Origin of the sequence: Lysobacter sp. Root604 (assembly GCF_001427505.1) — a bacterium.
Taxonomy (GTDB): domain Bacteria; phylum Pseudomonadota; class Gammaproteobacteria; order Xanthomonadales; family Xanthomonadaceae; genus Lysobacter.
The window spans coordinates 171877-227864 of the sequence record NZ_LMGS01000010.1 but is presented as its reverse complement, the minus strand read 5'-3'; the positions used below and the strand labels follow the sequence as shown (position 1 = coordinate 227864).

51 protein-coding genes, 1 tRNA gene, 2 pseudogenes and 1 riboswitch (2 of these 55 only partly in view) are annotated in these 55988 nt (G+C 67.7%); of the genes and pseudogenes, 27 read left to right on the top strand and 27 right to left on the bottom strand.

The features are described 5' to 3' along the window. The 3 genes in view from ASD69_RS16135 to lpdA are tightly spaced (at most 22 nt apart) and all read left to right on the top strand, a layout consistent with a single transcriptional unit that may run on beyond the window. A protein-coding gene (locus tag ASD69_RS16135; RefSeq protein ID WP_056180549.1) for an SgcJ/EcaC family oxidoreductase crosses the window boundary here: on the top strand, positions 1-338 show its 3' portion. 142 nt of this gene lie to the left of the window's left edge; only the last 338 of its 480 coding nucleotides appear in the window; the start codon falls outside the window, past its left edge; it ends in the stop codon at positions 336-338. A gap of 22 nt (positions 339-360) precedes the next feature. Beyond that, positions 361-1050 (top strand): hypothetical protein, encoded by a 690-nt coding sequence (locus ASD69_RS16130; protein WP_056180546.1) that lies wholly within the window; start codon positions 361-363, stop codon positions 1048-1050. Next, a complete protein-coding gene (lpdA, locus tag ASD69_RS16125; protein WP_056180544.1) occupies positions 1037-2851 on the top strand; it encodes a dihydrolipoyl dehydrogenase in 1815 nt (604 codons plus the stop codon). The genes ASD69_RS16130 and lpdA overlap by 14 nt, the downstream gene beginning before the upstream one ends. Before the next feature lie 875 nt (positions 2852-3726). On the opposite strand, the gene ASD69_RS16120 is transcribed toward lpdA, so the two are convergent. Both ASD69_RS16120 and ASD69_RS16115 read right to left on the bottom strand, forming a co-directional pair. Beyond that, the gene (locus ASD69_RS16120; RefSeq protein ID WP_235567247.1) at positions 3727-4536 is read right to left on the bottom strand and encodes a YfaZ family protein; all 810 of its coding nucleotides are present in this window, start codon (positions 4534-4536) and stop codon (positions 3727-3729) included. Positions 4537-4820: 284 nt separating this feature from the next. Continuing rightward, positions 4821-5027 (bottom strand): DUF2061 domain-containing protein, encoded by a 207-nt coding sequence (locus ASD69_RS16115; protein ID WP_056180541.1) that lies wholly within the window; start codon positions 5025-5027, stop codon positions 4821-4823. A 333-nt stretch (positions 5028-5360) separates the two neighbouring features. Here ASD69_RS16115 and ASD69_RS16110 point away from each other — a divergent pair, with 333 nt between their 5' ends. The 9 genes from ASD69_RS16110 to ASD69_RS16070 all read left to right on the top strand — a co-directional run bounded on the left by ASD69_RS16110 (position 5361) and on the right by ASD69_RS16070 (position 12652). Further along, positions 5361-5729 carry a hypothetical protein gene (locus ASD69_RS16110; protein WP_082576590.1) on the top strand — a complete coding sequence of 123 codons (369 nt, stop codon included), beginning with the start codon at positions 5361-5363 and terminating at the stop codon, positions 5727-5729. A 10-nt stretch (positions 5730-5739) separates the two neighbouring features. Then, positions 5740-6564, top strand: coding sequence for a F0F1 ATP synthase subunit A (atpB, locus tag ASD69_RS16105; RefSeq protein ID WP_056180534.1), 825 nt, complete (start codon positions 5740-5742; stop codon positions 6562-6564). Between the two features lie 79 nt (positions 6565-6643). After that, on the top strand, positions 6644-6910 hold the full coding sequence (gene atpE / locus ASD69_RS16100) for a F0F1 ATP synthase subunit C (protein ID WP_056180531.1): 267 nt from the start codon (positions 6644-6646) through the stop codon (positions 6908-6910). A gap of 88 nt (positions 6911-6998) precedes the next feature. After that, complete coding sequence (locus tag ASD69_RS16095; RefSeq protein WP_056180526.1) at positions 6999-7469, top strand: F0F1 ATP synthase subunit B; 471 nt, start codon at positions 6999-7001, stop codon at positions 7467-7469. A 43-nt stretch (positions 7470-7512) separates the two neighbouring features. Then, positions 7513-8040, top strand: coding sequence for a F0F1 ATP synthase subunit delta (locus ASD69_RS16090; protein WP_056180522.1), 528 nt, complete (start codon positions 7513-7515; stop codon positions 8038-8040). Between the two features lie 63 nt (positions 8041-8103). Continuing rightward, the gene (gene atpA / locus ASD69_RS16085) at positions 8104-9654 is read left to right on the top strand and encodes a F0F1 ATP synthase subunit alpha (RefSeq protein WP_056180519.1); all 1551 of its coding nucleotides are present in this window, start codon (positions 8104-8106) and stop codon (positions 9652-9654) included. 109 nt (positions 9655-9763) lie between these two features. Then, entirely contained in the window at positions 9764-10627 is an 864-nt protein-coding gene (gene atpG / locus ASD69_RS16080) for a F0F1 ATP synthase subunit gamma (RefSeq protein WP_056180514.1), read from the top strand. A gap of 61 nt (positions 10628-10688) precedes the next feature. Beyond that, positions 10689-12092 carry a F0F1 ATP synthase subunit beta gene (gene atpD / locus ASD69_RS16075; protein WP_056180511.1) on the top strand — a complete coding sequence of 468 codons (1404 nt, stop codon included), beginning with the start codon at positions 10689-10691 and terminating at the stop codon, positions 12090-12092. A 134-nt stretch (positions 12093-12226) separates the two neighbouring features. Then, positions 12227-12652, top strand: a complete 426-nt coding sequence (locus tag ASD69_RS16070) for a F0F1 ATP synthase subunit epsilon (RefSeq protein WP_056180509.1) — start codon at positions 12227-12229, stop codon at positions 12650-12652. Between the two features lie 194 nt (positions 12653-12846). Here ASD69_RS16070 and ASD69_RS16065 read toward each other — a convergent pair whose 3' ends face one another. Continuing rightward, positions 12847-13230 carry a GtrA family protein gene (locus ASD69_RS16065; RefSeq protein WP_056180506.1) on the bottom strand — a complete coding sequence of 128 codons (384 nt, stop codon included), beginning with the start codon at positions 13228-13230 and terminating at the stop codon, positions 12847-12849. Positions 13231-13374: 144 nt separating this feature from the next. On the opposite strand from ASD69_RS16065, the gene glmU reads away from it, so the two are divergent. Further along, on the top strand, positions 13375-14748 hold the full coding sequence (gene glmU, locus ASD69_RS16060; protein ID WP_056180503.1) for a bifunctional UDP-N-acetylglucosamine diphosphorylase/glucosamine-1-phosphate N-acetyltransferase GlmU: 1374 nt from the start codon (positions 13375-13377) through the stop codon (positions 14746-14748). Between the two features lie 211 nt (positions 14749-14959). Here the strand turns inward: glmU and ASD69_RS16055 are convergent, their stop codons facing one another. From ASD69_RS16055 to ASD69_RS16020, 8 genes are all read right to left on the bottom strand, one after another. After that, on the bottom strand, positions 14960-16279 hold the full coding sequence (locus tag ASD69_RS16055) for an ATP-binding protein (RefSeq protein WP_056180500.1): 1320 nt from the start codon (positions 16277-16279) through the stop codon (positions 14960-14962). A 10-nt stretch (positions 16280-16289) separates the two neighbouring features. Next, positions 16290-17645 carry a sigma-54 dependent transcriptional regulator gene (locus ASD69_RS16050; protein WP_056180497.1) on the bottom strand — a complete coding sequence of 452 codons (1356 nt, stop codon included), beginning with the start codon at positions 17643-17645 and terminating at the stop codon, positions 16290-16292. A 124-nt stretch (positions 17646-17769) separates the two neighbouring features. Beyond that, positions 17770-19599 (bottom strand): DUF885 family protein, encoded by a 1830-nt coding sequence (locus ASD69_RS16045; RefSeq protein WP_200944017.1) that lies wholly within the window; start codon positions 19597-19599, stop codon positions 17770-17772. 149 nt (positions 19600-19748) lie between these two features. Next, positions 19749-20981, bottom strand: a complete 1233-nt coding sequence (locus ASD69_RS16040; RefSeq protein ID WP_056180494.1) for an FtsX-like permease family protein — start codon at positions 20979-20981, stop codon at positions 19749-19751. An 8-nt stretch (positions 20982-20989) separates the two neighbouring features. Further along, positions 20990-22303, bottom strand: coding sequence for an ABC transporter permease (locus tag ASD69_RS16035; RefSeq protein WP_056181257.1), 1314 nt, complete (start codon positions 22301-22303; stop codon positions 20990-20992). Between the two features lie 25 nt (positions 22304-22328). After that, entirely contained in the window at positions 22329-23054 is a 726-nt protein-coding gene (locus tag ASD69_RS16030) for an ABC transporter ATP-binding protein (RefSeq protein WP_056180491.1), read from the bottom strand. Between the two features lie 34 nt (positions 23055-23088). Further along, positions 23089-23307, bottom strand: coding sequence for a hypothetical protein (locus ASD69_RS16025; RefSeq protein WP_157499232.1), 219 nt, complete (start codon positions 23305-23307; stop codon positions 23089-23091). Positions 23308-23309: 2 nt separating this feature from the next. Continuing rightward, positions 23310-24596 carry an HlyD family efflux transporter periplasmic adaptor subunit gene (locus ASD69_RS16020; protein WP_056180483.1) on the bottom strand — a complete coding sequence of 429 codons (1287 nt, stop codon included), beginning with the start codon at positions 24594-24596 and terminating at the stop codon, positions 23310-23312. Positions 24597-24806: 210 nt separating this feature from the next. Between ASD69_RS16020 and glmS the strand changes: the two genes are divergently transcribed. The 3 genes from glmS to ASD69_RS16005 all read left to right on the top strand — a co-directional run bounded on the left by glmS (position 24807) and on the right by ASD69_RS16005 (position 28462). Continuing rightward, a complete protein-coding gene (gene glmS, locus ASD69_RS16015; protein ID WP_056180480.1) occupies positions 24807-26639 on the top strand; it encodes a glutamine--fructose-6-phosphate transaminase (isomerizing) in 1833 nt (610 codons plus the stop codon). 234 nt (positions 26640-26873) lie between these two features. Next, positions 26874-27179, top strand: coding sequence for a helix-turn-helix transcriptional regulator (locus ASD69_RS16010; RefSeq protein WP_056180478.1), 306 nt, complete (start codon positions 26874-26876; stop codon positions 27177-27179). Then, positions 27176-28462: a type II toxin-antitoxin system HipA family toxin gene (locus ASD69_RS16005; protein WP_056180476.1), complete on the top strand. Its 1287-nt coding sequence runs from the start codon at positions 27176-27178 to the stop codon at positions 28460-28462. The genes ASD69_RS16010 and ASD69_RS16005 overlap by 4 nt, the downstream gene beginning before the upstream one ends. A 114-nt stretch (positions 28463-28576) precedes the next feature. Here the strand turns inward: ASD69_RS16005 and ASD69_RS16000 are convergent, their stop codons facing one another. From ASD69_RS16000 to ASD69_RS15980, 5 genes are all read right to left on the bottom strand, one after another. After that, the gene (locus tag ASD69_RS16000) at positions 28577-30160 is read right to left on the bottom strand and encodes a Na+/H+ antiporter (protein WP_056180473.1); all 1584 of its coding nucleotides are present in this window, start codon (positions 30158-30160) and stop codon (positions 28577-28579) included. Positions 30161-30294: 134 nt separating this feature from the next. Then, entirely contained in the window at positions 30295-31845 is a 1551-nt protein-coding gene (locus tag ASD69_RS15995; RefSeq protein ID WP_056180471.1) for a phospholipase D family protein, read from the bottom strand. A 70-nt stretch (positions 31846-31915) separates the two neighbouring features. Then, complete coding sequence (locus ASD69_RS15990; protein ID WP_056180469.1) at positions 31916-32410, bottom strand: anthrone oxygenase family protein; 495 nt, start codon at positions 32408-32410, stop codon at positions 31916-31918. A gap of 49 nt (positions 32411-32459) precedes the next feature. Continuing rightward, entirely contained in the window at positions 32460-33443 is a 984-nt protein-coding gene (locus ASD69_RS15985; RefSeq protein WP_056180467.1) for a PD40 domain-containing protein, read from the bottom strand. Positions 33444-33454: 11 nt separating this feature from the next. Then, a complete protein-coding gene (locus tag ASD69_RS15980; RefSeq protein WP_235567246.1) occupies positions 33455-34594 on the bottom strand; it encodes a hypothetical protein in 1140 nt (379 codons plus the stop codon). A 99-nt stretch (positions 34595-34693) separates the two neighbouring features. On the opposite strand from ASD69_RS15980, the gene ASD69_RS15975 reads away from it, so the two are divergent. Continuing rightward, positions 34694-35632, top strand: coding sequence for a LysR substrate-binding domain-containing protein (locus ASD69_RS15975; RefSeq protein WP_056180464.1), 939 nt, complete (start codon positions 34694-34696; stop codon positions 35630-35632). A 9-nt stretch (positions 35633-35641) separates the two neighbouring features. Here ASD69_RS15975 and ASD69_RS15970 read toward each other — a convergent pair whose 3' ends face one another. The 7 genes from ASD69_RS15970 to ASD69_RS15940 form a co-directional block, all read right to left on the bottom strand. Then, positions 35642-36025 carry a hypothetical protein gene (locus tag ASD69_RS15970; protein ID WP_056180461.1) on the bottom strand — a complete coding sequence of 128 codons (384 nt, stop codon included), beginning with the start codon at positions 36023-36025 and terminating at the stop codon, positions 35642-35644. A gap of 42 nt (positions 36026-36067) precedes the next feature. Further along, a complete protein-coding gene (locus ASD69_RS15965) occupies positions 36068-36514 on the bottom strand; it encodes a DUF3592 domain-containing protein (protein ID WP_056180458.1) in 447 nt (148 codons plus the stop codon). Next, positions 36511-36714 carry a hypothetical protein gene (locus tag ASD69_RS15960; RefSeq protein ID WP_056180456.1) on the bottom strand — a complete coding sequence of 68 codons (204 nt, stop codon included), beginning with the start codon at positions 36712-36714 and terminating at the stop codon, positions 36511-36513. Before ASD69_RS15960 ends, ASD69_RS15965 begins: the two co-directional genes overlap by 4 nt. 190 nt (positions 36715-36904) lie before the next feature. Beyond that, positions 36905-39874, bottom strand: a complete 2970-nt coding sequence (locus tag ASD69_RS15955) for a serine/threonine-protein kinase (RefSeq protein ID WP_056180452.1) — start codon at positions 39872-39874, stop codon at positions 36905-36907. 329 nt (positions 39875-40203) lie between these two features. Further along, a complete protein-coding gene (gene btuB / locus ASD69_RS15950) occupies positions 40204-42048 on the bottom strand; it encodes a TonB-dependent vitamin B12 receptor (RefSeq protein WP_056180449.1) in 1845 nt (614 codons plus the stop codon). A gap of 124 nt (positions 42049-42172) precedes the next feature. Continuing rightward, a riboswitch (cobalamin riboswitch) is annotated at positions 42173-42405 on the bottom strand. A 752-nt stretch (positions 42406-43157) separates the two neighbouring features. Further along, positions 43158-43562 carry a TfoX/Sxy family protein gene (locus tag ASD69_RS22985; RefSeq protein WP_056180446.1) on the bottom strand — a complete coding sequence of 135 codons (405 nt, stop codon included), beginning with the start codon at positions 43560-43562 and terminating at the stop codon, positions 43158-43160. Next, complete coding sequence (locus tag ASD69_RS15940) at positions 43559-44041, bottom strand: GAF domain-containing protein (protein WP_056180443.1); 483 nt, start codon at positions 44039-44041, stop codon at positions 43559-43561. Before ASD69_RS15940 ends, ASD69_RS22985 begins: the two co-directional genes overlap by 4 nt. A gap of 79 nt (positions 44042-44120) precedes the next feature. Here ASD69_RS15940 and ASD69_RS15935 point away from each other — a divergent pair, with 79 nt between their 5' ends. From ASD69_RS15935 to ASD69_RS15920, 4 genes are all read left to right on the top strand, one after another. Beyond that, entirely contained in the window at positions 44121-44876 is a 756-nt protein-coding gene (locus ASD69_RS15935; protein WP_162250666.1) for a TMEM175 family protein, read from the top strand. Continuing rightward, positions 44873-45544: a dethiobiotin synthase gene (bioD, locus tag ASD69_RS15930; RefSeq protein ID WP_157489462.1), complete on the top strand. Its 672-nt coding sequence runs from the start codon at positions 44873-44875 to the stop codon at positions 45542-45544. The genes ASD69_RS15935 and bioD overlap by 4 nt, the downstream gene beginning before the upstream one ends. Before the next feature lie 127 nt (positions 45545-45671). Further along, positions 45672-46838: an efflux RND transporter periplasmic adaptor subunit gene (locus ASD69_RS15925; protein WP_082576558.1), complete on the top strand. Its 1167-nt coding sequence runs from the start codon at positions 45672-45674 to the stop codon at positions 46836-46838. Between the two features lie 16 nt (positions 46839-46854). After that, the gene (locus tag ASD69_RS15920; protein WP_056180434.1) at positions 46855-50040 is read left to right on the top strand and encodes a multidrug efflux RND transporter permease subunit; all 3186 of its coding nucleotides are present in this window, start codon (positions 46855-46857) and stop codon (positions 50038-50040) included. Between the two features lie 708 nt (positions 50041-50748). On the opposite strand, the gene ASD69_RS15915 is transcribed toward ASD69_RS15920, so the two are convergent. The 3 genes from ASD69_RS15915 to ASD69_RS15905 form a co-directional block, all read right to left on the bottom strand. Further along, positions 50749-51150, bottom strand: a complete 402-nt coding sequence (locus ASD69_RS15915) for a phasin family protein (protein WP_056180431.1) — start codon at positions 51148-51150, stop codon at positions 50749-50751. A 239-nt stretch (positions 51151-51389) separates the two neighbouring features. Further along, positions 51390-51743, bottom strand: coding sequence for a 6-carboxytetrahydropterin synthase QueD (gene queD, locus ASD69_RS15910; RefSeq protein WP_056180428.1), 354 nt, complete (start codon positions 51741-51743; stop codon positions 51390-51392). A 126-nt stretch (positions 51744-51869) separates the two neighbouring features. Beyond that, positions 51870-51946: transfer RNA gene (locus tag ASD69_RS15905), tRNA-Met, on the bottom strand. A 115-nt stretch (positions 51947-52061) separates the two neighbouring features. Here ASD69_RS15905 and ASD69_RS15900 point away from each other — a divergent pair. The 4 genes and pseudogenes from ASD69_RS15900 to ASD69_RS15885 all read left to right on the top strand — a co-directional run. After that, a pseudogene (locus ASD69_RS15900) lies at positions 52062-52541 on the top strand (RNA pyrophosphohydrolase); the annotation flags it as partial. Positions 52542-52752: 211 nt separating this feature from the next. Next, positions 52753-52956: a (2Fe-2S)-binding protein gene (locus tag ASD69_RS15895; RefSeq protein ID WP_056180423.1), complete on the top strand. Its 204-nt coding sequence runs from the start codon at positions 52753-52755 to the stop codon at positions 52954-52956. Between the two features lie 143 nt (positions 52957-53099). Next, positions 53100-53570, top strand: coding sequence for a bacterioferritin (bfr, locus tag ASD69_RS15890; RefSeq protein ID WP_056180419.1), 471 nt, complete (start codon positions 53100-53102; stop codon positions 53568-53570). 194 nt (positions 53571-53764) lie between these two features. Beyond that, entirely contained in the window at positions 53765-54226 is a 462-nt protein-coding gene (locus ASD69_RS15885) for a hypothetical protein (protein WP_157489461.1), read from the top strand. 81 nt (positions 54227-54307) lie between these two features. Here ASD69_RS15885 and ASD69_RS15880 read toward each other — a convergent pair whose 3' ends face one another. Next, complete coding sequence (locus ASD69_RS15880) at positions 54308-54889, bottom strand: DUF4126 domain-containing protein (protein WP_056180415.1); 582 nt, start codon at positions 54887-54889, stop codon at positions 54308-54310. A gap of 66 nt (positions 54890-54955) precedes the next feature. Between ASD69_RS15880 and ASD69_RS15875 the strand changes: the two genes are divergently transcribed. Continuing rightward, complete coding sequence (locus ASD69_RS15875; RefSeq protein WP_056180412.1) at positions 54956-55690, top strand: DUF6776 family protein; 735 nt, start codon at positions 54956-54958, stop codon at positions 55688-55690. Between the two features lie 2 nt (positions 55691-55692). Beyond that, a pseudogene (locus tag ASD69_RS15870) lies at positions 55693-55988 on the top strand (polymer-forming cytoskeletal protein) (its annotated part continues 76 nt past the right edge of the window); the annotation flags it as partial.

Sequence of the window (55988 nt, the reverse complement as noted above, 5' to 3'; positions counted from 1 at the left end):
GCGACCTCGACGGCTTGCTGGCGACGGTCACCCGCGGCGACAAGCTCACCCTGATCCTGCCCAACGGTCAGGTGCTCGAGACCCGCGAGCAGTTCCGCCAGCTGCACGTCGACTGGTTCGCCGAACAGGACTGGCGCATGCGTTTCCAGACCCATTCGGTGCGCGAACTCGGCGATGTCGGGGTCGCGTTGGTGAAGTACGAATCGCAGACCCGGCAGCCCGACGGCGCCTACCTGACCCGACGCGAGGCCTGGCTCAGCCTGGTATTCGCGAAAGAGTCCGATGGCTGGCGCCTGGTGTACGACCAGAACACCGTGATTCCCCCGACCACGCCCTGAACCCAGGATCCCGACAGGCCTCATGAGCGACTCCCGCGCCTTCTGTGTTTCCGCTTTCGCGTTAGCGATCACCGCGCTGTTGCTGGCCGCGCCGCTGGCGCGCGCCGCCGACGAGTGCAAACCCGAGCTCGGCCGAGGCTGGCCGCCGGCGACCGAGAACCACGGCAGCGCGGTCGAACGCCTGTTCGCGGCCGGCGCCGCGCCCACGCTCAGCCTGACCACCCTGCCGCGCTACAGCACCGAGAGCGGTCTGCTGCTGATCCCGGGCGAGGGCGACGCCGACTGGCGCCTGCGCTACGCCGAAGCCGACGACCGCGTCGCCTCCTGGAGCGGCGGCGCCCTGCGCATGCGCGTGGACCAGGAGCCGGAAGTCGCCGAAGTGCCGATGCCGGCCGCGCTGGCCAAGCGCATGGTCGCCGACTGGCGGCGCGCGCTGAGCGCGACCGTGCCTGAGGACCGCGCCGCGGGCTTCCACGACGAGGACACCCTGCTGTTCATGGTCGACGGCATGCGCGTGAGCGGCCTGCTGCCCGAGTGCGGCGCCGGCGAACTGCTGATGCGGCAAAGCGAACTGTTGATCAAGGCGACCGACGACGGCAACGAGCGGCGCGCGCGCCGCTGGACCGAACTGTCGGCGCAACTGGACGAACTGGACCAATGGCTGGCCGGCAATGCCGCCGCCAGCGCGGGAGTAGCGAATGGCAACGATTGAAGTCAAAGTCCCGGATATCGGCGGTTACGACGACGTACCGGTCATCGAGTTGCTGGTCGCCGTCGGCGATACGGTGAAAAAGGACCAGGGGCTGGTCACGCTGGAGTCGGACAAGGCGACGATGGAAGTGCCCTCGTCGGCCGACGGCGTGATCAAGTCGATCAGCGTCAAGCTCGGCGACAAGGTCGCCGAAGGCACCGTGATCGCGATACTGGAAGCCGCGGGCGAAAGTGAGGCCAAGGCTGCGCCCGCCGCGGCCGCGCCTGCACCGGCGAAGGCCGCCGAAGCCGCGCCCGCGCCGAGCGCGCCGGCTGTGGCTGCCGCGCCCGCGACGCCAGCGCCTAGCGCCGCCGCGTCCAGCGGCCGCAAGGCCGACGTCGAATGCCGCATGCTGGTGCTCGGTTCCGGCCCCGGCGGCTACACCGCCGCCTTCCGCGCCGCCGACCTGGGCCTGGATACGGTGCTGGTCGAGCGCTACGCCACCCTCGGCGGCGTCTGCCTCAACGTCGGCTGCATTCCGTCCAAGGCCCTGCTGCACGCGGCCGCGCTGATCGACGAGACCTCGCATTCGGCCGACATCGGCCTGGATTTCGGCACGCCCAAGATCGACCTGGGCAAGCTGCGCGATTTCAAGCAGAACAAGGTGGTCGGCCAGTTCACCAAGGGCCTGGCCGGCATGGCCAAGCAGCGCAAGGTGCGCGTGGTCACCGGCACCGGTCGTTTCGTCTCCCCCAACGAATTGGAAGTGCAGGGCGAGAGCGGCACTCAGCTGATCCGTTTCGAGCAATGCATCATCGCCGCCGGTTCGCAGGCGGTGAAGCTGCCGGGCTTCCCCTGGGACGACCCGCGCGTGATGGATTCCACCGACGCGCTGGAACTGGCGGAGGTGCCGAAGAAGCTGCTGGTCGTCGGCGGCGGCATCATCGGCCTGGAAATGGCCACGGTCTATCGCGCCCTGGGCAGCGAAGTCACCGTGGTCGAGTTCATGGACCAGCTGATGCCGGGCGCGGATCCGGACCTGGTCAAGCCGCTGGCCGATCGCATCAAGAAGCAGGGCGTGGCCGTGCATCTCAAGGTCAAGGCCGCCGGCACCGAGGCGAGCAAGCAGGGCCTCAAGGTGTCGTTCGAACCCGCGGTCGCGGGCGGTAGCGCGCCCGAGGCGCAGCTGTTCGATCGCGTGCTGGTCGCGGTGGGCCGCGCACCCAACGGCGGCAAGCTGGACGCCGACAAGGCCGGCGTGCAGGTCACCGAGCGCGGCTTCATTCCGGTCGATCGGCAGATGCGCACCAACGTGCCGCACATCTTCGCGATCGGCGACCTGGTCGGTAATCCGATGCTCGCGCACAAGGCCACCCACGAGGGTAAGCTCGCGGCCGAAGTCGCCGCCGGCGAGAAGAAGGAATGGGTAGCGCGGGTGATTCCGTCGGTGGCCTACACCGATCCGGAAATCGCCTGGGTCGGTGTCACCGAGACCGAAGCCAAGGCCAAGGGGCTCAAGATCGGCGTCGGCAAGTTCCCGTGGGCCGCGAGCGCGCGCGCGTTGGGCCTGGGCCGCAGCGAGGGTTTCACCAAGTTGATCTTCGACGAGGCCACCCACCGGGTGATCGGTGCCGGCATCGTCGGCGTGCACGCGGGCGATCTGATCTCGGAGCTGGCCTTGGCCATCGAGATGGGCTGCGAGGCGTCCGACATCGGCCACACCATCCACCCGCATCCGACGCTCAGCGAGTCGGTGGCGATGGCGGCGGAGGTGTACGAGGGCACGATCACGGATCTCTACATTCCGAAGAAGAAGGCGTAATCGCGCCCATCCGTTCCCTCTTCCGCTTGCGGGAGAGGGTGAGGGCGGCGGCGCCGCAGGCGCCACGGCTCTCGCTCTTCGCGTCGTTCGTCGTGCCGCGAAGGTTGGCGGCTGTGCCTTTGCGTTCTACCGCAAGCGCTCAGGTGTAGGGGCCTTGTTCTGGCTCTTCATACCCCGAAAGCGGGCTCCGCTTTAGTTTGGCGGAGTCGAACATCCAGTGTCTTTAGCGTGCACTCGCACGCAAGTCCGCCTTCGCCTTTGATTCCCTCCTTTATCAAAGGGTAAAGCCGTGCGGCTTGCGAACCGCAGGGTCGTACACGACCGAACGCCGACCACTTGCTCCTAAGCTCTTAGCTCTTAGCTCTTAGCTCTTAGCTCCTAGTTCCTAGCTCTTTAGCTCCCTCCTTTATCAAAGGAGGGTTGGGGAGGATTTGCTTTGGCTTTGCTTTGCGTGTGCTCTTCACGAAGGTCAAAGGCTTCCGCCTGCTGCGCATGCGGGTCACTTTCTCTTGCTAGCCCAAGAGAAAGTAACCAAAGAGAAGGGCTAGCGGGACCAAACCTCCCCTGCGAGCGCGAGCTGGCGCCGGGATTTTTCGAATGGACGTCCCTGTCCATTCGAAAAACGGCGCGCGTCCTGCGCGCCGCCCTTCGGGTCTACGGTTGGTCGGGTGAGTGCGGGGCTTTTGGGCTTCAATGCCGCGGCAACGGCAACGGCAACGGCAACCGCAACCGCAACCACAACCGCAACCGCAACCGCAACCGCAACCGCAACCGCAACCGCAACCGCAGCCGCAGCCGCAGCCGCAACCGCAGCCGCAGCCGCAGCCGCAGCCGCAGCCGCAGCCGCAACCGCAACCGTTAGGCCGATTCGCCGATCAGAACGCGAACGTCACGCCCGCCATCGGGCCTTTGAAGCGCTGGTCCAGGCCTAGCACGCCGTCGCTGCCGCGCTGGTCCACGTCCAGCTTGAACCAGTCGTAGCCGACGAATACGCCGACGTTGGGCGTGAAGCGGTATTCGACCAGGGCGTTGGCGCGGCTGAGGTCGCCTTCGTAGTCGTCGAAGTTGCCCCAGCTCGCGTCCAGGTACTGGCCCTGGGCGACGAAGCGCCAGTGCTCGTTCGGTGCCACGGTCAGGCGCGCGCCGACCACCGGCGCGTAGCCGTCGTCGCTGGAGCGCGATTCGTAGGTGTTGACGCCGGACTCGGCGTACAGCTTGCCTTCGAGCTTGGCGTACTCGACGCCCAGCTGCAGGCCGAGGCTGACGGTGTCGGTTTCGACCACCGCGTAGTCGTAGACCACGCTGGCCAGTTCGAACTTGGCCTTGGCCTTGGCGAAGCTGCCGGCGGGGATGGTCACGTTGTCGAACGACAGGTCCTGGCCCAGGGTCGCGCGGCGGTCCTTGTCGTAGCCGAAGTAGTTGAACAGCAGACGATTGCGCTCGCTGAAGCGGAACTGGCCTTCCAGGCGCGGCACCACTTCGTCGCCGCCGAAATCGAAGTCCTCGCTGAACTCGAACGGCTGGCCGGCGAACACGGTGCTGCCGCGCAGTTCGCTTTGCGCGTCCACTTGCATCGCGCCCAGGCGCAGGGTGAAACGGTCGTCTTCGATGGCATGCGCGGGCAGCGCGAATACGACGCCGGTCGCGGCCAGCGCGAGCGTCAGGGGCAGGGTCTTGGGATTCACTAGTCGCACTCCGGATCGGGGGATGGGCCGTGCGGCACAACAAAAGTGCACGGCAGCCACATCAATGCCGAACGGCGGGTGCAACGACCGTGAAAGCGCGCGTTTGAATCGCGCGATTCAAAGTAGCGAAGGCCAGAAACGCGATGGGCGTCACAAAAGGCGAAGCCCCGGCCGGGGCCGGGGCTTCGGGGAGCCCACCGCTGCTTTTGCCATTGACGAGGAGAGAGTGGCGGGGGGCGTTCTATAAGACTGACCGGGGTCGGGCGGAAAGGTTCCGCGACTTTTCAGGTCGCCAGCGCGGCGGCCTCGGCCTCGGCCCGGCGGCGCTCGATCCGCTTCCAGACCTTCTCGTGGAGGTGGAAAGCCACGGTATTGCAGGCCGGTTCGACGAGGGCCAGGGCGCCGCCGACCCAAACGCTGCCGGTCATCAGATAGCCGACCAGGAAGGCGACGGTGAAATGCACGCAGGCGAAGCTTACGGTCTTGCCCATGATGGCGGTCACTAAATGAGAATTATTCTCAATTGTGCACGCCCGAATTGCGAAGTCAAATCGATAGACGCGCTCGCTTCGATAGTCGTCGGCTATCGCGTTTTCGCGCCCAAGGGTCCGCGCCGCGGACTTGACCTCCCAGGTAATTCAATGACCTACGCCGCGCGCGCACAGTGTTGCGCATGGACCGAAGACGCATCGAAGCCGTCCTCACCCCGGGCACCGCGCCGCACGCGGCCGTGACGCCCGGCGGTTGCCCGAAACGCTTACGCGTTCTATACTTTTGCGGCTCTACCGGGCGCTTTGCGCCTACCCCAGACCGACGAGACCCGCGTGCACGATCCATTGTCCACGGGCCGCCGGCTGGCGTCGCGCGCGATTGCCTGGCAAGCCGGCGCGACGGCGCTGACCGCGCTGGCCTTCCTCCCCCTCGGTGCGCGACATGCGCTAGCGGGCGCGGTCGGCGGAGGCGCGGTCTTCGCGGGTGCGGTGGTGGCGGCCTGGATGGCGCTAGGGGGCGGCGTGCAGCCGGCCGGCGCGGCCATAGGCCGCTTGCTGGCTGGAGTCATGCTGAAGTGGGTGGTGGTGTTCTTGATGCTCGGGCTGGGTCTGGCCGTGCTTCGGTTGCCGCCGCTGCCAATGCTGGTCGGGGTGCTCGCGGCGACGCTGGCCTTCGTACTGGCCAATCTTTTGAAACGATAGGTGTCTTTTCGTGAGTGAACAGACCGGTTCGGGCGGCCTGAACGAATACATCAAGCACCACCTGACCCACAACACCACGGAGGTGTTCGGGGGGCAGTTCCATTTCGACTCGTGGATCGTCGCTCTGGTGCTGGGCTTGGTGTTCGTGCTGTGGTTCGGTCTGGCGGCTCGCAAGGCCACCGCCGGCGTTCCCAGCAAGGGCCAGGCCTTCGTCGAGATGATCGTCGAGTTCATCGACGGCCAGGTGAAGGACACCTTCCACGGCGACCGCCGTTCGGTCACGCCGCTGGCGCTGACCATCTTCATGTGGGTCGTGTTCATGAACACGATGGACCTGCTGCCGCTGGATCTGTTCGGCTGGCTGGTCCACACCACCGCCGGCGCCGAAGCCGCGCACCACACTTATTTCCGCGCCGTTCCCACCGCCGACCTCAACACCACGTTCGCGCTGTCGGCCTCGGTGTTCTTCATCCTGATCGGCCACGCGGTCTCCGCCAAGGGCGCCCTGGGTTTCGGCAAGGAGCTGCTGACCGCGCCGTTCCACGCCCACGGCTTCATGAAGATCGTGCTGGTCCCGGTCAACCTGGTGATGAACGTCATCGAGTGGCTGGTCAAGCCGGTTTCGTTGGCGATGCGACTGTTCGGCAACATGTACGGCGGCGAGTTGGTGTTCATGCTGATCGCCGGCCTGATGGGAAGCATCTACACCATCGTCCCCGGCATCATCGCCAACGCGGCCTGGGCGATCTTCCACATCCTGATCATCCTGCTGCAGGCCTTCATCTTCATGATCCTCACGGTCGTCTACATCGCAGGCGCCCGCGAAAGCCATTGATTCAAGCCGCGTCACCCAGCTGCACCCCCAATTCGTTTTCCCTTCACCGTTTAGCACTACCTCTACCAGGAGAAGCACCATGGAGTTCATCGCCAACGTTCAGGGTCTGACCGCGATCGCGATCGGCATCATCATCGGTCTCGGCGCTCTGGGCGCTTGCCTCGGCATCGCGATCATGGGTTCGAAGTTCCTCGAATCCGCCGCTCGCCAGCCGGAGCTGGTCCCGATGCTGCAGGGCCGTATGTTCCTGCTCGCCGGTCTGATCGACGCCGCGTTCATCATCGGTCTCGCCGTGGCGCTGTTCTTCGCGTTCGCCAACCCGCTGATCAGCGTCCTCCAGGCCTGATCCGGGCCGGTTCGCGCGGCAACGCGCGAATCGGGCACACGGGCCGGCCACTCGGCCGGCTCCAGTACGACTACGTCGAGGACCCGTCATGAATCCCAACATGACTTTCTTCGGCCAGATGCTCTCCTTCGCGATCCTCGTCTGGTTCACGATGAAGTTCATTTGGCCGCCGCTGAACGCGGCCATCGAAGAACGCCAAAAGAAGATCGCCGAAGGCCTGGCCGCGGCGGAGCGTAGCCAGAAGGATCTCATCCAGGCGCAAGAGCGCGCGGATGCGGAACTTCGCGAGGCTCGCACCAAGGCCAACGAGATCATCGATCAGGCGCATCAGCGCGCCAATCAGATCATCGACCAGGCCAAGACCGATGCCGTCGTCGAAGCCACGCGCCAGAAGGCGTTGGCCGATGCCGAAATCGTCGCCGCCGCCACGCGTGCCCGCGAGGACCTGCGCAAGCAGGTGTCGACGCTGGCCGTCAGCGGTGCCGAAAAGCTGCTCAAGCGCGAGATCGACGCCAACGCCCACAAGGCGCTGCTCGACGATCTGGCCGCGCAGCTCTGAACGGCGCGCGACGCGAACGCACTGATCGGATAGCCCAAAGCTGATGAGCCAGAACCTCACACTCGCCCGCCCGTACGCCCGCGCCGCGTTCGCGTTGTCGCGCGACGGCGGTCGCTCCGCCGCCTGGTCGCAGGGCCTCGCCCTGGCCGCGCGCATCGCCGCCGACCCGCAGGTGCACGAACTGCTCGCGCACCCGCGCCTGTCGTCGGCCGACGCCGTCGGCCTGATCGCGATCGATGGCGCCGACGAAGCCTACCTGCGCTTCCTCGGCCTGCTCGCGGACAACCGCCGGCTGAGCTTGCTGCCGGAGATCGCGGGCATGTTCGAGGAACTGCGCGCGGAAGCCGAACGCATCGTCAAGGCGCGCGTCACCGCCGCCAGCGAACTGCCGGCCGCCGAGCTCGAGTCGATCAAGGCCGCGCTGACCAAGCGCTTCGGCCGCGAAGTCGAGATCGAGACCGCGGTCGACGCGTCGCTGATCGGCGGCGCGGTGATCGACGCGGGCGATGTGGTCATCGATGGCTCGCTCAAGGGCAAGCTCGCGCGCCTGCAGACCGCTCTCGCGGGCTGACCGGCGACCAGAACGAACTTAATTGCAAATCCGGCGGTATCGCCGGGCACAAGGGAACCACCCATGGCAAGCACGCAGCTCAACCCGTCCGAAATCAGCGAACTGATCAAGACCCGCATCGAGAAGGTCAAGCTGGCCGCCGAGGCGCGCAACGAAGGCACGGTCACCTCCGTGTCCGACGGCATCGTGCGCATCCACGGCCTGGCCGACGTGATGCAGGGCGAAATGATCGAGCTGCCGAACAACACCTTCGCACTCGCCCTGAACCTGGAGCGCGACTCGGTCGGCGCCGTGGTCCTGGGCGACTACGAGCACCTGCGCGAAGGCGACGTGGCCAAGACCACCGCGCGCATCCTCGAAGTGCCGGTCGGCAACGAGCTGCTCGGCCGCGTGGTCAACGCCCTGGGCGAGCCGATCGACGGCAAGGGTCCGATCGACGCCAAGCTGACCGCGCCGGTGGAGCGCGTCGCGCCGGGCGTGATCTGGCGTAAGTCGGTCGACCAGCCGGTGCAGACCGGCTACAAGACCGTCGACGCGATGATCCCGATCGGCCGCGGCCAGCGCGAGCTGATCATCGGCGACCGCCAGACCGGCAAGACCGCGATGGCGATCGACGCGATCATCAACCAGAAGGGCACCGGCATTAAGTGCGTGTACGTCGCGATCGGCCAGAAGGCCAGCTCGGTCGCCAACGTCGTGCGCAAGCTGGAAGAGAATGGCGCGCTCGCCCACACCATCGTGGTCGCCGCCACCGCGTCCGAGTCGGCCGCGATGCAGTACATCAGCCCCTACTCCGGCTGCACCATGGGCGAGTACTTCCTCGACCGCGGCGAAGACGCCCTGATCGTGTACGACGATCTGTCCAAGCAGGCCGTGGCCTACCGCCAGATCTCGCTGCTGCTGAAGCGTCCGCCGGGCCGCGAAGCCTACCCGGGCGACGTGTTCTACCTGCACTCCCGTCTGCTCGAGCGCGCCGCGCGCGTGTCCGAGGAGTACGTCGAAAAGTTCACCAACGGTGCGGTGAAGGGCAAGACCGGTTCGCTGACCGCGCTGCCGATCATCGAAACCCAGGCCGGCGACGTCTCGGCGTTCGTGCCGACCAACGTGATCTCGATCACCGACGGCCAGATCTTCCTGGAAACCGACCTGTTCAACGCCGGTATCCGTCCGGCCGTGAACGCCGGTATCTCGGTGTCCCGCGTCGGCGGCGCCGCCCAGACCAAGATCGTGAAGAAGCTGTCGGGCGGCATCCGTATCGCCCTGGCCCAGTACCGCGAGCTGGCTGCGTTCGCGCAGTTCGCCTCGGACCTGGACGAAGCCACCCGCAAGCAGCTCGAGCGCGGCCAGCGCGTCACCGAGCTGATGAAGCAGAAGCAGTACGCGCCGATGTCGATCGCGCTGCAGTCGCTGTCGATCTACGCGGTGGACAAGGGTTACATGGACGAAGTGCCGGTCGCCAAGATCGGCGCGTTCGAGGAAGCCCTGCACGCCCACTTCACCAACACCGCCGGCGAACTGATCAACAAGATCAACGCCACCGGCGCGTGGGACGACGAGATCGAAGGCGCCTTCAAGAAGGGCATCGAAGAGTTCAAGCAGACCGGGACCTGGTGAGTAAGGCTGGGATTCGAGATACGGGATTCGGGATTCGGCGAGGCCGAACCCGACCCGCTGGTACGAATCCCCAATCCCTAATCCCTAATCCCACGAGCGGAGCGAGTTAATGGCAGGCGGACGCGAAATCAAGACGAAGATCAAGAGCGTGCAGAACACCCGCAAGGTGACGCGCGCGCTCGAGATGGTCTCGGCCTCCAAGATCCGCAAGGCGCAGGAGCGCATGAAGACCTCGCGTCCGTACGCGCGGGTGATGAAGCAGGTGATCGGTCACCTGGCCCAGGCCAATTCCGATTACCAGCATCCGTACATGATCGAGCGCAAGGAAACCAAGCGCGTCGGTTACATCATCGTCTCCTCCGACCGCGGCCTGGCCGGCGGCCTCAACAACAACCTGTTCCGCAAGCTGCTGGGCGAAATGCGCAAGTGGCAGGAGCAGGGCGTCGAGGTCGACGTGGTCACCATCGGCCAGAAGGCCTCGGTGTTCTTCCGCCGCATCAAGGTCAACATGCTGGCCTCGGTCACCCACCTGGGCGACAAGCCGCACCTGGAGCAGCTGGTCGGCGTGAACAAGGTCATGCTGGACGCGTACAGCGCCGGCAGCATCGACCGTGTGTTCCTGTCCTACAACGACTTCGTCAACACCATGACGCAGCGCGCGGCGTTCGATCAGCTGCTGCCGCTGCCGGAGCCGGAAACGCAGGTCGCCCACCACGACTGGGACTACATCTACGAGCCCGATGCGAAGACCGTGCTGGAGCACGTGCTGACGCGCTACATCGAGTCGCTGGTGTACCAGGCGGTGCTGGAGAACGTCGCGTCCGAGCACGCCGCCCGCATGGTGGCGATGAAGGCGGCCAGCGATAACGCCGGCAAGCTGATCGACACCCTGAAGCTGGTCTACAACAAGGCGCGCCAGGCTGCGATCACGCAGGAAATCTCCGAAATCGTCGGCGGCGCCGCGGCGGTCTAAACCATACACGCGGACGCCTGTCGCGGCCGCCATGCAGCATTAAGTTACTGAGGAAAGAACCATGAGCCAGGGCAAGATCGTTCAGATCATCGGTGCGGTCGTCGACGTCGAGTTCGCGCGCGCGGAAGTGCCGAAGGTGTACGACGCGTTGAAGGTCGCCAACACCGAAATCACGCTGGAAGTGCAGCAGCAGCTCGGCGACGGCATCGTGCGTACCATCGCGCTGGGTTCGACCGACGGCCTCAAGCGCAACCTGATCGCGACCAACACCGGTCACGCGATCTCGGTGCCGGTGGGCGCGGGCACCCTGGGCCGCATCATGGACGTGCTGGGCAACCCGATCGACGAAGCCGGCCCGGTGCAGGCGACCGATCATTGGGAAATCCACCGTTCGGCTCCGTCCTACGAGGACCAGTCCTCGGCCAACGACCTGCTCGAAACCGGCATCAAGGTCATCGACCTGATGTGCCCGTTCGCGAAGGGCGGCAAGGTCGGCCTGTTCGGCGGCGCCGGCGTGGGCAAGACCGTCAACATGATGGAACTCATCAACAACATCGCCAAGGCGCACAGCGGTCTGTCCGTGTTCGCCGGCGTGGGCGAGCGTACCCGCGAGGGCAACGACTTCTACCACGAGATGAAGGACTCCAACGTCCTCGACAAGGTGGCGATGGTGTACGGCCAGATGAACGAGCCGCCGGGCAACCGTCTGCGCGTGGCCCTGACCGGCCTGACCATGGCCGAGTACTTCCGCGACGAGAAGGACGCGTCCGGCAAGGGTAAGGACGTGCTGCTGTTCGTCGACAACATCTACCGCTACACCCTGGCCGGTACCGAAGTGTCGGCGCTGCTGGGCCGTATGCCGTCGGCGGTGGGTTACCAGCCGACCCTGGCCGAGGAAATGGGCGTCCTGCAGGAGCGCATCACCTCGACCAAGACCGGTTCGATCACCTCGATCCAGGCCGTGTACGTGCCCGCGGACGACCTGACCGACCCGTCGCCGGCGACCACCTTCGCCCACCTCGACGCCACCGTCGTGTTGAGCCGTAACATCGCGTCGCTGGGCATCTACCCGGCCGTGGATCCGCTGGACTCGACCTCGCGTCAGCTCGACCCGAACGTGATCGGTGCCGAGCACTACGACACCGCGCGTCGCGTGCAGTCGACCCTGCAGAAGTACAAGGAACTGAAGGACATCATCGCGATCCTGGGCATGGACGAGCTGTCGGAAGAAGACAAGCAGGCCGTGTCGCGCGCGCGCAAGATCGAGCGTTTCTTCTCGCAGCCGTTCCACGTGGCCGAAGTCTTCACCGGCGCGCCGGGCAAGTACGTGTCGCTGAAGGACACGATCCGCGGCTTCAAGGGCATCGTCGACGGCGAGTACGACCACCTGCCGGAGCAGGCGTTCTACATGGTCGGCGCGATCGAGGAAGCGGTCGAGAAGGCCAAGAAGATGGGCGTGGGCTGAGACGCCTGACGGCGTCTCGGAAACTGGGGGTCGAGAATCGGGAATCGTAAGAGCGGAACGTCAGCCCTCGCGGCTTTAGACGAATCCTCATTCCCCATTCCCGATTCCCGTCGAGCGAGCAAAGCGAGAGAAACATGGCCACTACGTTCCGTTGCGACATCGTCAGCGCCGAGGAAGAAATCTTCCACGGCGAAGCGACGCTGCTGGTCGCCACCGGCGAAATCGGCGAGCTCGGCATCGCGCCGCGCCACGCGCCGCTGATCACGCGTCTCAAGCCCGGCAAGGTCGTGGTGACCCTGCCCAACGGCGAGCACCTGGACTTCGCCGTGTCCGGCGGCATCCTGGAAGTACAGCCGCAGGTCGTGACCGTGCTGGCCGACACCGCGATCCGCGCTCAGGACATCGACGAGGCCGCCGTGCGCGCCGCCAAGGAAGAAGCCGAGCGCATCCTGTCGAAGAAGGATCCGAAGATGAGCGCGGAAGAGGCTCAGGCGCAGCTGGCGATGAGCGTTGCCCAGCTGAGTGCTCTGGAGCGTCTGCGCAAGAACATGAAGCACTGATCGCGCGCCACCGCGTCGCGAACGAAACGCCGGCCTCGCGCCGGCGTTTTTGTTTTGGGCAGTCCTGGGGGATGAGCGGCGTGAGCCGCGACCACGAAACCTCGGTCGCCGAAGAGCCCGCGAGTGCGAGGCAGGGTCGCGGCTTATGACCGAAGGAAATCCCTGTGGGATGCCGCTGCTGCCCTAAAGCCCGGTCAGCGGCGATAGATCCAGTACCGCGACAGCAGGAAGCCGATCGCGCCCAGCACCAGTTCCACCGCGGGCTTGGCCAGCCAGGTCCAGGTCAGGCCGACCGCGTCGTCGATCGCGCCCATGGCCCAGGTGCTGGCCAGGGTGGTCGCGATCCACATGCCCAGGAAACGGCCGAACTGACGGCGGCCGACGCGGGTGTCGTCGCCGGCGAAGGTGATGCGGCCGTTGAGCCAGAAGCCGAGCAGGGCGCCGCTGACGCGGCCGGCGATGTTGGCCGGTTCCACCGCCATGCCGGCGTGGCTGAGCGCGACCATCACCCCCCAATCCAGCAGCCATTGGATCAGGCCGATGATGAGGTAGTGGCGGCCCTGACGACCCAGGCTCATCCGGCGCGGCTCCGCGGACGGCGGCGCGCCGATGGGCGGTGGCGTGAATGGCGCGGGGTCGGATTCGGCACCGCCGCATCCTAGCAGGGCCGGCGCGGCTAGAATCACTGTTCACTGAACGCGTAATCGCCTCCCGGAGTCCGCATGGCCGCACCCCTGCATGTCGTCATTCTCGCCGCCGGCGAGGGCAAGCGCATGAAGTCCGACACCGCCAAGGTGCTGCAGAAAATCGGCGGACGGCCGATGCTCGCGCACGTGATCGCGACCGCGCGCGCTCTGGATTCGGCCGGCATCCACGTGGTCTACGGGCATGGCGGCGAGCAGGTGCGCGCGGCCTTCGCCGATCAGCCGGACCTGCACTGGGCCGAACAGGCGCAGCGCCTGGGCACCGGCCACGCGGTGCAGCAGGCGATGCCGGGCGTGCCACAGGATGCGCGCGTGCTGGTGCTGTACGGCGACGTGCCGCTGACCACGCCCGCGACCTTGCAGCGCCTGCTGGACGCACCGGGCCGACTGGCGGTGCTGGTCGCCGACCTGATCGATCCCACCGGCTATGGCCGCATCGTGCGCGACGCCGAAGGCCGGGTCGGCCAGATCGTCGAGCACAAGGACGCCGACGAGGCGCAACGCGAGATCCGCACCGTCAACACCGGCATCCTGGTCTGCGACGGCGAGCCCTTGCGGCGCTGGCTGCAGAACCTGGGCAACGACAACGCCCAGGGCGAGTACTACCTCACCGACGTGTTCGCCGCCGCCGCCGCCGAATTCAGCGCCGCCGAGATGGTGCACGTGAGCGATCCGCTGGAGGTCGAGGGCGTCAACGACCCCTGGCAGCTGGCGCAGATGGAGCGCGCGTTCCAGCGCCGCGCCGCGCGCGCGCTGTGCGAGCAGGGCGCGCGCCTGGCCGATCCGACCCGTTTCGATCAGCGCGGCGTAGTCAGCGTCGGCCGCGACGTCGAGATCGATGTCGACGTGATCCTGGAGGGCCGGGTCGAGCTCGCCGACGGCGTGCGCATCGGTCCTTTCTGCCGGCTCAAGGACGTGACGCTGGGGCCGGGCACCGAAGTGCGCGCGCATTGCGACCTGGACGGCGTGGTGGTCGAGGGCGCGGCCCAGATCGGTCCGTACTCGCGCCTGCGTCCGGGCACCGTGCTCGCCGACGGCGTGCACGTGGGCAACTTCGTGGAAACCAAGAATGCGCGTCTGGGCGTGAGCAGCAAAGCCAATCATCTGGCTTACCTCGGCGATGCGACCATCGGCAGCGGCGTGAACGTCGGCGCCGGCACCATCACCTGCAACTACGATGGCGTCAACAAATCGGTCACCGTGATCGAGGACGGCGCCTTCATCGGTTCCAATTCGGCCTTGGTGGCGCCGGTGACCATAGGCGCGGGCGCGACCATCGGCGCCGGCTCGGTGATCGGCAAGAACGCGCCGGAAGGCAAGCTCACCGTCGCGCGCGCGCGCCAGGTCACGATCGACGGTTGGCAGCGACCGGTGAAGAAGCCTAAGGCTTGAGGTGGGTAGTTGGAGGTTAGCCTCTAATCACTCGAAGTACCTCTCCCCTCCGCGAACAGTCCCCCCCTTTGAAAAAGGGGGGCTAGGGGGGATTTTCTGTTGCTGTTGCTGGTTCGTACAAGGCAAAAGCAAATCCCCCCTGGCCCCCCTTTTTCAAAGGGGGGAATTCAAAGGCAAGGGGATGGGGCAAGCGTAGGCGACGAAACCACGCTCAATCCGGAATCAACATCGACACGCACAAGCCGCCGCCTTCGCGGTTGAGCAGGGCGATGCGGCCGCCGTGGGCTTCGGCGATTTCGCGCGCCAGGGCCAGGCCCAGGCCGGTGCCGTTGCGCTTGGTCGAGTAGAACGGCAACAGCGCGTTCGCGAGCACCGCCTCGTTCATGCCGGTGCCGCGGTCGAGCACGTCGATGCGCCAGGCGTCGGGCGTGCGCCGCAGCACCAGGCGCACTTCCTCAGGCTTGGAGCCGGACTCGTGCGCGTTCTTGAGCAGGTTGAGCAGGCTCTGCTCCATCTGCGCGGCGTCGAAATGGACGATGCCTTCCTGACCGCGCGCGCGGCCGTCGTAGACGAAGTCGACCTGGCTGCGCAGCTGGGCCAGAAAACGCGACCACTCCACCGCCTCCAGGCGCGGCGCCGGCAGCTTGGCGAAGCGCGCGTAATCGCGGATGAAACCTTCCAGATGGCGCGCGCGTTCCTCGATGGTGGTCAGCGCGGTCGGCAGCTTGTCGTATTGGCCGCGCCGCACCAGCTCGGCGCCGGAGTGGGCGAGCGAGGCGATCGGCGCCAGCGAGTTGTTGAGCTCGTGGCTGATCACCCGGATCACCTTCTTCCAGGTCTGCACTTCCTGGCGGCGCAGCTCGGCGGTGAGCTGGCGCAGCAGCACCAGCTCGTGGTGGCGGCCGTTGAGGCGGAACATGCGCCGGGCGAGGTGGTAGATGTCCTCGTTGTCCTCGTCGCCGACGGTGAACATGCCGTCGCCGCCGCGATCGAAGGCTTCGCGCACGGGCTCGGGCGCGCGCGCGAGCAGGTCATCGAAGGACTGGCCTTCGAGCCGGCGGCCTTCGCCCAGCATTTTGCGGGCGGCCAGATTGGCGTGGACAACGCGCCGGCTCGGATCGACCAGCAGCATCGCCACCGGCGTGTTCTGGACCATCGTGTCCAGCAGCAGTTCGCGCTGCACCAGCGACAGCCGCTGTTCGCGCAGGGCCTCGCCGAGCAGGTTATGGCTGTCGACCAGCTCGCCGAGTTCGCCGCGGCCCGCCCATGACAGGCCGAAGCTGTAGTCGCCGTCGCGGTAGCTGGCGACGCTGCCGGCGAGCGCGCGGAACAGCGAGTTCATCGGCGCGAACGCGCGGCGCACGTGGTAGACCAACAGCGGCAGCAATAGCGCCACCGCCAGCGCCGGCGCCATCCAGCGCTGCGACAGCAGGGTACCCAGCCAGGTGGTCAAGGCGGTGCCTACGATCAGGTAAGCCAGCGCGATCGCGCTGAAGCTCAGGCTCAAGGGCAGATGGCGCAACCAGCGCATCGCGTTCTCCTCAGTCCCGTTTTATGCCGAGCCGGTCGAGCCGGCGATACAAGGCCTGACGCGACAGGCCCAGTTCGCTCGCCGCCTGCGCGAGCACGCCACCGGCGCGTTCCAGCGCCGCCTCGATGCTGGCGCGGTCGGGCTCGTCGCCGCCGGAGGCCGCGACGCTCGCATTGGCCGCCGGCAGGCCCAGATCGGCGGCGCCGATGTCGTCGCCGCGCGCCAGCAGGACCGCGCGCTGCAGGGTGTTGCGCAGCTCGCGCACGTTGCCCGGCCAGGCGTGCGCGACCAGAGCGTGCTCGGCGTCCTCGCTCAGGCGCTTGCGGCCGTCGGCTGCGAGTTCGCGCAGGAACTTGCGCGCCAGCGGCAGCACGTCGTCCGAACGTTCGCCCAGCGGGGGCAGGTGAATCTCGATGGTGTTGAGGCGGTAATAGAGGTCTTCGCGGAAGCGGCCGTCGCGGATCATCGCCGGCAGGTCGGCGTTGGTGGCGCTGATCACGCGCACCTTGACCTGGCGCTCGCGGTTGGAGCCCAGGCGTTCGAAGCGCCCGGTCTCGAGCACGCGCAGCAGCTTCATCTGGCCGGCCAGCGGCAGGTTGCCGATCTCGTCCAGGAACAGGGTGCCGCCATCGGCGGCTTCGAACTTGCCTTCGCGCGCCTTGCTGGCGCCGGTGTAGGCGCCGGCGTCGGCGCCGAACAATTCTGCCTCGATCAGTTCCGACGGCAGCGCGCCGCAGTTGAGCGTCACGAAGGGGCCGGACTTGACCGAGGAATTGGCCTGCACGATCTCGGCGATCTTCTCCTTGCCGGCGCCGTTGGGGCCGGTGATGAGCACCGGTACGTCGGCGCGCGCGACATGCCCGGCCAGCTCGACCACGCGCGTCAGCGCCTCGGAGGCGAACACCAGGCCGCGCAGGTCGTAGCGCGATTCGAGTTCGCGGTGCGCGCGCTTGCGCTGGTCGTGCAGGCGCGCGACTTCGCGCGTGCTCGCCGACAGCTCCAGCAGGTTCTCGACGCTGGCCAGCAGCTTCTGGTCGTCCCAGGGCTTGGCCAGGTAATCGGCGGCGCCGGCCTTGGCCAGATCGACCGCGATGTCCAGGTGGGTCCAGGCGGTGAGCAGGATGATCGGCAGGTCGGGGTGGCGCGCGCGGATCGCGCGGAACAGGGCCACGCCTTCCTCGCCCGAGGTGGTGTCGGCGCTGAAGTTCATGTCCTGGATCACCAGGCCGATCTGCTCGCGTTCCAGCGCCTGCAGGCCGTCCTCCGGCGATTGCGCGGTGAGCACGCGGATCTCGCGCAGGCCGAACAGCAGGTCCAGCGCGGTGCCGACCGCGGGGTTGTCGTCGATCACCAGGACGGTGCGCATAAGGCTCCGGAACGTTGAGGGTGCGGCGGCGTGCGCGACGTCGCCGCGGGTCCGGCGGAAGTATAGCCAGCGCCGCCGCGCGGCAGCGGCGCGCGGGCGCCGATACCGCGAGACGGCGCGTCGATCATGGCGCGGCCGCGCCGGTGGCGCGAGTGCGTGCGATCCAGCCGTCGATGCGCTGCTCCAGCGCGTCCAGCGGCAGGGCGCCGCCGCCCAGGACCTGATCGTGGAAGGCGCGGATGTCGAAGCGATCGCCGAGCGCGGTTTGCGCGCGCTCGCGCAGCTCGACGATCTTCAGCTCGCCGATCTTGTAGGCCAGCGCCTGGCCGGGGTTGGCGATGTAGCGATCGACCTCGGCCTGGATGTTGGGCTCGTCCGAATCCGAATGCTCGCGGTACCAGGCCACCATCTGTTCGCGCGTCCAACGCTTGTGGTGCACGCCGGTGTCCAGCACCAGGCGGTTGGCGCGCACCAGTTCCTGGGCGAGTCGGCCGAAGTCGCTGTACGGGTCCTGATAGAAACCCAGTTCCTTGCCCAGGCGCTCGGAGTACAGGCCCCAGCCTTCGATGTAGGCGGTCTCGCCGATCAGGCGCCGGAACGGCGGCAGCTCGGGCAGGGCGCGGGTGATCGAGTTCTGCAGGTGATGGCCGGGAATGCCCTCGTGGTAGGCGATCGCCTCGATCGGCAGCAGCAGGCGTTCGGTCGGCGCGCTGGTATTGATCATGATCATGCCCGGCCGGGAACCGTCGGGCGTGCCGGGCATGTAGCCGGCCGCGGACGCGGACTTCTCGCGGTAGGGTTCGATCGCGCGCACTTCCACGCCGGTCTTGGGCAGTAGGCCGAATAGCTCGGGCAGGCGCGGCTCCATCTGGGTCACGTACTTGCGGTACAGCTCCAGGATCTGCTCGCGCGACTGCGCGTGTTGCTTGGGATCCTGGCGCACCGCGGCGCGCATCGCCTTGAGGTCGGCATAGCCGAGCTTGCGCGCGATCTCGGCCTGGGTCTTCTCGATCCGCGCGACTTCGGCCAGGCCGAGCTGGTGGATCTGCTCGGCGCTCATGTCGGTCGAGGCCTGCTGGCGGATCTGGTAGGCGTACAGCGCCTCGCCCTTGGGCAGCGACCACAGGCCCGGCGTTTCGCGGCCCTGCGGCGCGTACTCCTTGGCGACGAATTCGGACAGCTTGCGATAGGCCGGCCGCACCTGTTCGTCGACCGCGGCGAGCAGGGCCTTGCGGATGCGCTCGCGCTCGGCGGCCGGCACGCTGTCGGGGAATTTCTGCAGCGGCTGGGCGAACACATTGTCGGCGCCGGCCGGGTCGGCGATGCCGTCGCATTGCGCGACCACTTTCTCCAACAGGTAGCGCGGCGGCATCAGGCCGTCCTTGGCGCCCTGACGCGCGCGCTCGGTGACCTGGTCCAGCAGCTTGGGCATCGCGCGCAGGCGCACGATGTATTCGTCGTACTGCTTGACGTCGTTGAACGGAAACGCGCTGGCGATGATCGGCAGCAGCAGGTGGATGCCGTTCATCTGGTCCAGCGGCATCTCATGCAGCTTGAGCCGGTAGAACTCGCGGTCGCTTTCCAGGCGCCGGATCATCAGCTGCAGGTTGAGTCGGTCGGCGTCGGCCAGGCCTTCGGGGTCGATCGCGCGGAAGCGCTTGAGCAGCGCTTCGAGATCGCGGGTCTGGCTGTCGACGGCGGAGAGCGAGAAATCGCTCCAGCCGGCGTTGTAGCGATAGTCGCCGAAGAAGCTGGCCTGCTCCGGCGCTTCGCGCAGGAAGGTCTGCCACTGCTCGTCCAGCAGGGCGTTGAGCGCGCGGGTGCGGGCGGCGACGTCGGCGCTGGTAGCGCTGGACGCCGGCGCCGCGGGGGCGGCGGTTGCGGCGTGGACGCCGCCGATGGCCAGGGTCAGGGCGAGCGCGAGGGCGTGCAAGGGGGCGTTGCGTGGGGACATGAGTGCGGGCTCCGTACCGGATTTCGAGACGACCCGGTCCGGGCCCGTCCAGCGCGGAGGCTGGACGGGCTTGCGGACCGACTCGGAGAGACTAGCGGGCGCGTTGCGCGCGCGCCCGGAACTGCGCCACGCGTTGCGAATCGAACGCGTCAGATCGAGCGGGTCGCGACCGCCGGCGGCACCGCCGCGGCGCGGCGCGCCGGACCGAACACCGCGATCTGGCCCAGCGCCCACAGCGCGACCGCGCCCAGCGGCAGGTAGATCGCCGGCAGTCGCGGCAGCTCGTAGGCGCTCATCAGCACCATGTTGATGCCGTAGGCCAGCGCCATGCCGATCATGATGCCGAGCGTGGCGAGCAGGAAGTTTTCGGTCTGGAAGTAGCGCAGCACCTGGCCGCGGGTCGCGCCCAATGCGCGGCGCACGCCGATCTGCTTGGTCCGCTGCTGCACCCAGAAGCTGGCCAGGCCGACGATGCCCAGCGCGGTCACCACCAGCAGGGCGATGCACACCGCGACCAGCAGCCAGGCCATGGAACGGTCCTGCTGATAGAACTCACGGCGCATCGTTTCCAGGGTCTTGCTCTGGTCCTCCAGGATGATGCGGGTCGGCCCGCTTTTCTCCAGCGCCGCCATCGCCGCTTTCATGGTCTCGTCGCGGCGGCTGGGATCCACGCGCAGCAGGTAGTTGCCGCCGACCTCGTAGGTCACCCGGATCGGGAAGATCATCGAGTACTCGTACTCGCCGGCGCCGCCGCGGTTGTTCGGACGCGCGAGGTGGTCGACCACGCCGACGATGCGGATCGGCTTCGGGCCCCAGCTGTAGAACACCTTGCCGACCGCGTTCTCGCCCGGGAACAGCTTCTCGGCGACGACCTTGGTGACGATCGCCGCCGGCACGCCAGCATCGGCGGGCAGTTTGTCGAAGTCCTCGTAGTTGATGTACTCGTCGTTGGTGAAGCGACGGCCGGCGATCAGGTTCAGGCCCAGGGTATCGAGCAACTGCTCGTCGCCGAAGTAGGTGGTCGCGCTGAGGTTCGGGAACGGCTGATCCTGCTTCACGCTCACGCCGCTGTTCCAGGAGGAATTGCCGAACGTGACCTGGTTGCTGACGGTAGCGGCCTTGACCCCGGGCAGTGCGCGCAGCGCGGCCAGATCGGCCTGGGTGACGGAGCGGGCGTCCTCGTTGTTGTTGATGCCGGTCAGCTGCACCCGCACGATTTCGTTTTCGGCCAGGCCGCTGGTGCGGTTCATCAGCTCCAGACGGTTGCTGATCAGGAACACCGCGTTGCAGATGATGGCGCAGCTCAACGCGATCTCGAACACGATCAGCGCGGCGGCGGTCTTGTGGCGACGCAGGGTCGTCAGGATGGGGCGGATGTCCATGGTGGGCCTCACTGGCTCTTGAGCTGGATGGCCGGGGTCACCTGGCAGGCATGCCAGGCCGGCAACAGGCCGGCCAGCACGCTGGCGACGACCGCGATCACAAAGGTGGCGACCAGCATGGTCGGGTCCAGATGGGCGAGTTCGGCGTAGCTGGCCGGTTGCTGACGCACCGCCCACAGGCCCAGCATCGCCAGGCCCAGGCCGATCACGCCGCCGACCAGGCCGACGGTGCCGGCTTCGACCAGACATTGGGCGAAGATCGCGCGCCGCGAGGCGCCTAGCGCGCGGCGCACGCCGATCTCGTTGGCGCGACGCAGGAACTTGGCCAGCAGCAGGCCGACGGTGTTGAGCAGGCAGACCAGCAGGAAGCCGAACGCCAGCCAGGTCTGCAGGCGCACGTCGGAGGGCACGACCTTGTTGTGGTCCAGCCAATCCATCACGTTGTACAGGCGCACGTTGGTCGGACGCTCGAAACGGCCGGCGCTGCGCTGTTCGTCGGAGTAGTTGCCCAGGTAAGCCAGGTAGTCCTTGGCCTTGTCGGCCGAGTCCAGTTCCACCCAATACTGCAGCCAGGCGCAGGGCGCGTTGAGCGCGTGCGAGCCCTCGGGGTCGTCGTTACGGTTCTCTCCCCAGCAGTTCATGTCGCCGTTGTTGCCCATGCGCAGGGCCAGCGAGGTCGAGAACGGAATGAACACCTGCTCGCCGCGGCCGAACTTCTCGTTGCTCAAGTCGTAGAAGCGCGGCGTCGGGCGCCAGTTGTCGATCACGCCGACCACACGGAACTCGGATTCGTTGATCCGGATCGGTTTGCCGACGCTGGGGCCGGCGCCGAACAGCTTCTCGCTGAGTTCTTTGCTGATCACCGCCACGCGCGCGCGGTTCTCGTCGTCGCTGGCCTTCCAGGCGCCGCCCTGCAGGAAGGGCACGTCGAACATGGCGAACAGGTCGGCGGAGGTGAAACGCGCGTCGGACATGAAGGGCGTCAGGCCCTGGCGGTCGGGCTCGATGTTGGCCGAGCCGGCGGTCATCACTGCCTGGCGCTGGGCGCGCTTGGCGCGCAGCAGGGCTTCGGAATCGAAGCGGGTCATCTGGAACGAAGGATCCTCGCCCGGGGTGTAGCCGTCCTTGGTGCGCGGATCCATCTGCACGTAGAACAGGCGATCGCTCTTGCTCGGGATGGGGTCGCCGGAGAGCACGTAGAACACCGTCAGCGTGGTCATGCTAGCGCCGATGCCGAGCGCGATGGCGAGCACCATCAGCGCGGTCAGCATCTTGTTGCGGCGGAAGCTTCGGAACGCCAGGTCGAGGTAGTAGCCGAACATGGAGTTGGCGGTCATCGCGACGTCCTCAGGCGGTGGTGGCGGCGGCGTCGTCGCTGGCCAGCGAGCGCACCAGGCTGGGCACGGCCGCGAAGTCGGTGGCCATGCCGTCGACGATGTGCACGTTGCGCTGCGCGCGCGCGGCCAGTTCGGGATCGTGGGTGACCATGACGATGGTGGTGCCCTGGCCGTTGATCTCCTCCAGCAGCTCCATCACGCCGCGCGCCATCTGCGAGTCGAGGTTGCCGGTGGGTTCGTCGGCCAGCAGCAGGCGCGGGCTGCCGGCCAGCGCGCGCGCGATCGCGGCGCGCTGCTGCTGGCCGCCCGACAGCTCGGCCGGGTAGTGCTTCATGCGCGAGCCCAGGCCGACCCGGCTGAGCGCGTCTTCGATGCGCTGGCGGCGTTCGGCGCCGGGCATGCCGCGGTAGCGCAGCGGCACGTCGACGTTGTCGAACAGGTTGAGGTCGGGGATCAGGTTGAAGCCCTGGAAGATGAAGCCGATCTTGCGGTTGCGCAGGCGCGAACGCGCGTCGTCGGACATGCCGCTGACGTCCTCGCCGTCGAGCCGGAACTCGCCGCCGGTGAAGGTTTCCAGCAGGCCGGCGATGTTGAGGAAGGTGGTCTTGCCCGAGCCCGACGGGCCGGTGACCGCGACGAACTCGCCTTCGCGCACATGCAGGTCCAGCGAGCGCAGCGCGTGGGTTTCGACGAGTTCGGTGCGGTAAACCTTGGTGACCTGGCGCATGTCGAGCATGACGGTATGTCCTGAGTGAAAAGGTGGAGAGGAATCAGCGAACGCGGAACGAGGTCGGCGCGGCGTTGCGCAGGTAGCCGTTGCGGCGCCAGGCCTGGGCCGGGGCTTCGACGTTGGCGCTGGGCTGGGCCTGGGCGCGCGCGGCGTCGAAGTCGAACAGCTCGCTCAGGCGCAGCGGCATCGCGCCGGCCAGGTCGTCGGAGGTCCAATGCAGGTCGAAGGGGAACACTGGGGTGCGGTTGGAAGCTTTCATGATCATTCTCCTGAGAGGCGGATGCTTTCTGCGTTATCGAACTGGTCGCTACCGGATACCACCACGCGCTCGCCCGGTTGCACGCCGGAAACGATCTCGACCGCGCTGAGGCTGCTGGCGCCGGCCTGGATCGGGCGTCGCACCGCGTGGCTGCCGTCGACCACGTAGGCGAAGCGGCCGCCGGACTGTTCGAGGAAGGGGCCGCGCTCGACCATCAGCACGTTGCGGCGGGTGTCGAGCACGATGCGGGCGGACAGGCGCTGGTTCTGGCGCAGGCCCGGGGGCTGCTTGCCGGTGAAGCGCAGGCGGCTGGTGACTTCGCCGTTCACCACTTCCGGCGACACCGCCGAAACCTGCGCGGCGTAAGGTTCGCCGGCGCCGCTGGTGATCTGCGCCGGCATGCCGATGCCCAGATCGCGGGCGAAGCTTTCCGGCACCTTGATCTCGACTTCGAACACGGCCAGATCGACCACGCTGAGCACCGGCGCGTTGGCGGCGACGTTGGCGCGCTGCGCGATCTGGACCTGACCGACCTGGCCGTCGAAGGGCGCGCGCAGGGTCAGCGCGTCGACCTGGCGCTGGGTCTCGATCACGATCGCGCGCTGGCGGTCGGCGAGCAGGCGCTTGTTGCGCGTGTCCAGGCCGGCGCCCTGGCCTTGCAGGCCGGCGTCCTGGCGCGCATGCGCCAGACCGATGTCGGCCTTCTTGAGTTCGTCCTGCGCGCGCGCCACGTCGACCTGCGCCACCGCGCCGCCTTCGAAGCCGCGCTGCTGGCGTTCCAGATCGCGAATCGCGGCGGTGCGTTCGATCTGCGCCTGGTCGTAGGCCTTGCGCGCATTCGAGCGCGCCAGCTGGGCGTCGAGCTCGGAGCGGCCGGCCTCGGCTTCCAGGCTGGCCAGGGTCGCCTGTTCCTGCGCCAGCTTGCTGCGCAGTTCGGGGCTGTCGATTTCGGCCAGCGCCTGGCCTTGCTTGACCACGTCGCCGGCGACCACCTTCAACACCACCGTGCCCGCGGCGATCGCGTACAGGGTGGGGCTGTTGGCGGCGATCACGCGGCCGTCGGCGGAGATGTCGCGCACCAGGTCGCCGCGCTTGACCTCGGAGATGCGCACCCGCGATGCGTCGACCGAACGGCCGCTGGCGCTCCAGCCCGACAGCAGCCAGGCCGCCAGCGCGATGGTGCCGACGCCGGCGGCGCCGGCCAGCAGCCAGGGGCGACGGCGCTTGCTCGCGACGGAGGAGGTGGCGGCGACGGGGCGGTCCTGGGCGGCGGTATCGCGGATGCTCATGCGGTGTTCGGCTCGGCGGGTGGGCGAAAGGTCTTTGCTGTTATGCAATGCACGAGTCGTGCCAACCGCAAGTTGTTGATTTTATTGGCTGGCGCGCAGTGTCCGGGTGTCCGTCCGGACGGACACCGCGTCCGCCGGACAGACCGGACATGCCGGTTGTGCCGCCGCGCGCCGTTAAACTAGGCGGACACCAGCAGGAGCATTCGCAGCATGTGTGGAATCGTCGGCGCGATCGCGGATCGCGATGTGGTACCGGTCCTGATCGAAGGTCTTAAGCGGCTGGAGTACCGCGGTTACGATTCCGCCGGCATCGCGGTGATCGACGGCGCCGATGTGCGCCGCGTGCGCCGCACCGGACGCGTCGCCGAAATGGAGGGCGCGGCACAGTCCGAGGGCTTCCACGCCACGCTCGGCATCGGCCACACCCGGTGGGCCACCCATGGCGGCGTCACCGAAGCCAATGCGCATCCGCACATCAGCTTCGGCGAACTGGCGGTGGTGCATAACGGCATCATCGAAAACCACGAAGAGCAACGCGAGCGCCTGCGCGCGGCCGGCTACGCGTTCGAGTCGCAGACCGACACCGAAGTCATCGCCCATCTGATCCATCACCATCAGTCGCAGGGCAAGGATTTGCTGCTCGCGGTACAGAGCGCGGTGCGCGAACTGATCGGCGCCTACGCGATCGCCGTGGTCAGCAAGCGCGAACCCGGCCGTCTGGTCGCCGCGCGCATGGGCTGTCCGCTGCTGGTCGGCCTGGGCGAGGGCGAGAACTTCGTCGCCAGCGACGTTTCGGCGATCATCCAGGCCACGCGCAAGGTGATCTTCCTGGAAGAGGGCGATACCGCCGACGTGCGTCGCGACGGCGTCGACGTGTACGACGAGCATGGCAAGCTGGCCGCGCGCGATGTCCATCTGTCGGACGTGTCGCTGGCCTCGCTGGAACTGGGCCCCTACCGCCACTTCATGCAGAAGGAGATCCACGAGCAGCCGCGTGCGATCGCCGACACCATCGAAGCGGTCATGAACGACGGCGCGTTCCTGCCGGCGCTGTTCGGCCGCGACGCCGAAGCCGTGTTGCGCGATATCGAAGGCGTGCAGATCCTGGCCTGCGGCACCAGCTATTACGCCGGCCTGACCGCGCGTTACTGGATCGAAGCCATCGCCGGCCTGCCCTGTCAGGTCGAGGTCGCCAGCGAGTACCGTTACCGCAAGGCGGTTGCCAACCCGAAGCAGTTGATCGTGACGATCTCGCAGTCGGGCGAAACCCTGGACACGATGGAGGCCCTGAAGTACGCCAAGTCGCTGGGCCACGAGCGTACGTTGTCGATCTGCAACGTGCCAGAGAGCGCGATTCCGCGCGCCAGCAAACTGGTCTACTACACCCGCGCCGGCGCCGAGATCGGCGTGGCCTCGACCAAGGCCTTCACCACTCAGTTGGTGGCGCTGTTCATCCTGACCGCAACCGTGGCCAAGCTGCAGGGCCGTCTGGACGCCGCGCAGGAAGCCGAGTTCATCGACGCACTGCGCTACCTGCCCGGCAGCGTGCAGCACGCCCTGAATCTGGAACCGCAGATCACCGCTTGGGCCGAGCGCTTCGCGCCCAAGCAGCACGCGCTGTTCCTGGGGCGCGGCGTGCACTACCCGATCGCGCTGGAAGGCGCGCTCAAGCTCAAGGAAATCTCCTACATCCACGCCGAAGCCTACCCGGCCGGCGAGCTCAAGCACGGCCCGCTGGCGCTGGTCGACGCGGCCATGCCGGTGGTGGTGATCGCGCCCAAGGACGGCCTGCTGGAGAAGGTGAAGTCGAACATGCAGGAAGTGCGCGCGCGCGGCGGCGAGCTGTTCGTATTCACCGACGAGGACAGCCAGTTCGGCCCCTCCGAGGGCGTGCACGTGATCCGCGCCCCGCGCAACGTCGGCGTGCTATCACCGGTGGTGCACGCGATTCCGGTGCAGCTGCTGGCCTACCACGCCGCGCTGGCGCGCGGCACCGACGTCGACAAGCCGCGCAATCTGGCCAAGTCGGTGACGGTGGAATGAGCCGCGACCGCGCCAGTCGGGGCGGTCCGGGTAGATGAGGCTTGCGAGGATGAGCGTGCGGCTGCGCTAGGCGCTCTTCAGGGCGTAGCCAGTTAACTAGCGCTTTTCTGCCTATTTAGCGATATCTCCGCCTTATTCGGCGGAATAGTGCTATTTGATTGATATGTATTTAACTAGCGGATTTCCGCCTTGTGGTAGGCTTCGAGCTACCCATTTGGCGAGAAAGCGCTAGTTATGTCTGCCGCATTCAATACGCCGCAAGAACTCCTCTCAGCGCTCGGGGGGCGGATCAGCCGGCTGCGCATCGGTAAAGCGCTCACCCAGGCGGAGCTGGCCAGCCGGGCCGGCGTATCGCCACGGGCGCTGGGCGACCTCGAGCGTGGCAAAGGCTCGTCGCTGATTACCTACGTCAGCGTTCTGAAGGCATTGGATGCCTTGTCGTCCCTGGACGCGCTGGCGCCGGCACCGACGATCAGCCCCATGGCTTTGCTGCGCACCCGCCAGGCCCAGCCCAAGCGAGCGCCGAGGCGGCGCTCATGAACGCCGCACCGCTGGTCGTCGTCGAAGTGCGCGTATGGGGCAAGCGCGTCGGCGCGGTTGCGGCGGATCCGACGTATGCGTCCTACGCCTTCGAATACGACCCGGCCTGGGCGCGCCGCGGGATCCAGCTGGCGCCGCTGACGATGCCCACCCCTGGACCCGGCATCCATACATTCCCCAGTCTGGATCGCGAGGCCTACAAGGGCTTGCCGGGCCTGCTCGCCGATGCCCTGCCCGACGACTTCGGCAACCAGTTGATCGACGCGTGGATGGCCAGCCACGGCGTCGCCAAGCAGGACGTGACCACCCTGGATCGCCTTGCGTACATGGGCAAGCGCGGCATGGGCGCGATCGAGTTCCGGCCGGCGCGCGGTTCGGCCAGGGAGTCCAAGAAACCGCTGGCGATGAAGAGTCTGGTGGAAGAAGCGCGCCGTGCCATCCATGCGGATCTCAGCGACGACGAAGCCGCGCAGGCGGCGCTTGCCAACATCATCCGCGTGGGCACCTCGGCCGGCGGCGCGCGCGCCAAGGCGGTGATCGCCTGGCATCCGCAAACCAACGAAATCCGCAGCGGCCAGTTCGACGTGGATCCGGGTTGGGAGCATTGGCTGCTGAAGTTCGATGGGGTCGGCAAGGATCTGGAGCTGGGATCCAGCCAGGACTACGGACGAATCGAGTACGCCTACTACCTCATGGCGACGCACGCCGGCATCGTCATGAGCCCCTGCCGCCTGCTGCAGGAGAACGGCCGACGGCACTTCATGACCAAGCGCTTCGACCGCGAGGGCAACGACAAGGTGCACGTGCAGACGCTGTGCGCCTTGCAACACCTCAACTACAAACAGCGCGGCACGCATGCTTACGAGCAGTTGTTCATGGTGGCCACGCAACTGGGGCTGGCCCCCGAGGCGCTGACCCAGCTGTTCGCCAGGATGACGTTCAACGTGGTGGCGAAGAACCACGACGACCACACGAAGAATCACGCCTTCATGCTGCGCGAAGGCGGGGCCTGGGAGCCGACCCCGGCCTACGATGTGACATTCGCCTACAACCCGAGCGGCGAGTGGACCCAGCAGCACCTGATGAGCATCAACGGCAAATTCGACGCCATCACCAAAGAGGATCTGTTGAACGTGGCGGCCCGGTTCTCGATCCCGAATGCGGAAAAAGCGATAAGCCGCGTATGCGAGGCGGTGCGCGAATGGTCCGGCTTCGCGGCGGAAGCGGGGGTGCAGGACGCGGAAATCGCACGGATCGGGCAGCTCCACATCGCGCGGCTGTAACCGACACCAGCGAGCGACCGCGACAAGCGCGCGGTCGCCGGCTTCGGGGTGACGCCGCTGCCGTCGACGACGGAAAAACGCCGGGCGCGTCCTGCCCCGACGTGACTACCGCGCTTACGCCTTGGCCGAAATCGCGCTCAGCTCTTCCAGATCCAGATCCCGTTCCAGCTCGCGCAAGGTCGCGTCGTCGATATCGCCGGCGCGGTGCAGGCGGATCAGTTCGCGGCGGCCGCTGGCCACGGCTTCCAGGACGACGTCGAAGTGGGCGTGCAGCAGCGGCGTGTAGTGCTCGGTGCGAGCGGCGTAGTCGACGATCGCCACCGACTTGCGTTCGTATTGCGCCAGCAGCTTGGGGTGGATGAGTTCGCCGGCGCTGTCGTAGGCCAGGGCGCGCACGGTCGCGAACTGCGCCTGCGCCATCGCGGCTTCGGCCTGGCTCATGGTCAGTCGCGGCTTCTCGGTTTCCGGCTCGGTCAGGCGCGCCCATGCGATCACGCGGCCCAGGGTCATGCCCTGCAACAGGACGGTGCCCAGGATGACGGCGAACGATGTGACCAGGATGAAGTCGCGGCCCGGGAAGCCTTCCGGCACGCTCAGCGCCAGGGCCAGGGTGACCACGCCGCGGACGCCGGCCCAGCTCAGTACCGTCGAGCCGCGAGCGCCGATGGGCTGGTAACGCTTGAGTCCCAGCGCGTTGCAGAGCTTGATGATCAGATCGGAGCCGAACACCCAGACGAAGCGCGCGATGGTGAGCGCGGCGATCACCCCGAGGATGTGCCATCCCATCGTCGCGGCCACCACGCCGAAACCGCCGCCGCGTTCGACCACGCCGCGCAGCGACAGCCCGATCAGGATGAAGACCGAGGCCTCCATCAGGAACACCAGCACGGTCCAGAACGAAGTGCCGCGCATGCGCGTCGAGGCCGAGAGGATGATGCTGGAGTTCCAACTCGCGATCAGTCCCGCGGTCACCGTGGCGATGACGCCGGACACGTGCAGCATTTCGCCGAGCAGGTAGGCGATCCATCCCAGCAGCGCGGTGGTCGCGATGATCAGGTATTCGTCGCCCAGGCGGCGCACCAGCTTGACCCAGAGCAGGCCGACCAGGATGCCGACCGCCACGCCTCCCAGCGCCAGCAGAAAGAAGCTGCCGACCGCCTCGCTCGCACTGAAGGCGCCGGTGACGCCGGCCGCGATCGCGAAGCGGAACAGCACCAGGCCGCTGGCGTCGTTGAGCAGGCTTTCGCCCTCCAGCAGGATCTGCAGGCGGCGCGGCAGCTTCACCCGTTGCAGCACCGAGCGCGCGGACACGGCGTCGGGCGGCGACACGATCGCCCCCAGCGCCGCGCAGGCGGCCCAGGGCAGCGACGGAATCAGCCAATGAGTCACCACGGCCACGACCACGCAGGTGAACAGCACCGCGCCCACCGCCATCGAGCCGATGCCGATCAGATGGCGGCGCAGCCGGGTCAGGGCGATGGACCAGGCGCCGTCCATCAGCAGCGGCGGCAGGAAAATGACCAGCACCAGTTCGGGATCGACGCTGATGGCGGGCAGACCGGGCAGGAAGGCCAGCGCCGCGCCGCCGGCGAGCAGACCCACCGACGGCGGCAGGCCCAGCCTATCGGCCACGTAGTGCAGCGCGATGATCGCCAGGAACATCACGATCACCAGCTCGAACAAATGGGTTGAATCCATGCGGCTCTCCTGCGACCGGGGCCAGCTGTGTCCGGCTCCCTATTTCCGGGTAGGACCGGCCGAAAGGCAACTCTTTAATGCGCGGCGCCGGTGCCGATTCGAGCGGGGGCGGCCAAGCGCGAGCACCTCGCCGCCTACAACTGCGATTCGATCGGCAGCCAGCCCAGTACGCGCGCGGTGGCGCGGCGCATGAGGCCGGCGTCCGGCTCGCGGTCGAGCAAGCGCGGCGGGCGGCTGGTCTCGTCCAGCCAGCACAGGCGGCCGTCGTCCAGGGTCACCCGATAGCTCAGCGCCGGCGCGGCCAGGCGTTCGTACTCGCGGCGCAAGGACGCGGCCAGCGTCGCGTCCTCGAACAGCACACCCATCTCGGTGTTGAGCTCGGCCGAACGCGGGTCGAGGTTGAACGAGCCGACGAAGCCGCGCGCGCCGTCGACCACGAAGGCCTTGGTATGCAGGCTGGCGCCGCTGCTGCCGAACAGGCCGGCGGCGGCGCTGGGGCCGCTGCGGCGGATCTCGTACAGGCGCACGCCGCCCGCGAGCAGGCGCTCGCGGTAGCGCGCGTAGCCGCTGTGCACGGCCGGGACATCGTTCGCGGCCAGGGAGTTGGTCACCACGCCGACCTGGGCGCCCTTGCGCACCAGGCCGACCAGGCCGTCGCTGCCTTCCTCGCCGGGCACGAAGTAGGGCGAGATCAGCAAGGCTTCGTGCTGGGTGGTGGCGAGCTTGGCGATCAGTTGGGTCACCAGCCAGTCGTCGCCGCCGTCGCCGCGCTTCTGTGCGGGATCCGACACTACCCGCACGCCTTCGCTCCAGTGCATGCCGGTGTCCCAGGGCAGGTTTTGGTCCAGCGAGTCGGAGACGCGTTGCAGATAACGCTTGGCTTCATCGCCCTTGGCATCGTCGTCGATCTGGGCGATGTAAGCCTTCAGCTCAGCCGGCTTCTTGTCGCTGAGTGCGGCGAGCGGCACTACCGCGGGGCTGTTCCAGTAGCGATCGAAGATGGCGCTGGCGTCGGCGACCGCCGGGCCCGCCAGCAGCAGGTCGAGGTCGCGGAAATTCACTTCCTGGTGGGCGTCGAAGTACTCGTCGCCGACGTTGCGGCCGCCGACCACGGCGACCCGGCCGTCGGCGATCCAGGCCTTGTTGTGCATGCGGTGATTGATGCTGAAAACGCGCTGCACCATTTCCAGCAAACGCCACAATCCCTCGCGGTTGCGGAAGGGGTTGTAGAGGCGAATCTCGATATTTGGGTGCGCGTCCAGCACCATCAGCGCCGGGTCCAGGCCCTTGGCGTTGATGTCGTCCAGCAGCAAACGCACGCGCACGCCGCGCTCGGCCGCCGCGTAGAGTTCGCGGCCCAGCAAGCCGCCGACCAGGTCGTCGTGCCACATGTAGTACTGCAGATCCAGGCTGCGGCCGCTGGCGCGCGCGCTGGTCGCGCGCGCGGCGAAAGCCTCCAGGCCGCCCGGGATCATCAGCACGCCGGTCTTGCCCGGATGCGCGGCCAAGCGCGGCGCGAGTTCGCGGTCGATCGTGGTCTGCGCCGCGCGCAAGGGCAGGTGGGCGCTGGGCGCGCCCGTCGCGGGCGGGGTCAGACGGTCGGCCAGCAGCACACCGCTGACGACCAGCGCCAGCAAGGCCAGCAGGCCCCAGGCGAACCAACGCCAGCTTATGCGGATGCGCATCGAGGCTCCTTAGCGACGAGGGGAGTATGCGATGCGGCCCTCCGGCCCGCCAAGCCGACTCGTCGCCCCGCTAGCCCGGCGCGGCGCGTTGCAGCAAGGCCAGCACGAATAGCGCGCTGGCGAGCATGCACGCCAGCGCGCGCACGTGATTCCCGCGCGTCCAATCGCGCAGGTAACGCTGCCAGACCGGCAGCGCGGCTTCGCCGCCCTGGTCGACCGCGGCTAGGGCGTTGTTGAGCGGCACGTTGAACGCGACCGTGCATACGAACATGCCCAGCACGTGGACGACGCCGCCGACGAGCATGGCCAAGGCGCCGGGCGCGCTCGCATGCACGATCCCGATGCCAGCCAGCGCCAGGCCGGCGAACGTGGTGAGCCAGAACACCGGCATGAACAGCGAACGCAGGATGACGCGGTTGATCGCGTTCATCGCGGCGATGCCGGCGTCGGGGGCGATGCTGCCCAGCGCGCTCATGATGAACACCGAGAAGGCGAAGAACAGGCCGCCGAGCAGGCCGCAGCCGATCGCGCCGATCCAGAGCAAGACGCAGATGACGGTGTCCATCCTGGCGAAAACTCCTGTGTGCGCGGCGACGGCAGCCGTTGCGTTCGAGCTACGGCACTGGCTCGTCGCCCGCCGCGCGTTTGCGCGCCGTATCGGCGTCCCATGCAGGCAGCCGATAACGAACCAGATACAGCTCCATGCTCTGCTCGCCGTCGCGTTGGGCCGAGTAGAGCAGACGATCGCGCTGCGACCAGTCCAGCATCGGGCCGTAGCTATCGGTCTCGCGGCTGTTCACGCTCAGCGGCAGCAACTGGCCCGCATCGTAGCCCTTGCCGTGGGGCCTCGCCAGATAGAGGTCGACCCGATCGGTGCGGAAGTCCTGCGCGCGCGAGTAGACGATGCTGGCATCGTCGGCGAGATAGCTGGCGTCGAAATCGTGGGCCGAGGTGTTGATGCCTCCGCTCAGGCGTTGTGCGTCGTCGAAGCCGTCGCCGCGCCGCCGCGCGACGTAGAGGTCGAGTCCGCCGGCGCCGCCGGGGCGGTCGCTGGCAAACAGCAGGCGCCGGCCGTCGGCCGAGAGCATGGGTGCGTACTCCTTGCCCGGGCTGTTCACCGCCGCGCCCAGAGGCTCGGGCTCGCCGAAGCCGGTGGCGACGACCGCGACCCGCCACAAATCGTCCGCGCCCAGGCCGCCGGGGCGGTCCGAACAGAAATAGACGCTGCGGCCGTCGGCGGAGAACGCGGGATCGAAATCGCGACCCGGCGAGTTGAACGGCACCGGCGTCGCCTCGCTCCAGCCCTGTTCGCCGCGGCGCGAGATCCAGATGTCGTAACCGCCCGCGCCGCCGGGCCGGTCGCGGCTGAACCACAGCGCGGTGCGGCCGTCGGGGCTGAGGGTGAGGCGGATCTCCGCGTAGCGCGTGGAGGCGATGCCGGGCGCGAACACGGCCGGCGTATCGAGGATCTCGATCGAGGGCTTCGATGCTTCGCCCGCCACGGCAGGCGAACTCGCATCGCTTGCGCCGGCCGCCAGCATCAGCCAGCAGATCGCGGCCGGGCGAAGCAGGTGTTTCGCGGCGATGTCCAAGCCCATCGATCGCACCCCTAGGCCTTGCGCACGAAATCGCTGATCCAATTGGTTTCCCAATTGGCGCCACCGTCGTTGGAGCATGCCTGCTCCCAGCGCGCAGAGCGCGCGGTGATGCGCGACCACAGCACCCGGGTACGGATCGGCTTGCCGTCGAGACTGTCGTCGCCGATGAAAGTGCCCAGGCCCTGCGCGTCGAAGCCGCCGCGCACGGGCGGCGCGATCGCGGTCGGTGTGCGGCCGTCCAGCCACCAGCTCAGCCATTGCTTGTTTTTCGCATCGTAGGAACGCAGGCCGACGCCGCGCACCGTGCCGGTCGGGAACTCGAAGACGTTGTCGCCGACGTTGCCGTAGCCGCCCAGCACCGGCCAATTGCGCAGGGTGCCGCCGAACTCGTCCCAGTCCTGGCTGCCGACCAGGCGCTGGCGCAGGCGGCGGTGGCTGACTTGCCAATCGCCGACCAGGAAATCGAAATCGCGCGGCGCGTTGGCCAGCTTGTCCAGCGGCGAGGGCCGCGCGGCGGTGCGGGTGAAATAGTTGCGCCAGTTCGTTTCCCAACTGGCGCCGCCGTCGGGCGAGAACGCCTGCTCCCACCACGGCTGTCGGCCGTGGATGTCGTGCCAGCGGAAGCGCATCACGATCGGCTTGCCGCGCAGCGTGTCGTGGCCGACGAACTCGCCGCCGTCGCCCATGAAGCCGCCGCGCACCGGCGGATCGATGTGGGTCGGGTTGCGCGCGTCCAGCCACCAGATCGACCACCGGCCCGAGTCGCGATCGTAGGCGCGGATGCCGAGGCCGCGGTAGGGATCGCCGGGCAGCTCGACGAGGTTGTCGTCGATGGTGCCCAGGCCGTCCAAGGTCGCCCAGCACGCACTCTTGCCGGCGAAGTCCTGCCAGTCCTGGCTGCCCGCCAAGCGCTCCTTCAAACGCCGATGGCGCACGTCCCAGTTGCCCTGCAGCCAGGCCCAGTCCCGCGCATGCGCGCCGGGTGTGGCGGGCGCTTTCGCGAAGCTCCAGGCGGGCAGGGCCAAGGCCGCGGCACCGGCCAGGGCCGTGCGGGTCACGAAGCCGCGCCGACCCGGCGAGGCCGGCGAATCGGTGGCGTCCGCATCGACCCGCGACGATGCGGATTCGGGCTGGATGGGGAAGGAGGTCATGCGCAGTCCCTGTGGCGGCGGCGGAGGTGCGGCGCCCAGGATGCGTGCCGCCGCCGCGGTTGACGACACGAATTCCGGGCCGCAGGCTAAGTCACACTTATGGTCCAGTCGCCGCGATTCCCTTCCTTGTCCGCGATCCGGGCCTTCGAATCGGCGGCCCGATTGGGCAGTTTCGCCAAGGCCGCGCAGGAGCTGGACACCACGGCGGCCTCGGTCAGCTACCACGTACGCCGGCTCGAGGAGCAGATCGGCGTGGCCCTGTTCCGGCGCCACCCGCACCGGGTCGAGCTGACCGAGTCGGGCGAGCTGGTCGCGCGCGAGGCCATCGCCGCCTTTGCCGCATTGCGCGCGAGCTTCGTGCGCGCGGTCGACATCGACGAATCGCGTTTGTCGCTGACCACCTTGCCGACGCTGGGCACGAGTTGGCTCACGCCCAAGCTCGGGCGCTTCCGCGCCCGCCATCCGCAGATCGCATTGGAACTGGATCTGTCGGTCGAGGCCCAGGACCTGGGCGTGGGCCGCTACGATCTCGCCATCCGCAACGGCCACGGCGTGTGGCCCGGGATGCAGGCGATGGAACTGTTTCCGGCGATCTTCATGCCCTTGTGCGCGCCAGCCCTGCGCGCGGCCGCGGCCGAACTCGGCGATCCGCGACGGCCCTTGAGCGTGCCCTTGCTGGGACGGCCGGACTGGTGGGCGCTGTGGTATCGCGCCCAGGGCCACGCCGACGCCGCGCCGCCGGGCGGCTTCGGTACCCATCTGTCGGCGGAGCACCTGGACGTCGCCGCCGCGGTCGCCGGCCACGGCATCGCGATCGGCTCGCCCATCCTGTTCCGCAACGAACTCGAATCCGGCCGCCTGGCGCCCGCGCACGATTTCGTCGCCGGCGATGGACGCGCGTTCTGGCTCACCTACCCGAGCGCGCGCCAGCGCAGCGGCAAGATCGCCAGGTTCCGCGAGTGGCTGAGCGAGGAAGTCGCGCGCGACCGCGAGGCGGCCCAGGCCTATTTGCGGCGGGCGGTGATCGTCGCGGCTTGAGGGCCGGGCCTAGCCGGCGAAGTGGAACCGCACCAAGGCCAGGCACAGCGCGAACAGGTAGGCGTAGGAGAAGCGCTCGATGCTCACCTGCACGTGCCCGCGCTTGACCCGCCAAACGCCCAATGCGGCCATCGCGAACCCGGCCAGTATCGGCGTCGCGATCAGGTTGACCACTCGCCAGCTTTCGTCCCGCACCAGCAGTTCCGGCAGCAGCCACAGGCTGACGCCACCGGCCAGCGCGCCCAGGCAGGCGTAAGCGATCGCGGTGAACCAGGGGTTGTAAGGCGGCGATTCGCGCTTCCGGCGGAACGGTTCCAGGCCCAGGTCCACCAGCAGTTCCAGCACCCCTTGCAGGACCACTTCGCCGATCAGTTGGAACAGGAATTCGAGCACGATCGACTCCGAGACGGGGGGCAGGCGGGATGCAGGCGGCGATCAGGTGACCAGGTAGTACAGCGGCCACAGCGACAGCAGCACCGCCAGGAGCAGGTGCACCAGATTGGCGGTGGAGCTGCCGGGCACCAGCACCGCGCGCTGCGGGCGTTGCGGATCGTAGCTGACCTCGACTTCGCGGCCCTGGACGATGCCGTCTAGCAGTTCGGCGGCATCGGAAAAACCCAGGTAACGCGTGGGCCGATAGCTCAGTCGGGTCGAGGTGTAGTGATGCCGGCCGACCTGATAGCGGTAGCGCACATGCGCCGAATGGGTGACGTCGCCATCCTCGTCCGGCTGGGTTTCGTCGAGATAGGCGCTCAGCACCCGGCCGCGCGTACGCGGCCAGCCGGCCGAGGCCTTCGCCAGCAGCAGCGCGCGCGCCTGCCACGCGACCAGGCCCAGCACGATCAGCAGCAGCAAGGCCGGCCCCAGGTCGGATCCGCTCATCGCGACGGCGTCCGCGCGCGCAGGCCGTACGCTAATGCGGACAGGCCGAGCGCCTGCAACAGCGCCAACTGCGGCGCAATGGGCAACTGCAGGAATACGAACCGGCCCTTGGGATCGCCGTTGCCGCCGAAAGCGAAGCCGAGGCAGATCGTGATGAGGGCGAGATAGAGTGCGGCCAGGGCCAATCCGGTCTTGCTCATGCGCGATCTGCGTGAGAGTTAAGCGGATCATCTTGGCCGATCGGCCCGCCGTCAATATCGGTTAAATTCGAGCGAGCATGGGAACGCAACGTGACGCGGTTTCCAACCGGAAATGGCTGCGTTGGTTCGCGATCACCGACCAGCTCGAGCGGCGAATATGCCGGCAGCCACTGGGTGCGAGATCATCGCTTTACCCCTTGTTGCAGGCACGCGCACGCCGATTCACGGCTTCGGTCTCCGACTTCGATAGCCACAAAGCGTTCGTCGTATCCAGCATCAACCCCTGGTCTCGCAGGCTATCGCGGTAACCGCGAACCGTCAGTGTGATGGGATCGTCGCGATCCAGTACGCGCTCGTCAAAACGCAAGGCACGATCCAAATGTGCCGCGGCATCTATTCTTCGGCAGGTTTCATGCGCGTGTAGCGCCCGAAAGACCAAGGCTCGATTAAGAAAGTGGGCGCGCAAGTAATCCTCACTGGTGCGTTCGAGGAGTTTCCTGTCCAGGAAGGCGCGGTTGTCTTCGATGCGCTGCGCGAAACGACGATCCGCTTGCTCGCGCTCTCCGCGCACGTATAGCAGTTGGTCCCCCAGTTGGCTCAAGTCCTGCAATAGGAGATCGTGAGGCCCGCCGTAGTAGCGCTCAGCCTCGCGCAGGCTTTCGTCGACCTGACGCTGGGCCTCGGCCAGGCGCGAAATGTCGCCGTCGGCCAGAATGGTGGAAACCAGCAGGCTCCGCTCGTACGGCGCGGCAATGCCCGACCGACGCTTCTCCTCAATGGTCTGTCGCAAAAGCTCGATACCTTCGGCGACGTCACGCGGAGTGCGCTGGACGCCGGACAGACTGATCAGGGCCGCGCCAAGGTTTCCTTTGAGCGCGATAGTCTGCTCGGCCTGCGGGCCCGCGGTGCGTTGCAGAGTGCTTAGTGCTTCGCGCAGCAGGCGCACGTTGTCTTTATCGTCGCGTGCGATCGCCCAAGATATACCACCCAAAGCCATGGCGAAGGTCGGACTATCTCGCCCGTGGCTTGCTTCCAGTTGCGTCAACGCACCCTCGATATCTTCCTGCACCTGGTGAGGGTATTGCGCCCAGGCCAAGCCGAGCACGGCCTCCGCCGTCTTGGGATGACTCGGGCCCAGGTTGCGGCGACGGTTCGCGGCCAATTCTTGCGCTCGCTTCAGTACATCGGGCTTGCCTCGGCGGCCGAGAATGGTTACCAGCAGATCCAGCGCATCGTCGGCGAGTATCGGATTGCGCGGCCGCGCCAGCGCCTCGGCTTTGATGGCGTCTGCCTCGGCGTCTTCGAAACGCAGCATGCGGTGCAGAAAGTTCGCACGCACAAGCAGAAGCTCTGCGCGGACTTCTTCATGGTCGCGAGATAGTCTTTGCGCCTGGTCCACCAGCTCGTCCATGGTCCGGACCGCGCCGAGGGTGTCCGCCTGTCCCCATTGCGCCTTCGCCAGCTCGGCGCCGAAGCTCAGCCGCATCGACTGTGCGTGCGCATCGTCGCTGTCGCCGATCCTCTCCAATTGGGCGCGGGCCAATTTCTCGGCCTCGGCGTAGCGGCCACGGCTGTTGAGCATCGCCAGCCGCGTGGCCGCGATGGAGCCCTCGTCGTCGCGCGCGTCGCCCAGCGCCACCTGGGCCTGGTCGGCCAGGCGCTGGGCGTGGCGATAGTCGCCGAGCACGGCGTAGCTGCGCGCCAAGGTCGCGAGGCTGCGCGCGTGCAGCAGCGGATGTTCGTCCAAAGACAGCCCATGCAGCTCGCGCTCGGTCTTGTCCAGCAGCGCCTTCGACGAGAACGGCGCACTGCCCAGCCCCGACAGCGTGGCCATGCCCAGGGTGGACGCGAACAGGCGACTCACGGCGGCGGTGGCCTGGGTTTCGCGTACCGCGATGCGGTGTTGGCGCAGGGCCAGGCCGGCGCCCACCGCGCCTGCGACCGCCACGGCGGCGGCAACGCCGACGGCCAGACGGTGGCGGCGCGCGAACTTACGGGCCCGGTACAGCAGATCGTCGCCGCGTATCGCCAAGGGCCGGTGCTCGCGCCAACGCCGCAGGTCCTCGGCGTATTCGTTGATGCTGGCGTAGCGGTCCTGCGGGCGCAGGGCCACGGCCTTGCGCACCAGCGCCGACAGGTCGCCCGCGAGCAGGCGCTTGAGCGCGGTCAGGTTCGCGACGCCGCGTTGCTCGGCGACGGCGGGCGCGGCGTCATCGAGCAGTCGATCCATCGGCAGCGCCTCGCCGGGACCGGCATCGTCCATCAGATCGCGCAGCGCGTGCAGCGGTGTCGGCCATTGCCCGCACAGCAAGCGGTAGCTCAGCACGCCCAATGCGTACAGGTCGGTGGCCGGGGCGGTGGCGCCGCGGTCGCGCGCCTCGGGGGCGGCGTATTCGCGCGACAGCGCGAGCTGCTCGCGGTCGGCGCCGGCAAGCGCGACGAAGGTGGAGGCGATGCCGAAGTCGACCAGCTGCACGCGCCCGTCGACGCCGACCAGCAGATTGGATGGCTTGATGTCGCGGTGCAGTACGCCCTGGGCATGGGCATAGCCCAGCGCTTCGCAGGCCTGGATCAACAGGTCGACGCGCTGCCGCACGCTAGCGCGATGGCGGTCGCACCAGGTGTCGATGGCGATGCCTTCGACGTAACGCATCGCGAACCAGGGATGACCGGTGTCGTCCACGCCGGCGTCGATCAGCGCGGCGATGCCCGGGTGGTCGAGGCGCGCCAGCACATTGCGTTCGTCGCGGAAGGCCGCGATCAGCGCCGGCGTCGCCAGCTCGGCGAGGATGCATTTGAGCGCGACCCGCTGCCGATATTGGCCGTCGTCGCGCTGAGCTTCGTACACGCTGCCCATGCCGCCGCGCGCGATCAGGCGCTCGATGCGCCAGGGCCCCAGGCGAGTGCCGAGGCGAGGATCGGGTCCGGCATCGGCTTGATCGCGACTTTCGCGGGCGCGCCGCTGCTCCACCAGCGCCGCCGGCGAACGGTCCAGCAGGCTGCTGTCGGCATTCGCATCGGAATCCAGCAGGGCCTGCAGCGCGCGATACAGCTCGGGGTCGCGCGTGGACAGCTCCGCGAGCGCGCGTTCGCGCTGCGCCGGAGGCATCTCGATATAGTCGTCGAACAAGTCCAGGGCGCGTGCGCTGACGTCGCTCATGAGGCTGTCTGCCGCTGCGGTGAGTGGGCGGAGCTGGGGTGCGCCGATGCGTGGCGTGGCGCCGGTCCGCTGCGGCTATCGTACGCCCTCCGACCGGAGATCCGATTGGACCTTCGCAGGGGGCGCGCCCGATCCACGCCGGATCGGAGCGCTCAGTAATGTCACTGAATTGGTGGATCTGTGAGGGTTTGGGCACGGTACGGCGCGCCGGGTCGGACGGTCCGTGGCCTCGCAGCGCCGCGGCAGACGCGAGCCCGCCCACCGCCCGGCTCGCCGCAAAAGAAAGCCCGGCGGAGCCGGGCTTTCGAGAGCTTGAACGCGCGTCCGGCTCAGCGGGCCGGTGCGTAACGCAAGGTCAGGAACCATTCGCGACCGGGCTGGTTGTAGAACGAGATGGTCTCGTAGTCGCGGTCGAAGACATTGGCCACGCGCGCCTGCAGCGACCAGGCCGCGGTGAGCGCGTATTCGGCGCGCAGGTCCAGGGTGCCGTAGCCGCCGACGCGGCGGCTGTTGGCGACGTCGTCGTAACGCGCGCTGGAACCGACCGCGGTCACGCCGAAGCGGAAGTCGCCGAAGGCGCGGTCGATGTCGACGCGCGCGCTGCGCTTGGCGCGACGCGGCAGATCGTTGCCGGCGTAGAAGCCGACCCGGTTCTCGCTGTCGAGGAAGCTGGCGCTGGCGGCCACGGCCCAATCGGCGACGGTGGTGTCGATGCCGATCTCGGCGCCGCGCACACGCGCGCGCTCGATGTTGTTGGGCAGGAAGATCGCGGCGTCGTAGGCGATCAGGTCGTCGACCTGGGTGCTGAAACCGTCGATGCGCGCGTTGAAGCGCTCGCTGCGGTAGGCCAGGCCAAGCTCCCAGGTCTTGGACTCTTCCGGGCGCAGCGCCGGGTTGCCGAAGAACGGGTAGTAGAGCTCGTTGAAGGTCGGGGCTTTGAAGGCGGTGCCGTAGCCCGCGGTCAGACGCCAGTGTTCGGCGAAGCCCAGGCCCCAGGCGATGCTGCCGGTGGTGTGGCCGCCGAACTGGTCGTTGTCGTCGCGGCGCAGGCTGGCCTCGATCGACTGCGCGCCGAAGCGGCCCTGGTACTGGACGAAGCCGGCGCGGTTATCGCGCTCGTTCTTGTCGTAGGCGGTGTCGCTGTCGGCGTGGTCGCGCAGCCAGTCGAAGCCCACGCTCAGCAGCTGGCCTTCGCCGACGCCGTAGTCGGTCTGCACGGTGAAGCTGTCGCGGTTGGTGGCGAAGTAACCGTTGGGCACGTTGCCGAGGAAGTTGTCGGACTCGTCGCGATTGCGGCCGGCGCTGACCTGCAGGCGCAGGTTTTCGGAAGGACGCCAGGTGCCCTTGGCGCCGACCACCTGCTGCACGATCTCGGAGTAGTTGACGAAGCTGCCGTCGTACTCGTTCTCGCCTTCGGCGCGCAGCACATGGCCTTCGAAGCTCAGGGTGTCGGTGGCATCGAAGCCACCGCGCAGCGACAGCGAGCGGTTGCGGTAGCCGTCGCGGTCGGGCTCTTCGGTGAAGCAGCCGGCGAACAGGGTGCTGGAGCCGTCGCAGGCATTGATGCCGTCGGTGCGCTGGTAGGCGGCGTCGGCGCCGAACCAGCCGCGGCCGACGCGGCCGCCGATGCCGGCGCTGGCTTCGCGGCCGCCGTGGCTGCCGACGGTGACGCTGGCGCGCGGGGCGACGGCGTCGCGGTCGCGGCGGGTGAAGATCTGGATCACGCCGCCGATCGCGTCGGCGCCGTACAGGCTGGAGCGCGGGCCGCGCACGATTTCGATGCGGTCGATCAGGGCGACCGGCAGGTCCTGGAACGAAGCCAGGCCGGAGGTCGCCGAGCCGATGCGGATGCCGTCGACCAGGACCAGCACGTGGTCGGTCTCGCTGCCGCGCAGCGACAGCGTGGTCAGCTTGCCCAGGCCGCCCTGGTTGCCGACCGAGAGGCCGGCGCGGCCGCGCAGCAGGTCGGGCAGCGAGCGCGCCTGGCTGCGCGCGATGTCGTCGTGGGTGATCACTTCGACCGGCGACAGCGCGTCGTTGGCGCTGATCGCGGTGCGGGTGGCGGTGACGACGACATCGTCCAGATCGGTGGCGTCGTCGTTCGGCTGCGCCTGCGCGAGAGCGGGCAGGGCGAGGGCGGCGGCGATGGCCAGGGACAGCTTGGGAACACGCATGAGCAAACTCCAGGGGCGCGGCGGTGGAGCCGCGCCGTCGATCGAGGGAGTCGCGAGGAGAGAGGGGCCGCGAATGCGGGCGCTGAACGCGCCGACGGTCGCCGCCGCGACGCCCTCCGCATCGCAACCAGTCGCGCGTCGGGGCCGGTCTCCGGACTCGCGAGCCGGGACCGGGGTCCCGTGCGCGGCGCCTTCCCGTGCTGAGCACAGTGGCGGTTGCCGCGGTCGACTCGCTTACCGTTGCGGGGGCAGTGCCGGGCTGGCCCGATCGCGCTGTCGCAGCGCTGGGGCGTCACCGGCTTCCCGTTTCAACCCTGACGGCGGATGCCGGGGGTCACCTCGAAGCGCGCGCAGTCTACGCGATCGGGGGCGCAGGGGCCAAAAGGAGCGGGGGGCGTGGCCATTAGCCCCTCATCCGCCCTGCGGGCACCTTCTCCCGCAAGCGGGAGAAGGGAAGATCAAGAACCTCTCCCGCAAGCGGGAGAAGGGMAGATCAAGAACCTCTCCCGCAAGCGGAAAGGGGGAGATCAAGAACCAGCGCTGTGAGCCCCTCTCCCGCTCGCGGGAGAGGGGTTGGGGTGAGGGACGATGCGGATGCGTTGCTTGAACCCCGCCACGTGCCCTCATCCGCCCTGCGGGCACCTTCTCCCGCAAGCGGGAGAAAGATCAAGAACCTCTCCCGCAAGCAGGCAGGGGAAGATCAAAAGCTAGCGTTGCGAGCCCCTCTCCCGCTYGCGGGAGAGGGGTTGGGGTGAGGGCCCGGCGCGAGTGCGTTGCTTGAACCYCGCCGCGCGCCCTCATCCGCCCTGCGGGCACCTTCTCCCGCAAGCGGGAGAAGGGMAGATCAAGAACSTCTCCCGCAAGCGGAAAGGGGGAGATCAAGAACTAGCGCTGTGAGCCCCTCTCCCGCTCGCGGGAGAGGGGTTGGGGTGAGGGCCCGGCGCAGAGCGCGCAGCTCCAACTTCATCCCGGCTCTTCATCCGGTCCGCAGCCCGTCCTGAGCCTGCCGAACGGGGCACCGCCTCCCACTGTTGGGAGCAGGGAAAGCCAGGTCGGGGGCGTAACCAAGCGCCGCTAATCCGCGCCGCAAAGCGGAACGCAGGACTGCCTTACTCCCGCTCTTCCGCCTCGTCGCGGCCTTCGCCCGCAGGCTCGTCGTCGAAGCCGTCGTCGTAGGACGGCGGCATCGCCACGGTGTCCTCGGTCAGCACGGTGGTGCGCACCGGGCCGGCGGCCGGGCGGTTGCGCGGCGCGGGCAGCAGGGCGGTGGCGGCCTCGGCGGCGGCGATCAGTTCGTTGCGGCGCTGGTCGGGGATCTCCTGCCAATGGCAGTCCAGCAGGGCGCCCTCGATCGCGTACAGCAAGTTGAGCGTCGGTTTGAAGCCCGCGCGCTTGACCCGCATGAAAGCCTCGACCGTGCCGATCGCGGCGATGTCCTCGTGCGAGCGCAGGCCGACCTGGCGCAGCCAGGCCGCGCTCTTGGGGCCGATGTTGCGCAGCTTGGCCGCGGTCATCGCAGCGACTCCACGAAGGCCTGGGCGATCGCTTCCAGGCCGCGCTGGTCGTCGGCGTCGAAGCGGTCGAGCTTGGGGCTATCGAGATCGAACACGCCGATCAGTTCGCCGTTCAAGGACAAAGGCACCACCAGTTCGGAGTTCGACGCCGAATCGCAGGCGATGTGGCCCGGGAAGCGGTGCACGTCGGCGATGCGCTGGGTCTGGCCGCTGGAGGCCGCCGCGCCGCACACGCCCTTGTCGAGCGGGATGCGGATGCAGGCCGGCAGGCCCTGGAACGGCCCGACCACCAGCTCGCGGCCGTCGTAGAAGTAGAAGCCGACCCAGTTGAGGTCCGGCAGGGCGTGATAGACCAGCGCCGACAGGTTGGCGGCGTTGGCGACACGGTCGCGCTCGCCCTCGATCAGGGCGCGTGCCTGGGCCAGGAGCAGGTCGTATTGTTCCGGCTTGCTGCCGGACAGGGGGTTGGCGGCGAACATACCGCGAGTGTAGCAGCGGCACGCCCGGGCATTACCATGGCCGGATACCGCCCCCCCAAGCCCGCTGCCGAGGATGCCGATGACCGAGTCTGGCTCGACCATGCCCGCCTTCCGCGAACGCGGCCATCAGGTGACGCGGCTGGAAAGCTTCGTCGACGCCGCGTTCGCGTTCTCGCTGACGATGCTGGTGATCCTGTTCAACGAACTGCCCGACACCGTCGCCGAACTGCGCGAAGCGCTGCGGCGGGTGCCGACCTTCGTGTTCTGCTTCGTGCTGCTCGCCTTGTTCTGGGGCGCGCACAATCGTTGGAGCCGACGCTACGGACTCGACGATGGGCGCTCCAACGTGCTCAGCCTGGCCCTGGTGCTGGTGGTGATGATCTACGTCTACCCGCTGCGCATGGTGGTCTCCAGCGCGATGTCGATGTTCACCGGCGGCTGGGTCAAGAGCGAGTTGGGCATCGACCCGGCGCATTGGAACGCCGACCTGCAGACCGCCTTCATGGTTTACGCGGTGGGCTTCGGCCTGTTGTCGTGGATCGTGTGCGAGCTCAACCGGCACGCCTTGCGACGCGCCGACAAACTGGGTTTGACCGCGGCCGAGCGCTACGAGACCGGCACCGAGATCGGCCTGCACTGGATCCTCACCGGCACCGCCGTGCTGAGCCTAGCGCTGAGCGGCCTGGCGCTGGCCTGGCCCGGCGAGAACGCGCCGGGCCTGATCGCGGCGCTGCCGGTATGGGTGTACGCGGCCTTGGGCGCGGTCATGCCGGCCTACGCCGTGCGTCGCAATCGCCGATGGTTGGCCCATCAATCGAAGGAAGCCGCCGCTTGAGCGCACGCAGTTATTTCGTCACCGGCACCGACACCGGCATCGGCAAGTCGGTCGCCAGCGCCACGCTGCTGCATGCACTGCGCGCGCGCGGGCTGCGCGCGGTCGGCATGAAGCCGGTCGCGAGCGGTTGCGAGCTCACGCCGGAGGGTTTGCGCAACGAAGACGCGCTGCTGTTGCAGGCGGCCAGCGCGCCCACGCCCGCCTATGCGGACATCAATCCCTATGCCTTGCGCGCACCGCTGGCGCCGGAGCTGGCCGCGGCCGACGACGGCGTCGAGATCGCGCTGCCGACGCTGCTGGCCGCGCACGCGCGCCTGGCCGCGCAGGCCGAGGTGGTGGTGGTCGAAGGCGTCGGCGGCTGGGCGGCGCCGCTGTCGGCGAGCCTGGACCAGGCCGAGCTGGCGCGCGAACTGGACGCGGCGGTGGTGTTGGTGGTCGGAATGCGGCTAGGCTGCATCAACCATGCGCGCCTGACTGCGCGTGCGATCGAGGCCGACGGCCTGCGCCTGGTCGGCTGGATCGGCAATGAGATGGACCCTCATATGGACCGACGCGATGACAATTTCCGTTTACTGCGTGAGCGCCTGCCCGCACCGTGCTGGGGCCGCCTGCCGTACGCCCCCGAACCCGACGCCAGCCGTTTTTCGCACTTGCTCGAGGTGGCATGACGGCGCTGGCCCCGTGACTTATGGGGGGTGGGGCCAAGTAGCAGAATGCTAGACTTTTCAGTATAGGAATTAGCGGCAACCACCGAGCGATCGCGCTCTAGACAACGATGGAACCGGAGTCTTTCCCATGATCATGATCCCGCGCTCCGCGGCCCTGGCCTTCGCGTTGGCCCTCGCACTCTCCGCTTGCGGAGGTGGTGGCGACGAACAAGCCGGCGGTGCGCCGCCGCCGCCGGAACTGGGCGTGATCAAGGCGCAGCCGGCGAACGTGCCGCTGCAGAAGGATCTGGTCGGCCGCCTGGCCGCTTACCGCAGCGCCGATGTGCGTGCGCGCGTACCGGGCGTATTGCAGCGCCGCGTGTACGCCGAAGGCAGCGACGTCAGCGAAGGCCAGGTGCTGTTCCAGATCGATCCCTCGCAGATGCAGGCCGAAGTCGGCCAGGCCCAGGCCTCGCTGGCCTCGGCCGAAGCCAACTACGCCAACGCGCGCGCCGCGGCCGATCGCGCGCGCCGCCTGGCGCCGGAGAAATTCATCTCCCGCTCCGACCTCGACAACGCGCTCGCCGCCGAACGCAGCGGTTCGGCCGCGGTGAAGCAGGCCGAGGCCGCGCTGGCCAACGCGCGCATCAACCTGGGTTACGCGACCGTGCGCTCGCCGATCAACGGCCGCGCCGGCAAGCAGCAGGTCACCGAGGGCGCGTTGGTCGGCCAGGGCACCGCGACCCTGCTGACCACGGTCGATCAGATCGACCAGCTGTACGTGAACTTCTCGCTCAGCGTGTCCGAGCTGGAACAGATCCGCCGCGCCCAGGCCGGTCAGGCCCAGGGCGAAACCCAGGTCCAGGTGGTGCTGCCCGACGGCACGGTCTATCAGCGCCCGGGCGTGATGGATTTCTCCGGCGACGTGGTCGATCCGGCCACTGGCGCGATCGCGCTGCGCGCGCGCATCCCGAACCCGGACAAGACCCTGCTGCCCGGCACTTACGTGACCCTGAAGGCCACTCTGGGCAATCAGGCCAACGCCTTCCTGGTGCCGCAGGCCGCGCTGCAGCGCGACGCCGGCGGTCCCTATCTGCTGGTGGTGGGCGCGGACGGCAAGGTCGCGCGGAAGGGCGTGACCGCCGACCGCAGCCAGGGCGGCAATTGGGTGATCAGCAGCGGCGTGGCCGCGGGCGATCAGGTCGTGGTTTCCGGCATCCAGCGCGCCGTTCCGGGCGAGGCGGCCAAGGCCACGCCGTGGCAGCCCGAGGGCGCCAAGGGCAAGCCCGATGCCGCCGCGCCGGCCGCCAAATAAGGACTGAGCGAACGCCATGTCCAGATTCTTCATCAATCACCCGGTCTTCGCCTGGGTCATCGCGATCCTGATCACGCTGGGCGGCGTGCTCGCGATCTTCAATCTCGGCGTCGAGTCCTATCCCAACATCGCCCCGCCTCAGGTGGGGATCTCGGCCAGCTACCCCGGCGCCAGCGCCGAAACCGCCGAGGGCGCGGTCACTCAGGTGATCGAGCAGCAGCTGACCGGTATCGACAACCTCGACTACTTCAGTTCCTCGTCCAGCGCCTCGGGCGGCTCCTCGATCACCCTGACCTTCGCGCCGGGCACCGATCCCGACATCGCCCAAGTCCAGGTCCAGAACAAGGTCGCACTGGCGACGCCGCGACTGCCGGAGGAAGTGACCCGGCAGGGCGTGGTGGTGGCCAAGTCGAATTCGAACTTCCTGATGGTGGTCGCGCTGCGCTCGGAAAATCCGGGCGTGGACACCAACGCGCTCAGCGACATGATCGGTTCGCGCGTGCTCGACCAGATCGCGCGCGTGCCCGGCGTGGGCAGCACCCAGCAGTTCGGCAGCGAATACGCCATGAACATCTGGCTCAACCCCGAACAGCTGCAGGGTTACGGCCTCTCGGCCACCCAGGTGCTGAACTCGGTGCGCGGCCAGAACGTGCAGTTCGCCGCCGGTTCGATCGGCGCCGAGCCCTCGCCGAAGGAACAGGCCTATACCGCCACGGTCTCGGCCGAGGGCCGTTTCAGCACGCCCGAGGAGTTCGGCAACATCATCCTGCGCGCCAACGCCGACGGCACCACGGTGCGCCTGAAGGACGTCGCCCGGATCAAGATCGGTGCGCAGTCCTACGGCTTCGAGGCGCGCTGGAACGGCGCCCCGACCGGCGCCTTCGCCGTGCTGCTCAGCCCCGGCGCCAACGCCCTGGGCGTGGCCGAGGCGGTGCGCAAGCGCATGGACGAGCTGCAGACCAGCTTCCCGCAGGGCGTGAAGTGGTTCTCGCCCTACGACACCTCGACCTTCGTGCGGATCTCGGTGGAGGAGGTCGTCAAGACCCTGCTCGAGGCGATCGCGCTGGTGTTCCTGGTGATGCTGATCTTCCTGCAGAACCTGCGCGCCACCCTGATCCCGACCCTGGTGATCCCGATCGCCTTGATGGGCACCTTCCTGGGCATGTACATCCTCGGGTTCACCATCAACCAGCTCAGCCTGTTCGGCATGGTGCTGGCGATCGGCATCGTGGTCGACGACGCGATCGTGGTGATCGAGAACGTCGAACGCATCATGACCGAGGAGGGCCTCAACGCCCGCCAGGCCACGATCAAGGCGATGAGCCAGATCAGCGGCGCGGTCATCGCGATCACGGTGGTGCTGGCGGCGGTGTTCATCCCCAGCGCCTTCCAGGGCGGTTCGGCCGGCGAGATCTACAAGCAGTTCGCCATCACCATCGCCATGGCGATGGGCTTCTCCGCGTTCCTCGCCCTGGGCTTCACCCCGGCGCTGTGCGCGACCATGCTCAAGCCCACCGAGCACCACAAGTCGAACTTCGTCTTCCGCGGCTTCAACACGGTCTACAACAAGGTCGCCAACACCTACGTCGGCCACATCGGCAGCGCGGTCAAGCACGCGCCGCGCTGGATGGCGGTGTTCGTGGCGCTGGCGGTGCTGTGCGGCTTCCTGTTCACCAAGTTGCCGGGCAGCTTCCTGCCGGAAGAAGACCAGGGCTACGCGCTGGCGTTGGTGCAGTTGCCGCCGGGCGCGACCATGCGCCGCACCCAGGCCGTGTTCGACGACATGCGCAAGGCCCTGGAGAAGCAGGAAGGCTACGACGGCATGATGGAAGTGGCCGGCTTCAGCTTCGTCGGCCAGGGCGAGAACATGGGCATGGCCTTCATCCGCCTGAAGCCCTGGGACGAGCGCAAGGTCGACGCAAGCACCTTCATCCAGACCACCTACGGCACCCTGAGCGGCATCCGCGACGCCCAGATCTTCGTGATCAACCTGCCCACCGTCAGCGGCCTGGGCTCGTTCGGCGGCTTCGACATGTACCTGCAGGACCGCGGCGGCAAGGGTCGCGAGGCGCTGACCGAGGCCCGCAACATCCTGCTCGGCAACGCAGGCAAGAACCAGGCGCTGGTCGGCGTGCGCCCGAACACGCAGGAAGACTCGCCGCAGCTCAAGCTCGACGTCGACCGTGTGCAGGCGCAGGCGATGGGCCTGTCGGTGAACGACATCTACAGCTCGATCCAGCTGATGCTGGCGCCGGTGTACGTCAACGACTTCGTCGACAACGGCCGCATCAAGCGCGTGACCATGCAGGCCGATGCGCAGTACCGCACCGGTCCGGAAGCCTTGGCCCGGTTCTACACGCCCAACCCGTCGGCGGCGACCAACGTCGACGGCAGCGCGGCCGACCGCACCACCAACGCGATGATCCCGCTGACCAACGTGGTCCACAGCAAGTGGATCATGGCCTCGCCGTCGCTGACCCGCTACAACGGTTATTCGGCGGTCGAGATCGTGGGTTCGCAGGCGCCGGGGCATAGCTCGGGCGAGGCCATGAACGCGATGCAGGCGATCGTCGACAACGATCTGCCGGAAGGCTTCGGCTACGACTGGACCGGTCAGTCCTACCAGGAAATCCTGTCGGGCAATCAGGCGCCGATGCTGATGGCGCTGTCGATCCTGGTGGTGTTCCTGTGCTTGGCCGCCCTGTACGAGAGTTGGTCGGTGCCGGTGGCGGTGCTGCTGGTGGTGCCGCTGGGCGTGCTCGGCGCGGTGGTGTTCTCGCTGCTGCGCGGTCTGCCCAACGACATCTACTTCAAGATCGGCCTGATCACGGTGATCGGCCTGGCGGCGAAGAACGCGATCCTGATCGTGGAGTTCGCGATCGAGCAGCGCCAGGCGGGCAAGACGCTGCGCGAGGCGACCATCGAGGCCTGCAAGCTGCGTTTCCGTCCGATCCTGATGACCTCGTTCGCCTTCATCATGGGCGTGATCCCGCTGGCCATTTCGTCCGGCGCGGGCGCCAACTCGCGGCACGCGATCGGCACGGGCGTGATCGGCGGCATGGTCTTCGCGACCTTCCTGGGCGTGTTGCTGATCCCGGTGTTCTACGTGGTGGTGCGTCGCCTGCTGGGCGACAAGCTCGACGAGGCGCCGAAGATCGTGCGTCATGACGACGAGCCGCCGGCGGCCAAGCCTGCGGTCTGATCCGGATCCGCTGTTACTGAAAAGCCCGCCGAAAGGCGGGCTTTTCTTTGGCGCGCTTTAAGCATTTAGCCTTCAACTCCTCCTTTTTTAGCCTTTGACTTCCTCCTTTGAAAAAGGGTGAAGCTATGCGGTTTACGAGCCGCAGGTTCGTGCACGGCTGAACGCCAGCGAGCTCTTGCCACTAGCTCCCTCCTTTGTAAAAGGAGGGTTGGGGAGGATTTGCTGTTGCTTCGCTTTCGTCTTTTCTGACCGAAGGTCAAAGGCTTCCGCCTGCTGCGCATGCGGGTCACTTTCTCTTGCTAGCCTTGCGAGTTCGGTGCCTGCGCCGGGATTTTTCGAATGGACATCCCTGTCCATTCGAAAAACGGCGCGCGTCCTGCGCGCCGCCCTTCGGGTCTACGCCTGGTCGTGCGAGTGCGTGACTTTTGGATTTGAATGCAACGGCAACGGCAGCCGCGTTATCCCTTTGCGGTCATCCCCGCGAAGGCGGGGATCCAGTGGCTTAAGAGCGCTGCTGGAGCGCTGACGCCGTGGGTCTCGGCCATCGCGTGCGATGAGCCGAAGCCGAACCGTAGCGTCGCGTCTTCGATGCCTCGGATCGCTACTGCCAAACCCGACCCCCAAACCGCGCCCAACAAAAAACCCGGTAGCTGGCGCTACCGGGTTTCGTGTCCGTCGGGGGTACGACGAGGAGAGAGACCTTGCGACTTACTTGGCGGCGACCTTGGTCGCGGCCTTGGCGGCCTTCTCGACGTTGGCCTGGGTGGTCTTGGCGGCCGACTCGATCTGCGACTTGGTCAGCTCGCCGATGGCTTCGTTGGCCTTCAGGGTGCGGCCGAAGACTTCCTGGCCGGTGCTGACGGCGCGCTCGACGTTCTCGCGGGCGACCTGCGCGGCCTTCGGCCACAGGGTCTTGAGGCTGTCGAAGTCGCGGGCTTCGGCGGCTTCGCCGAAGAAAGCGAAGGTGGCGTTGACGCGCTCTTCGATCGCGGCCAGCTGCAGGCCGAACACGGCCTCGGCGTTGTCGAGGGTCAGACGGTTGACCTGAGCGGCCGTGTCAGCGAACTGACGCGTCGCGGCGGCGAACTGCTCGTTGAACTGCTGGTACATGGCGTGCTCCTAGAGATTCGGGTGGTCCGGGCCGGGGGAATGCCCGGATTGTGCGGTGCAGCATAATCCGGCTTTTGTTGCGTTGCAACATGGAACCGACCAGCGGTTGCCGACCGTTCATGCGGTCTTTGCAATCAACCACTTACAGGGTGAGCGGCGGTCCGGCGCGGCCCAGGATCGGCCGCGGCGATGACCGCGCGATGACGAAAAGGCGGCAGGCTCGGCCGCTCGGGCGGGGCTCAGCCGCGGTAGCGGCAGCCGGAGGTGCAGGTCTCGTGGACCACGATCTCGCTCAGCAGCGGCAGCGCCGGCTTCAGGCGTTCCCAGATCCAGATCGCCAGCCGCTCGCTGGTCGGGTTGTCCAGGCCGGGGATGTCGTTGAGGTAGTGGTGGTCGAGCTGGTCGTACAGCGGCTGGAACGCCTTTTTGACGTCGCTGAAGTCCATCACCCAGCCGCTGTGCTCGCCAAGTTCGCCGTCCAGATGGACCTCGACCCGGAACGAATGGCCGTGCAGGCGCGCGCATTTATGGCCTTCCGGCACGTTCGGCAGCCGGTGGGCGGCTTCCAGGGTAAAGACCTTGAAGATGTTCATGGCGTCATTGTGCGGCAAGCCGCTGCGGTCGGCGATCCGGCCATTGGCGAGGGCGTGAGAGGGCGGCGGATACGAAAAAGCCCGCTGGCGGCGGGCTTGAACTGCGGCGCCAGGCGCCTGAAACGATGGTGGCTATGGGTGGACTCGAACCACCGACCCCAGCATTATGAGTGCTGTGCTCTAACCGGCTGAGCTACATAGCCACGGGGAACCGCGAATTATTCATGCCGGGGCGGGTGCCGTCAATCGTCCCGGGCCGGCTTGTCGTCGGGCGGGGGCCGTGGCAGAGTCGGTCGCAGTGAATTTGGAGTCCGCATCGTGATCGATCCGGACGGCTACAGGCCTAATGTCGGCATCGTGCTGATGCACCCGGACGGCCGCCTGTTCTGGGCCCGACGCGTGCATCGCGACGGCTGGCAGTTCCCGCAAGGCGGGATGAACACCGACGAGACGCCGCTCGAGGCGATGTACCGCGAGCTGCGCGAAGAGACCGGCCTGCTGCCGCAGCATGTCGAAGTGCTGGGCGCGACCCCGGGCTGGCTGCGCTATCGCTTGCCGCAGCGGGCGATCCGGCGCAACGACCGGCTGGTCTGCATCGGCCAGAAACAGGTCTGGTTCCTGCTGCGCCTGACCGGCCAGGAGTCCGACCTGCGCCTGGACCTGACCGACAAGCCCGAGTTCGACCACTGGCGCTGGGTGGACTTCTGGTACCCGGTCGAACACGTGGTGGTGTTCAAGCGCGGGGTCTATTCCAGCGCCCTGCGCCATCTGGCCCCGTTCGCGCGCAGCATCGCCGGCGCCCAGGCGGTGCCGGCGCCGGGTCCGGACCCGCGCGCTCAGCTGGACCCGCGTGCGGGCGGCCCCGGGCGCAATCGCCAGCGCCCGCGCGCCCGGCAACCGGGGATGAACGTCCGCGGCGGCCAGGACCCGTCGTCGAATTGACAATCATTCGCATTCCTGGCGAAATGGACCTGCAGCCGATCCGGCTGCCTGCCCGCCCAACGCCACCGTGTACGTCTGCATCTGCAACGGAGTCACCGAACGCGACATCCTCCAGGCCGCCGAGGCCGGTTGCCGCAGCGTGCCCGAACTGACCATGCGTACCGGCGCCGGCGCCAACTGCGGCAGCTGCCTGGACATGGCCTCCGAATTGCTCGAGCGCGCCCGCGCGCTGCGCGATCTGCCGCTGCCGGTATTGCAGCAAGCCGCCTGATCGTCTCCCGCGAGCGCCGCGCGTTCGCGAACTCCTTAAGTTTTCCGCGCCGGCGCGTACGCGAAATGCACTCGATTCGCGTTCCGTCACGGCCTGCGCGAAAGGGCTAGAGTGCCCGCCATTGCAACTGCCGGAGCACGGCCATGAAGGGCGACGCCAAGGTCATCGAGTTCCTCAACAAGGCGCTCTATAACGAGCTGACCGCGATCAATCAGTACTTCTTGCACGCCAAGATGCTGAAGAACTGGGGTCTGAAGGAACTGGCCGATCACGAGTACCACGAGTCGATCGACGAGATGAAGCACGCCGACAAGTTGTCGGAGCGCATCCTGTTCCTCGACGGCCTGCCGAATTTCCAGGCCCTGGGCAAGCTGCGCATCGGCGAGAACCCGCGCGAGCTGCTCAACTGCGATCTGGCGCTGGAGCTGGAAGCGCTACCGGTGCTGCGCGACGGCATCAAGCACGCCGAAGCGGTCGGCGACTACGTCAGCCGTCAGTTGTTCGCCGACATCCTCGACTCCGAGGAAGAGCACATCGACTGGATCGAAACCCAGCTGGCGCTGATCGATCGCCTGGGCGAGCAGAACTACTTGCTGACCAAGATCGAAGAGTAAGCCGGCGCGCCTCGCGCGCGGCCGTCGCATCCAGCCAGCCATCGGGCGCGCCAGGCGCGCACCGTCGCCAGCCAGACATCCGAGCCACCGGTACGCCGGTGGCTTTTTTGTGTTCGGGGAGTGTTAGCCCGGGCGTTTCCCGGCACAGTCTTATTTGGTGTCAAATACCGCAACCGCTCAAGGAGACGGGTGCGATGGGAGTGCGCGGCAAACGTTGGCTGATGCTCGTCGGCATAGGCGCTGCGGTCACCATGGCCGCCACGGCGGCGGATCCTGCGAGGCTGGCTATCGCGGGGATCGGGGTAGGGAGCTTCGAGAAGGACGTCGTGCGAAAACTTGGCAAGCCTCGTAGCCGAACCACGGAAGAGGGCTACATCATGGCCACGTTGCACTACGACCGTTCGGCGTACTTCCTCGATGAGGATGACCGTGTGGTAGGCATGCGCTCGTCGAATCCGCGTAGTTGTTTCGAGCGCGTCGTCTGTCCCGGCATGCCGCTGTCCGAGGCGAGAAAATATCTATCGCGGATGCTGCCCGTGCCAACTCACGATCCGAAAGGCCTGGCGTTCGTCGATCCCGGAGGCAGCGGCTGTTGGGTCGAATTGACGCCGAAGGGCAAGACGCTCGCGAGCCTCGCGATCAAGTGTGAGCCCTGAGTTCGTTGCGCCGATCCAGCTCGATGCGCGAGGCCGAGCTGTCGCGACGGGTCGAAGATTCGGGGTGGGCTAGAGCCGGCCCTATGCGGCGCTGACCTTGGGCGCGCGCCGGAAAATCAGGCGCCAGACCCACCACAGCAGCAGGGCGACGACCAGGCTGATCAAAGCGACCAGCGACAGCGCGATCCAGGGGTGGGCGAACACCAGGGCCAGGGTGCCGACCACGGCCAGGTCTTCGCCGACCGAGGCGGTCCAGTTGGTCACCGGTTCGGGCGAGGTGTTGAGCAGCACGCGCGAGCCAGCCTTGAGCAGGTGGCTGCCCAGGGCCACGCCGGCGCCGGTGGCCAGGGCGCCCGCGCCGAGCTGGCCGTCCGGGGACAGGGTGGCGGCGGCCAGGAAAGCGCCGACCGGCACCCGCAGCAGGGTGTGCAGCAGGTCCCAGCCCGAGTCCACGCCGGGGATCTTGTCGGCGAAGAATTCGGTGGCGGCGAGCACGCCGGAGACGCCGATCACCCACGGCGACTCGGTCGCCTGCAGGGCCTGGGGCAGGTCCAGCCAGCCCAGGGCGCCGGCGATGCCGACCCCGAACACGGTCATGTAGACCCGGACCCCGGCCAACCAGGCGAGAACTACCCCAACTGCGAACAGGTGCGCATCGGACACGGTGGCAACCCCGCTAGACTTGTCGGCCAAGTATAGAACCACCGGCGGCCCCCGCCGCTCCGTCGCATGGCCAAGCCACCACCGCCCCGTTTCGTCATCGTCCAGCAGCAGCCCGACCGACGGCCGTTGATCGCGGCCGTGGTGGCGGCGATTTGGCTGGCGTCGCTGGCTGGCGCCTGGGCCTGGGCGACCTGGCGCGCGGCGCCGCAACTGCCCAAGGTCAGCGCCGAGCTCGACGCCGTGCGCGCGACCCTGCGCGAGCGCCAGGCCCGTCTGGACCAGCTGGAACAGCGCGAGGCCACCTTGCAGCGTTCCGACCAGATCAGCCGGGTCGCCAACAAGCAGATCCAGGGCGCGCTGGCCGATCGCGAGGAAGAGATCGCCGACTTGCGCGCCGACGTCGCCTTCTACGAGCGTCTGGTCGGTTCGACCGGCAAGCCGCAGGGCCTGAACGTGCACTCGACCCAGTTCTCGCCCGAGGCGGGCGGCACCTGGCGCTACATGATCGTCCTGACCCAGAACCTCAACCGCGGCGCGGTCAGCGCCGGCCGGCTGGAGTTCGCGGTCGAGGGCGTGCGCAACGGCAAACTGACCACGGTCGGCTGGGCCGAGCTGCATCAACGCCCGGCGGCGCCGGCGCAGGACTATTCTTTCCGCTACTTCCAGCAGCTCGACGGCAGCGTGATGCTACCGGCCGGCTTCACTCCGCAGCGCGTACGCGTGTCGCTGCGAGGCGGGGACGCCTCGGTGGAGCAGGCGTTCGACTGGCGCAGCGGCGCTACCGTCACCGGGGAAACCTAAGCATGTTCAAGAACAAACCCACCCAGCTCGCGGCCGGTCAGGTCGACACCATGATCGGCCCGCAGGTAGTGATGCGCGGGGACCTACAGTTCAGCGGCGGCCTGTACATCGAGGGCCGCATCGTCGGCAAGATCGTGGCCGAGCCGGGCCAGCCGGCGGTGCTGACCCTGGCCGAGAACGGCAGCATCGAGGGCGAGGTGCATGCGCCGGTGGTGATCATCAACGGCGAGCTCACCGGCGACGTCTACGCCGCCGAGCGCGTCGAGCTGGCGGCCAAGGCGCGCGTGCTGGGCAACGT

Excerpts from the sequence above, each read along its gene's own strand:
- ASD69_RS15935 (WP_162250666.1), top strand. The coding sequence starts at position 44,121 with ATGACCGAGTCTGGCTCGACCATGCCCGCCTTCCGCGAACGCGGCCAT.
- ASD69_RS16030 (WP_056180491.1), bottom strand. The coding sequence starts at position 23,054 with ATGCTCGACATGCGCCAGGTCACCAAGGTTTACCGCACCGAACTCGTC.
- ASD69_RS16055 (WP_056180500.1), bottom strand. The coding sequence starts at position 16,279 with ATGCGCTGGTTGCGCCATCTGCCCTTGAGCCTGAGCTTCAGCGCGATC.
- ASD69_RS15960 (WP_056180456.1), bottom strand. The coding sequence starts at position 36,714 with ATGAGCAAGACCGGATTGGCCCTGGCCGCACTCTATCTCGCCCTCATC.
- ASD69_RS16070 (WP_056180509.1), top strand. The coding sequence starts at position 12,227 with ATGGCCACTACGTTCCGTTGCGACATCGTCAGCGCCGAGGAAGAAATC.
- ASD69_RS16115 (WP_056180541.1), bottom strand. The coding sequence starts at position 5,027 with ATGGGCAAGACCGTAAGCTTCGCCTGCGTGCATTTCACCGTCGCCTTC.
- ASD69_RS22985 (WP_056180446.1), bottom strand. The coding sequence starts at position 43,562 with ATGACCGCGGCCAAGCTGCGCAACATCGGCCCCAAGAGCGCGGCCTGG.
- ASD69_RS15975 (WP_056180464.1), top strand. The coding sequence starts at position 34,694 with ATGGTCCAGTCGCCGCGATTCCCTTCCTTGTCCGCGATCCGGGCCTTC.
- ASD69_RS15915 (WP_056180431.1), bottom strand. The coding sequence starts at position 51,150 with ATGTACCAGCAGTTCAACGAGCAGTTCGCCGCCGCGACGCGTCAGTTC.
- atpD (WP_056180511.1), top strand. The coding sequence starts at position 10,689 with ATGAGCCAGGGCAAGATCGTTCAGATCATCGGTGCGGTCGTCGACGTC.
- queD (WP_056180428.1), bottom strand. The coding sequence starts at position 51,743 with ATGAACATCTTCAAGGTCTTTACCCTGGAAGCCGCCCACCGGCTGCCG.
- ASD69_RS16050 (WP_056180497.1), bottom strand. The coding sequence starts at position 17,645 with ATGCGCACCGTCCTGGTGATCGACGACAACCCCGCGGTCGGCACCGCG.
- atpG (WP_056180514.1), top strand. The coding sequence starts at position 9,764 with ATGGCAGGCGGACGCGAAATCAAGACGAAGATCAAGAGCGTGCAGAAC.
- ASD69_RS15920 (WP_056180434.1), top strand. The coding sequence starts at position 46,855 with ATGTCCAGATTCTTCATCAATCACCCGGTCTTCGCCTGGGTCATCGCG.
- ASD69_RS16090 (WP_056180522.1), top strand. The coding sequence starts at position 7,513 with ATGAGCCAGAACCTCACACTCGCCCGCCCGTACGCCCGCGCCGCGTTC.
- ASD69_RS15990 (WP_056180469.1), bottom strand. The coding sequence starts at position 32,410 with ATGGACACCGTCATCTGCGTCTTGCTCTGGATCGGCGCGATCGGCTGC.
- atpE (WP_056180531.1), top strand. The coding sequence starts at position 6,644 with ATGGAGTTCATCGCCAACGTTCAGGGTCTGACCGCGATCGCGATCGGC.
- ASD69_RS16010 (WP_056180478.1), top strand. The coding sequence starts at position 26,874 with ATGTCTGCCGCATTCAATACGCCGCAAGAACTCCTCTCAGCGCTCGGG.
- ASD69_RS15885 (WP_157489461.1), top strand. The coding sequence starts at position 53,765 with ATGGGAGTGCGCGGCAAACGTTGGCTGATGCTCGTCGGCATAGGCGCT.
- ASD69_RS16065 (WP_056180506.1), bottom strand. The coding sequence starts at position 13,230 with ATGAGCCTGGGTCGTCAGGGCCGCCACTACCTCATCATCGGCCTGATC.
- ASD69_RS15940 (WP_056180443.1), bottom strand. The coding sequence starts at position 44,041 with ATGTTCGCCGCCAACCCCCTGTCCGGCAGCAAGCCGGAACAATACGAC.
- ASD69_RS16130 (WP_056180546.1), top strand. The coding sequence starts at position 361 with ATGAGCGACTCCCGCGCCTTCTGTGTTTCCGCTTTCGCGTTAGCGATC.
- atpA (WP_056180519.1), top strand. The coding sequence starts at position 8,104 with ATGGCAAGCACGCAGCTCAACCCGTCCGAAATCAGCGAACTGATCAAG.
- glmS (WP_056180480.1), top strand. The coding sequence starts at position 24,807 with ATGTGTGGAATCGTCGGCGCGATCGCGGATCGCGATGTGGTACCGGTC.
- ASD69_RS15965 (WP_056180458.1), bottom strand. The coding sequence starts at position 36,514 with ATGAGCGGATCCGACCTGGGGCCGGCCTTGCTGCTGCTGATCGTGCTG.
- ASD69_RS16040 (WP_056180494.1), bottom strand. The coding sequence starts at position 20,981 with ATGGACATCCGCCCCATCCTGACGACCCTGCGTCGCCACAAGACCGCC.
- ASD69_RS15985 (WP_056180467.1), bottom strand. The coding sequence starts at position 33,443 with ATGGGCTTGGACATCGCCGCGAAACACCTGCTTCGCCCGGCCGCGATC.
- ASD69_RS16005 (WP_056180476.1), top strand. The coding sequence starts at position 27,176 with ATGAACGCCGCACCGCTGGTCGTCGTCGAAGTGCGCGTATGGGGCAAG.
- ASD69_RS15925 (WP_082576558.1), top strand. The coding sequence starts at position 45,672 with ATGATCATGATCCCGCGCTCCGCGGCCCTGGCCTTCGCGTTGGCCCTC.
- ASD69_RS16025 (WP_157499232.1), bottom strand. The coding sequence starts at position 23,307 with ATGAAAGCTTCCAACCGCACCCCAGTGTTCCCCTTCGACCTGCATTGG.
- lpdA (WP_056180544.1), top strand. The coding sequence starts at position 1,037 with ATGGCAACGATTGAAGTCAAAGTCCCGGATATCGGCGGTTACGACGAC.
- ASD69_RS16020 (WP_056180483.1), bottom strand. The coding sequence starts at position 24,596 with ATGAGCATCCGCGATACCGCCGCCCAGGACCGCCCCGTCGCCGCCACC.
- ASD69_RS15980 (WP_235567246.1), bottom strand. The coding sequence starts at position 34,594 with ATGACCTCCTTCCCCATCCAGCCCGAATCCGCATCGTCGCGGGTCGAT.
- ASD69_RS16000 (WP_056180473.1), bottom strand. The coding sequence starts at position 30,160 with ATGGATTCAACCCATTTGTTCGAGCTGGTGATCGTGATGTTCCTGGCG.
- ASD69_RS15995 (WP_056180471.1), bottom strand. The coding sequence starts at position 31,845 with ATGCGCATCCGCATAAGCTGGCGTTGGTTCGCCTGGGGCCTGCTGGCC.
- bfr (WP_056180419.1), top strand. The coding sequence starts at position 53,100 with ATGAAGGGCGACGCCAAGGTCATCGAGTTCCTCAACAAGGCGCTCTAT.
- glmU (WP_056180503.1), top strand. The coding sequence starts at position 13,375 with ATGGCCGCACCCCTGCATGTCGTCATTCTCGCCGCCGGCGAGGGCAAG.
- ASD69_RS15875 (WP_056180412.1), top strand. The coding sequence starts at position 54,956 with ATGGCCAAGCCACCACCGCCCCGTTTCGTCATCGTCCAGCAGCAGCCC.
- ASD69_RS15955 (WP_056180452.1), bottom strand. The coding sequence starts at position 39,874 with ATGAGCGACGTCAGCGCACGCGCCCTGGACTTGTTCGACGACTATATC.
- ASD69_RS16045 (WP_200944017.1), bottom strand. The coding sequence starts at position 19,599 with ATGTCCCCACGCAACGCCCCCTTGCACGCCCTCGCGCTCGCCCTGACC.
- ASD69_RS16095 (WP_056180526.1), top strand. The coding sequence starts at position 6,999 with ATGAATCCCAACATGACTTTCTTCGGCCAGATGCTCTCCTTCGCGATC.
- btuB (WP_056180449.1), bottom strand. The coding sequence starts at position 42,048 with ATGCGTGTTCCCAAGCTGTCCCTGGCCATCGCCGCCGCCCTCGCCCTG.
- ASD69_RS16035 (WP_056181257.1), bottom strand. The coding sequence starts at position 22,303 with ATGTTCGGCTACTACCTCGACCTGGCGTTCCGAAGCTTCCGCCGCAAC.